52 protein-coding genes and 1 riboswitch (2 of these 53 cut by a window edge) are annotated in these 56,348 nt (G+C 72.8%); of the genes, 32 read left to right on the top strand and 20 right to left on the bottom strand.

The genetic code is table 11. The annotated features are described in order from the left end of the window. Together ACFQQJ_RS02410 and ACFQQJ_RS02405 are read right to left on the bottom strand one after the other, a co-directional pair. Window positions 1–363 carry the beginning of an ABC transporter ATP-binding protein gene (locus tag ACFQQJ_RS02410; protein WP_377103701.1) on the bottom strand. The gene continues 387 nt to the left of window position 1, outside the view, so 363 of the gene's 750 nt are visible here — the first part of the coding sequence; its start codon is at window positions 361–363; the stop codon falls past the left edge of the window. A 54-nt stretch (window positions 364–417) separates the two neighbouring features. Then, on the bottom strand, window positions 418–1,473 hold the full coding sequence (locus ACFQQJ_RS02405; RefSeq protein ID WP_377103699.1) for a LacI family DNA-binding transcriptional regulator: 1,056 nt from the start codon (window positions 1,471–1,473) through the stop codon (window positions 418–420). A gap of 176 nt (window positions 1,474–1,649) precedes the next feature. On the opposite strand from ACFQQJ_RS02405, the gene ACFQQJ_RS02400 reads away from it, so the two are divergent. The 8 genes from ACFQQJ_RS02400 (at window position 1,650) to rbsD (ending at window position 8,733) form a co-directional block, all read left to right on the top strand. Beyond that, entirely contained in the window at window positions 1,650–2,060 is a 411-nt protein-coding gene (locus tag ACFQQJ_RS02400) for a sensory rhodopsin transducer (RefSeq protein WP_377103697.1), read from the top strand. Window positions 2,061–2,112: 52 nt separating this feature from the next. Then, on the top strand, window positions 2,113–3,156 hold the full coding sequence (locus tag ACFQQJ_RS02395; RefSeq protein ID WP_377103695.1) for an autoinducer 2 ABC transporter substrate-binding protein: 1,044 nt from the start codon (window positions 2,113–2,115) through the stop codon (window positions 3,154–3,156). Window positions 3,157–3,275: 119 nt separating this feature from the next. Beyond that, on the top strand, window positions 3,276–4,784 hold the full coding sequence (locus ACFQQJ_RS02390; RefSeq protein ID WP_377103693.1) for a sugar ABC transporter ATP-binding protein: 1,509 nt from the start codon (window positions 3,276–3,278) through the stop codon (window positions 4,782–4,784). Between the two features lies 1 nt (window position 4,785). Next, window positions 4,786–5,799: an ABC transporter permease gene (locus ACFQQJ_RS02385; RefSeq protein WP_377103691.1), complete on the top strand. Its 1,014-nt coding sequence runs from the start codon at window positions 4,786–4,788 to the stop codon at window positions 5,797–5,799. An 11-nt stretch (window positions 5,800–5,810) separates the two neighbouring features. Next, window positions 5,811–6,854: an ABC transporter permease gene (locus ACFQQJ_RS02380; RefSeq protein WP_377103689.1), complete on the top strand. Its 1,044-nt coding sequence runs from the start codon at window positions 5,811–5,813 to the stop codon at window positions 6,852–6,854. Then, entirely contained in the window at window positions 6,851–7,414 is a 564-nt protein-coding gene (locus ACFQQJ_RS02375; protein WP_377103687.1) for an RpiB/LacA/LacB family sugar-phosphate isomerase, read from the top strand. Before ACFQQJ_RS02380 ends, ACFQQJ_RS02375 begins: the two co-directional genes overlap by 4 nt. Before the next feature lie 27 nt (window positions 7,415–7,441). Next, window positions 7,442–8,347, top strand: coding sequence for a ribokinase (locus tag ACFQQJ_RS02370; protein ID WP_377103685.1), 906 nt, complete (start codon window positions 7,442–7,444; stop codon window positions 8,345–8,347). Beyond that, complete coding sequence (gene rbsD, locus ACFQQJ_RS02365; RefSeq protein ID WP_377103683.1) at window positions 8,344–8,733, top strand: D-ribose pyranase; 390 nt, start codon at window positions 8,344–8,346, stop codon at window positions 8,731–8,733. Before ACFQQJ_RS02370 ends, rbsD begins: the two co-directional genes overlap by 4 nt. A 22-nt stretch (window positions 8,734–8,755) precedes the next feature. Here the strand turns inward: rbsD and ACFQQJ_RS02360 are convergent, their stop codons facing one another. Then, complete coding sequence (locus ACFQQJ_RS02360; protein ID WP_377103681.1) at window positions 8,756–9,514, bottom strand: DeoR/GlpR family DNA-binding transcription regulator; 759 nt, start codon at window positions 9,512–9,514, stop codon at window positions 8,756–8,758. A 29-nt stretch (window positions 9,515–9,543) separates the two neighbouring features. Here ACFQQJ_RS02360 and ACFQQJ_RS02355 point away from each other — a divergent pair, with 29 nt between their 5' ends. Then, window positions 9,544–10,737, top strand: coding sequence for an MFS transporter (locus tag ACFQQJ_RS02355; protein WP_377103679.1), 1,194 nt, complete (start codon window positions 9,544–9,546; stop codon window positions 10,735–10,737). A gap of 36 nt (window positions 10,738–10,773) precedes the next feature. Here the strand turns inward: ACFQQJ_RS02355 and ACFQQJ_RS02350 are convergent, their stop codons facing one another. After that, a complete protein-coding gene (locus ACFQQJ_RS02350; RefSeq protein ID WP_377103676.1) occupies window positions 10,774–12,771 on the bottom strand; it encodes a response regulator transcription factor in 1,998 nt (665 codons plus the stop codon). Window positions 12,772–13,026: 255 nt separating this feature from the next. Between ACFQQJ_RS02350 and ACFQQJ_RS02345 the strand changes: the two genes are divergently transcribed. Continuing rightward, window positions 13,027–15,069: a response regulator transcription factor gene (locus ACFQQJ_RS02345; protein ID WP_377103674.1), complete on the top strand. Its 2,043-nt coding sequence runs from the start codon at window positions 13,027–13,029 to the stop codon at window positions 15,067–15,069. A 249-nt stretch (window positions 15,070–15,318) separates the two neighbouring features. Here the strand turns inward: ACFQQJ_RS02345 and ACFQQJ_RS02340 are convergent, their stop codons facing one another. Then, complete coding sequence (locus ACFQQJ_RS02340; protein ID WP_377103673.1) at window positions 15,319–16,368, bottom strand: ANTAR domain-containing protein; 1,050 nt, start codon at window positions 16,366–16,368, stop codon at window positions 15,319–15,321. 293 nt (window positions 16,369–16,661) lie between these two features. Between ACFQQJ_RS02340 and ACFQQJ_RS02335 the strand changes: the two genes are divergently transcribed. Beyond that, the gene (locus ACFQQJ_RS02335; RefSeq protein WP_377103671.1) at window positions 16,662–17,231 is read left to right on the top strand and encodes a hypothetical protein; all 570 of its coding nucleotides are present in this window, start codon (window positions 16,662–16,664) and stop codon (window positions 17,229–17,231) included. Window positions 17,232–17,351: 120 nt separating this feature from the next. Here ACFQQJ_RS02335 and ACFQQJ_RS02330 read toward each other — a convergent pair whose 3' ends face one another. After that, entirely contained in the window at window positions 17,352–20,021 is a 2,670-nt protein-coding gene (locus ACFQQJ_RS02330; RefSeq protein WP_377103669.1) for a phosphoenolpyruvate carboxylase, read from the bottom strand. A gap of 45 nt (window positions 20,022–20,066) precedes the next feature. Between ACFQQJ_RS02330 and ACFQQJ_RS02325 the strand changes: the two genes are divergently transcribed. The 6 genes from ACFQQJ_RS02325 to ACFQQJ_RS02300 all read left to right on the top strand — a co-directional run bounded on the left by ACFQQJ_RS02325 (window position 20,067) and on the right by ACFQQJ_RS02300 (window position 24,381). Further along, window positions 20,067–20,363 carry a helix-turn-helix transcriptional regulator gene (locus ACFQQJ_RS02325; RefSeq protein ID WP_377103667.1) on the top strand — a complete coding sequence of 99 codons (297 nt, stop codon included), beginning with the start codon at window positions 20,067–20,069 and terminating at the stop codon, window positions 20,361–20,363. A gap of 155 nt (window positions 20,364–20,518) precedes the next feature. Further along, the gene (locus ACFQQJ_RS02320) at window positions 20,519–21,175 is read left to right on the top strand and encodes a fasciclin domain-containing protein (RefSeq protein WP_377103665.1); all 657 of its coding nucleotides are present in this window, start codon (window positions 20,519–20,521) and stop codon (window positions 21,173–21,175) included. 119 nt (window positions 21,176–21,294) lie between these two features. Further along, window positions 21,295–21,696, top strand: a complete 402-nt coding sequence (locus ACFQQJ_RS02315) for a molybdopterin-binding protein (protein ID WP_377103663.1) — start codon at window positions 21,295–21,297, stop codon at window positions 21,694–21,696. 9 nt (window positions 21,697–21,705) lie between these two features. Then, on the top strand, window positions 21,706–22,482 hold the full coding sequence (gene modA / locus ACFQQJ_RS02310; RefSeq protein WP_377103661.1) for a molybdate ABC transporter substrate-binding protein: 777 nt from the start codon (window positions 21,706–21,708) through the stop codon (window positions 22,480–22,482). Between the two features lie 4 nt (window positions 22,483–22,486). Then, window positions 22,487–23,314: an ABC transporter permease gene (locus ACFQQJ_RS02305; protein WP_377103659.1), complete on the top strand. Its 828-nt coding sequence runs from the start codon at window positions 22,487–22,489 to the stop codon at window positions 23,312–23,314. Further along, window positions 23,311–24,381, top strand: a complete 1,071-nt coding sequence (locus ACFQQJ_RS02300) for a sulfate/molybdate ABC transporter ATP-binding protein (RefSeq protein ID WP_377103657.1) — start codon at window positions 23,311–23,313, stop codon at window positions 24,379–24,381. The genes ACFQQJ_RS02305 and ACFQQJ_RS02300 overlap by 4 nt, the downstream gene beginning before the upstream one ends. A 22-nt stretch (window positions 24,382–24,403) precedes the next feature. On the opposite strand, the gene ACFQQJ_RS02295 is transcribed toward ACFQQJ_RS02300, so the two are convergent. Next, complete coding sequence (locus ACFQQJ_RS02295; RefSeq protein ID WP_377103655.1) at window positions 24,404–26,311, bottom strand: BglG family transcription antiterminator; 1,908 nt, start codon at window positions 26,309–26,311, stop codon at window positions 24,404–24,406. 236 nt (window positions 26,312–26,547) lie between these two features. Between ACFQQJ_RS02295 and ACFQQJ_RS02290 the strand changes: the two genes are divergently transcribed. The 3 genes from ACFQQJ_RS02290 to ACFQQJ_RS02280 are packed head-to-tail and all read left to right on the top strand — an operon-like array spanning window position 26,548 to window position 28,800. Next, a complete protein-coding gene (locus ACFQQJ_RS02290) occupies window positions 26,548–26,823 on the top strand; it encodes a PTS galactitol transporter subunit IIB (protein WP_377103653.1) in 276 nt (91 codons plus the stop codon). Window positions 26,824–26,871: 48 nt separating this feature from the next. Then, the gene (locus tag ACFQQJ_RS02285) at window positions 26,872–28,278 is read left to right on the top strand and encodes a PTS galactitol transporter subunit IIC (protein ID WP_377103651.1); all 1,407 of its coding nucleotides are present in this window, start codon (window positions 26,872–26,874) and stop codon (window positions 28,276–28,278) included. 36 nt (window positions 28,279–28,314) lie between these two features. Further along, window positions 28,315–28,800, top strand: a complete 486-nt coding sequence (locus ACFQQJ_RS02280; protein ID WP_377103649.1) for a PTS sugar transporter subunit IIA — start codon at window positions 28,315–28,317, stop codon at window positions 28,798–28,800. A gap of 26 nt (window positions 28,801–28,826) precedes the next feature. On the opposite strand, the gene ACFQQJ_RS02275 is transcribed toward ACFQQJ_RS02280, so the two are convergent. The 6 genes from ACFQQJ_RS02275 to ACFQQJ_RS02250 form a co-directional block, all read right to left on the bottom strand. Further along, window positions 28,827–30,005, bottom strand: a complete 1,179-nt coding sequence (locus ACFQQJ_RS02275) for a YibE/F family protein (RefSeq protein ID WP_377103647.1) — start codon at window positions 30,003–30,005, stop codon at window positions 28,827–28,829. Window positions 30,006–30,056: 51 nt separating this feature from the next. Then, window positions 30,057–31,331 carry an NAD(P)-binding domain-containing protein gene (locus tag ACFQQJ_RS02270; protein WP_377103645.1) on the bottom strand — a complete coding sequence of 425 codons (1,275 nt, stop codon included), beginning with the start codon at window positions 31,329–31,331 and terminating at the stop codon, window positions 30,057–30,059. A gap of 45 nt (window positions 31,332–31,376) precedes the next feature. Next, window positions 31,377–33,566 (bottom strand): RNA polymerase recycling motor ATPase HelR, encoded by a 2,190-nt coding sequence (gene helR, locus ACFQQJ_RS02265; RefSeq protein WP_377103643.1) that lies wholly within the window; start codon window positions 33,564–33,566, stop codon window positions 31,377–31,379. A 200-nt stretch (window positions 33,567–33,766) separates the two neighbouring features. After that, window positions 33,767–34,348 (bottom strand): RNA polymerase sigma factor, encoded by a 582-nt coding sequence (locus tag ACFQQJ_RS02260; protein WP_377103641.1) that lies wholly within the window; start codon window positions 34,346–34,348, stop codon window positions 33,767–33,769. A 120-nt stretch (window positions 34,349–34,468) separates the two neighbouring features. Next, window positions 34,469–34,954 carry a hypothetical protein gene (locus ACFQQJ_RS02255; RefSeq protein WP_377103639.1) on the bottom strand — a complete coding sequence of 162 codons (486 nt, stop codon included), beginning with the start codon at window positions 34,952–34,954 and terminating at the stop codon, window positions 34,469–34,471. 299 nt (window positions 34,955–35,253) lie between these two features. Continuing rightward, on the bottom strand, window positions 35,254–37,161 hold the full coding sequence (locus tag ACFQQJ_RS02250) for a heavy metal translocating P-type ATPase (RefSeq protein ID WP_377103637.1): 1,908 nt from the start codon (window positions 37,159–37,161) through the stop codon (window positions 35,254–35,256). A gap of 156 nt (window positions 37,162–37,317) precedes the next feature. Here ACFQQJ_RS02250 and ACFQQJ_RS02245 point away from each other — a divergent pair, with 156 nt between their 5' ends. From ACFQQJ_RS02245 to ACFQQJ_RS02215, 7 genes are all read left to right on the top strand, one after another. Beyond that, window positions 37,318–39,288 carry a LuxR C-terminal-related transcriptional regulator gene (locus tag ACFQQJ_RS02245; RefSeq protein WP_377103635.1) on the top strand — a complete coding sequence of 657 codons (1,971 nt, stop codon included), beginning with the start codon at window positions 37,318–37,320 and terminating at the stop codon, window positions 39,286–39,288. Between the two features lie 50 nt (window positions 39,289–39,338). Continuing rightward, complete coding sequence (locus tag ACFQQJ_RS02240; protein ID WP_377103633.1) at window positions 39,339–40,580, top strand: MFS transporter; 1,242 nt, start codon at window positions 39,339–39,341, stop codon at window positions 40,578–40,580. A gap of 115 nt (window positions 40,581–40,695) precedes the next feature. Next, window positions 40,696–41,088 (top strand): VOC family protein, encoded by a 393-nt coding sequence (locus tag ACFQQJ_RS02235; protein ID WP_377103631.1) that lies wholly within the window; start codon window positions 40,696–40,698, stop codon window positions 41,086–41,088. Between the two features lie 102 nt (window positions 41,089–41,190). Beyond that, window positions 41,191–43,188, top strand: a complete 1,998-nt coding sequence (locus tag ACFQQJ_RS02230; protein ID WP_377103629.1) for a SpoIIE family protein phosphatase — start codon at window positions 41,191–41,193, stop codon at window positions 43,186–43,188. Then, the gene (locus ACFQQJ_RS02225; protein WP_377103627.1) at window positions 43,185–45,155 is read left to right on the top strand and encodes a glycosyltransferase; all 1,971 of its coding nucleotides are present in this window, start codon (window positions 43,185–43,187) and stop codon (window positions 45,153–45,155) included. The genes ACFQQJ_RS02230 and ACFQQJ_RS02225 overlap by 4 nt, the downstream gene beginning before the upstream one ends. Further along, window positions 45,152–45,487, top strand: coding sequence for an STAS domain-containing protein (locus ACFQQJ_RS02220; protein WP_377103625.1), 336 nt, complete (start codon window positions 45,152–45,154; stop codon window positions 45,485–45,487). Before ACFQQJ_RS02225 ends, ACFQQJ_RS02220 begins: the two co-directional genes overlap by 4 nt. Continuing rightward, window positions 45,462–45,890 carry an ATP-binding protein gene (locus ACFQQJ_RS02215; protein WP_377103623.1) on the top strand — a complete coding sequence of 143 codons (429 nt, stop codon included), beginning with the start codon at window positions 45,462–45,464 and terminating at the stop codon, window positions 45,888–45,890. The genes ACFQQJ_RS02220 and ACFQQJ_RS02215 overlap by 26 nt, the downstream gene beginning before the upstream one ends. Here ACFQQJ_RS02215 and ACFQQJ_RS02210 read toward each other — a convergent pair. The 7 genes from ACFQQJ_RS02210 to ACFQQJ_RS02180 form a co-directional block, all read right to left on the bottom strand. Beyond that, entirely contained in the window at window positions 45,887–47,329 is a 1,443-nt protein-coding gene (locus tag ACFQQJ_RS02210) for a DEAD/DEAH box helicase (RefSeq protein WP_377103621.1), read from the bottom strand. The genes ACFQQJ_RS02215 and ACFQQJ_RS02210 overlap by 4 nt on opposite strands. Before the next feature lie 192 nt (window positions 47,330–47,521). Then, window positions 47,522–48,616 carry a fatty acid desaturase family protein gene (locus ACFQQJ_RS02205; RefSeq protein WP_377103619.1) on the bottom strand — a complete coding sequence of 365 codons (1,095 nt, stop codon included), beginning with the start codon at window positions 48,614–48,616 and terminating at the stop codon, window positions 47,522–47,524. Between the two features lie 120 nt (window positions 48,617–48,736). Continuing rightward, entirely contained in the window at window positions 48,737–50,014 is a 1,278-nt protein-coding gene (locus tag ACFQQJ_RS02200; RefSeq protein WP_377103618.1) for an ArsB/NhaD family transporter, read from the bottom strand. Next, window positions 50,011–50,463: a CBS domain-containing protein gene (locus ACFQQJ_RS02195; RefSeq protein WP_377103616.1), complete on the bottom strand. Its 453-nt coding sequence runs from the start codon at window positions 50,461–50,463 to the stop codon at window positions 50,011–50,013. The genes ACFQQJ_RS02200 and ACFQQJ_RS02195 overlap by 4 nt, the downstream gene beginning before the upstream one ends. Window positions 50,464–50,543: 80 nt before the next feature. Then, on the bottom strand, window positions 50,544–51,317 hold the full coding sequence (locus ACFQQJ_RS02190) for an ABC transporter permease (protein WP_377103614.1): 774 nt from the start codon (window positions 51,315–51,317) through the stop codon (window positions 50,544–50,546). After that, window positions 51,310–52,107, bottom strand: a complete 798-nt coding sequence (locus ACFQQJ_RS02185; RefSeq protein WP_377103612.1) for an ABC transporter ATP-binding protein — start codon at window positions 52,105–52,107, stop codon at window positions 51,310–51,312. Before ACFQQJ_RS02185 ends, ACFQQJ_RS02190 begins: the two co-directional genes overlap by 8 nt. A 217-nt stretch (window positions 52,108–52,324) precedes the next feature. Beyond that, window positions 52,325–53,338 (bottom strand): glycosyltransferase family 4 protein, encoded by a 1,014-nt coding sequence (locus ACFQQJ_RS02180; RefSeq protein WP_377103610.1) that lies wholly within the window; start codon window positions 53,336–53,338, stop codon window positions 52,325–52,327. A gap of 175 nt (window positions 53,339–53,513) precedes the next feature. On the opposite strand from ACFQQJ_RS02180, the gene ACFQQJ_RS02175 reads away from it, so the two are divergent. From ACFQQJ_RS02175 to ACFQQJ_RS02155, 5 genes are all read left to right on the top strand, one after another. Continuing rightward, on the top strand, window positions 53,514–54,098 hold the full coding sequence (locus ACFQQJ_RS02175) for an SRPBCC family protein (protein WP_377103608.1): 585 nt from the start codon (window positions 53,514–53,516) through the stop codon (window positions 54,096–54,098). 118 nt (window positions 54,099–54,216) lie between these two features. Further along, a riboswitch (Fluoride riboswitch) is annotated at window positions 54,217–54,288 on the top strand. A gap of 38 nt (window positions 54,289–54,326) precedes the next feature. Further along, window positions 54,327–54,869: a universal stress protein gene (locus ACFQQJ_RS02170; RefSeq protein ID WP_377103606.1), complete on the top strand. Its 543-nt coding sequence runs from the start codon at window positions 54,327–54,329 to the stop codon at window positions 54,867–54,869. Continuing rightward, window positions 54,863–55,342, top strand: coding sequence for a fluoride efflux transporter FluC (locus ACFQQJ_RS02165; RefSeq protein WP_377103604.1), 480 nt, complete (start codon window positions 54,863–54,865; stop codon window positions 55,340–55,342). Before ACFQQJ_RS02170 ends, ACFQQJ_RS02165 begins: the two co-directional genes overlap by 7 nt. Then, a complete protein-coding gene (locus ACFQQJ_RS02160; protein ID WP_377103602.1) occupies window positions 55,339–55,704 on the top strand; it encodes a fluoride efflux transporter FluC in 366 nt (121 codons plus the stop codon). The genes ACFQQJ_RS02165 and ACFQQJ_RS02160 overlap by 4 nt, the downstream gene beginning before the upstream one ends. 110 nt (window positions 55,705–55,814) lie before the next feature. Then, window positions 55,815–56,348 carry the 5' portion of a hypothetical protein gene (locus tag ACFQQJ_RS02155; RefSeq protein ID WP_377103601.1) on the top strand. 18 nt of this gene lie beyond the right edge of the window, so 534 of the gene's 552 nt are visible here — the first part of the coding sequence; it begins with the start codon at window positions 55,815–55,817; its stop codon lies off the right edge, out of view.

The raw sequence follows: 56,348 nt of genomic DNA, 5'->3' as shown, positions 1-56,348 counted from the left end.
GGAGAGCTGGAGGGCGAAGTCGACGTTCTCCCTGGCCGTCAGTGTCGGGATCAGGTTGAAGAACTGGAAGACGAAACCGACCGTCCGGCGCCGGAACAGCGTGAGTTCGCGCTGGCCGTAGTGGGAGATGTCCTCCCCGTCGATGATGATCCGCCCGGCGGTGGGGGAGTCGATCCCTCCGATGAGGTTGAGCAGGGTGGTCTTGCCCGAGCCGGAGGGCCCGAGGATCACGACGAACTCACCGCGGTCCAGCACGAGATCGGTGTGGTTCAGGGCCGTGACGTCCACTTCGCCCATGTGGTAGGTCTTCACGACGTCCTCGAGGACGACGAGCGACTCCGGCGTCACCGTGACCTTCGACATGGGAGCGACCCCCTGGAGGCAGGGCGCCGACGGCGGGCCCAGGGGCGCCGGTGCCTACCCGACGATCGTAACCCCGGTGCGACCCCCCCGGGTGCTGGACGAACGGACGATCAGCTCGGGCTGGAGGACGGTCTGCCGGTGGACGTGGGCCTCGTCGCCGGCGGAGTGCTCGAACAGGAGCTGGGCTGCGAGGTAGCCCAGCTGGTCGGTGGGCTGGCGCACCGACGTGAGGGGCACCACCCAGTCCGCGGCGAAGTCGATGTCGTCGTAGCCGACCAGGGCGACGTCGTCGGGCACCTTCACGCCGGCCCGGCTGAGTCGCCGGTAGACGCCGAACGCCATCATGTCGTTGCCGCAGAAGATGCCGGTGGGCAGTTCCCCCTCGAGGAGGTGCTCGGCGGCCAGGACGCCGTCCTGGATGCCCAGCCCGTCCTGGGTGATCTCGACCAGGGCCGTGGACGGGTCCAGGCCCGCCGCGAGGATCGCGTCGCGGGCCCCCTGGGCGCGCTGGACGTGCTGGCGCAGTCCCTGGCCACCGCCGACGAAGGCGACGCGCTCGTGACCGAGTTCGAGGAGGTGTTCGACGGCGAGCCGGGCGCCGGCGACGTCGTCGACCGACACCGAGCAGTCGTCCCCGGCGGTCTGGTAGTCGAGGAACACGACAGGGAGGTGCCCGGCCTCGATGCGGGCCCGGTCGCCGCCCTGTCCCGTCCGCGCCGGCGTGAGCAGCGCCCCCCGGACGCGCTGCGCGCCCAGGATCTGGAGCAGCTGGGACTCGCGGTCGGGGTCGTTGTCGGAGTTGCAGAGGATGACCACGTGGCCGGCCTCGCGCGCCGCCCGCTCCACCGCGCGGGCCGCCTCCATGAAGAAGGGGCTGACCACGTCGAGCACGACCAGGCCGATCACCTGGCTGGCGGCGCCCGTCAGCACCCGGGCCTGCTGGTTGGGGACGAAGCCCAGGTCCTTGATGGCGCGCTCCACCGCGCGTCGCGTGCGCGCGCTGACCAGTTCCGGATGGTTGATCGTGTGCGAGACCGTGCCGACGGACACTCCGGCCCGGGCGGCGACGTCCTGGATCCGGACGCCGGTGCCGTTCTGCGTCCTGGCCATCCGCCCCTCCCGCCGATGTTGCAGGCAGAGCCTAATGGAGCTCCGCCCGGCGTCCCCTCGGTACCAACTTGATAACGGCCGACCGTGCCCGGTTGCAGGTCGTCGTGGACGAGGATACTGTCTGAAGCGCTTCAATACATGAAGCGCTTCAAAGAGCATCGTCGCTTGGAGAGCCCATGTCGGACACCACAGCTGTCCCCACCGCCCGCGCCGTCCGGCGCTGGTTCGTGCCGGACGCCTACATCCCGCCCAGGAGCACCGATCCCGAGGTCTCCCACGAGTCGATCTGCGTGCTCAACGCCGGGCCGGAGCCGGCCGTCTTCACCGTCACCGCCTATTTCGCCGACCGCGAGCCCGCGCAGTCCGGCCCGATCACGATCGCCGGTCGGCGCGCCGTGCACCTGCGCACCGACGTGCCGGACGCCCTCGGGGGACTGCAGCTCGAACGCGGCGTCCCCTACGGGCTGGAGATCGCGTCCACCAGCGCGCTGCAGCTGCAGTACAGCCGCCTCGACACGGCCCAGCCCGCCTACTCGCTGATGACCGCGCTGCTGGACGGCGCACCACACCACACGCTTCAGGGCTGATCACCGGCACGTCGCCGGCAGCTATCGAAGGACGCCAAACAAGGAGGATGCAATGATGCAAAGGCGCTTTACCGCCGGGGCCGCCAGCCTGGCCCTCGCACTCGGTCTCACGCTGTCTGCCTGCAGCAGCGGCACCGCACCGAGCGCGGGCCCGAGCGAGTCGGCCAAGGACAAGAACTACACCATCGCGGTCGTTCCGAAGGACGCGACGAACCCGTGGTTCGTGCGCATGGAGACCGGCGTGAAGCAGTTCGCGTCCGACACCGGCCTGAACGTCTACCAGAAGGGGCCCTCGGAGACCGACGCCACCATGCAGGCGCAGGTCATCCAGGACCTCATCGCGCAGAAGGTGGACGCGATCGCGGTCGTCCCGGTCGATCCGGGCGCCCTCGAGACCGTCCTGAAGCAGGCCATGGACGCCGGCATCGTCGTCGTCACCCACGAGGGCGCCTCGCAGCAGAACACGATGTACGACATCGAGGCCTTCAACAACTCCGCCTACGGCGCGTTCATCATGGACAACCTCGCCGAGTGCATGGGCAAGGAGGGCGTGTACACCACGATGGTGGGCCACGTCACCAACGCCTCCCACAACGAGTGGGCCGATGGCGGTGTCGCGCACCAGAAGGAGGCCTACCCGAACATGACCCTCCTCGCGGAGGAGCCGCGGGTGGAGTCGCAGGATGACGGCGAGCAGGCGTACCAGACGGCCAAGGAGCTGCTGAAGAAGTACCCGAACCTCAAGGGCATCATGGGCACCTCCTCCTTCGACGCCCCCGGCGTCGCCCGCGCGATCGACGAGCTCGGCCTCAAGGGCAAGGTCTGCACCAGCGGCACCGGCATGCCGGCGGCCAACAAGGAGATCCTGGTGAACGGGTCGGTCTCCGCCCTCACCCTGTGGGATCCCGCCAAGGCCGGCTACGCGATGGCGTCCCTGGCCAAGAAGATCCTCGACGGCGACAAGATCGAGGGCACCGTCGACCTGGGCGTCGAGGGCTACACCGAGATGAAGTTCGCCGAGGGCAGCAACAAGGTGCTCGAGGGCAACGGCTGGATCGTGATCAACAAGGACAACGTCGACAGCTTCGGCTTCTGACGTGATCCGGTGATGGCCGGACGGCTCCACGTCCGGCCGTCACCGCCCCCCTGGACCGGGGAGGGACGGCGGCGTCCTGCCGCCGCTCCTCACCGGCTGCACCACCTTCAAGGAAACCCATGTCTGAATGCGTCCTCGCCGTCCGCGGGGTGAGCAAGTCCTTCGCTGGCGTCCAGGCACTCAGCGACATCAACCTCGAGATCCGGCCCGGCGAGATCCACTGCCTGGCCGGTGAGAACGGCAGTGGCAAGTCGACCCTGATCAAGGTCATCTCCGGGGTCCACGACCCCGACGAGGGCACGATCGAGATCGGCGGCGTCGTCCACAAGCGGCTCACGCCCGTCGAGGCGATCGCCGCCGGCGTCCAGGTGATCTACCAGGACTTCTCCGTCTTCCCCAACCTCACCGTGATGGAGAACCTCGCCCTCAACACCGAGCTGGCCAGCAAGCGGAAGCTGGTGAACTGGCGCCGCTTCCGGCGCATCGCCGAGGAGGCGGTGGCGAAGATCGACTTCTCCGTCGACCTCGACCAGCTGGTCGGCAAGCTCTCGGTCGCGGACAAGCAGCTGGTCGCGATCAGCCGGGCGCTGATGAGCGACGCGAAGCTGATCATCATGGACGAGCCGACGACGGCGCTGACCAAGAAGGAGGTCGACGCGCTGTTCCGGATCATCCTCGACCTGAAGGCGCGCGGCATCGCCATCCTCTTCGTCAGCCACAAGCTGGAGGAGGTCTTCGAGATCAGCGAGCGCTTCACGATCATCCGCAACGGACGGGCCGTGGCCACCTGCCTGCCCGAGGAGCTCAACCGCAGGACCTTCACGCAGTACATGACCGGACGGGACTTCGAGGACGCGCACTTCCAGGTCGGCGAACTGCCCCCCGAGCCCGCGCTGGAAGCACGGGCGCTGACCGTCACCGGTGCCTTCTCCGACGTGAGCTTCAGCCTCCGCCCGGGCGAGATCCTCGGCATCACCGGGCTGCTGGGGTCGGGAAGGACCGAGCTGGCGATGACGCTGTTCGGGGCCTACCGTCCGGACGCCGGCGAACTGCTGGTGAAGGGCAGCCCGGTGCGCTTCAGCGGCATCCGGGCCGCCATCGCCGGCGGCATCGGCTACGTCCCGGAGGACCGGCTCACAGAGGGCCTGTTCCTGGAGCGGTCGATCGGCGACAACATCGTGATCGCCCAGATCGACCAGCTGGTCACGCGCGGGCTCCTCGACCGTGAGCGCAAGGCCGCGTCGGCTGCCGAGTGGGTGCGCGACCTGAAGATCGCCACCCCCGACCCGGAGAACGCCGCCAACACCCTGTCCGGCGGCAACCAGCAACGGATCGTGCTCGCCAAGTGGCTGGCCACCCGGCCCGACGTCCTCATCCTCAACGGGCCCACCGTGGGCGTCGACATCGGCTCCAAGCACGACATCCACGAGATCCTCCGGGAACTCGCCGGCTCCGGGATGGCCGTGATCATCATCTCCGACGACATCCCGGAAGTGATCCAGAACTGCAACCGCGTCCTGCTCATGAAGGCGGGCCGGATCACCGACGAGATCGACCCCGGCACCGTCACCGAGCGGCAGCTGGCCGCGCTCATGACCGGCGAGTCCGACCAGGAAGGAAAGCACTGAGATGAGCGCCCTCTTCCAGAAGGTCATCCGGGCCAACGAGTTCTACGTCTTCCTCGTCATCGTGGCGGTCTGCCTGCTCATCCAGGTGCGCAGCGGCCAGTTCTTCACGGCCAACAACCTTGTCGACCTCGCCAACGCCATGGTGGTCCCGGGACTGTTCGCCATCGGCGCCTTCCTGGTGATCGTCTCCGGTGGCATCGACGTCTCCTTCCCCGCCCTGGCCTCCCTCGCGGTGTACGCCGTCACCCGGTTCCTCGTCGACTCCCACTACGAGGGCGGGATCCTGCTCCCGTTCGCGATGGTCATCGGGCTCGGTGCGCTCCTGGGCGCGTTCAACGGCCTGTTCACCTCGCGGCTGGCGGTGCCGTCCCTGATCATCACGCTCGGCACGGCCAACGTCTTCTCCGGGGTCATGCAGGGCGCGCTCAACTCGGTGCAGATCGCGAAGATCCCGCCCGCGATGGCCGAGTTCGGACGCAGTTCGCTGTTCGTCGCGACCAACCCGGTGTCGGGGCTCACCTCGAGCATGCCCGTGTCGTTCCTGATTCTGGTCGTCGTCGCGGCGATCGTCTTCTTCCTCCTGCGCTTCACGATGTTCGGACGCGGGATCTTCGCGATCGGCGGGGACGAGAGCGCGGCCTCGCGGGCCGGCTTCAACGTCCGCCGCACCAAGTTCTGGCTCTACGTGATCGTCGGCGTGATCGCCGCGGTGGCCGGCCTGATCCGCACCTCCGGGATGGGCCAGATGCACCCGACGAACCTGCTCGGCATGGAGATGATGGTCATCGCCGCCGTGGTCCTCGGCGGCACGGCCATCACCGGCGGTACCGGCTCCCTCACCGGCGTGATGCTCGGCACCCTGCTGATCGTCATCGTGCAGAACAGCATGATCCTGCTCGGTATCCCGACGTTCTGGCAGCAGTTCTCCCTCGGCCTGCTGATCATCGTCGGCACCGGGATCTCGGCCCTACAGATCGCGCGGTCCGGCAGCGGACTCCGTGCGGTCCTGCGATGAAAGGCGCTGCCGTGCAGACACTCCTGTCACGATCGGGCTCCCTGCGGGCCCTCTCGCGCGACACCCACCTCACCCGCCTGCTGGTCATGCTCGCCGTGCTGGTCGGCTTCTTCGCGATCGTCAAGACCGAGGGCTTCTTCAACCTGCTCACCTGGCAGTCGATGGCGATCCAGTTCCCCGAATTCGGCCTGATGGCGCTCGGGGTGATGCTCACGATGATCACCGCGGGGATCGACCTGTCGGTCGTCGGCGTGGCGAACATGGCGGCGATCGGCGCGGCCGTGGTGATGCTGGGCATGGCCCCGCGCGGAGCCGACCCCGCGACCGCGACCGGCGCCATCGCGGTGGCCATCTGCCTGGCCCTCGCCACCGGTGCCGCCGCCGGCGCGCTCAACGGATTCCTCGTGGCCAAGGTGCGGATCCCGCCCATCCTGGCCACCCTGGGCACCTTCGAGCTGTTCACCGGCATCGCGATCCTGATCACCGGGGGCAAGCCGAAGAGCGGCCTGCCCGCGCTGTACGGGGAGGTGTTCGCCGGCAAGCTGTTCGGGCTCATCCCGGTGCCGTTGATCGTGTTCGCCGTGGCCACCGTCCTGATCTGGCTCCTGATGACGCGGACGGCTTTCGGGACGAAGATCTACATGCTGGGGACGAACGCGACCGCCGCCCGGTTCAGTGGGCTCAACACCACGAGCCTGCTGGTGCGCACCTACACGCTGTCGGGCCTGTACGCCTCGCTGGCCGGCCTGGTGATGCTCGCCAACTACAACTCCGCCAAGGCCGACTACGGGTCGACCTACACGCTGCTGGCGGTGCTGATCGTCGTGCTCGGCGGGGTGAACCCCAACGGCGGCAACGGGCGCCTGCTCGGCGTCGTGCTGGCGATCCTGATCCTGCAGATCCTCTCCTCGGGCCTGAACATGTTCCCGAACATCAGCAACTTCTACCGGCCCCTCATCTGGGGTGGGGTGCTCCTCGCCGTCATCACCGCCAACCACCTCTCCGGAAGGCGCTCATCACACCGGACCTCGAAGGGAAAAGGACAAACGAAATGAAGACGGTCAAGGACAGGCATGTCGTCGTGGGGGCTGACTTCGCGGGCTTCCCGTTGAAGGAGGCCGTGAAGAAGCACCTGGTCGCGCGCGGCTGGGACGTGGAGGACGTGACCCCCACGCTCGAGGACTGCGACATGTACCACCGGGTCGGCTTCCTGGTGGGCTCGAAGATCTCCGAGGGCGAGTTCGAGAAGGCGCTGGCCTTCTGCGGCACCGGCATGGGCATCCACATCGCGGCGAGCAAGTGCCCCCACGTGCACGCCGCCGTGGCCGAGACGCTCCCGTCCGCCAAGCGGGCGGCCACCGCGAACAACGCCAACCTGCTGGCGATGGGCGCGTTCTGGACGGCGCCCCGGCTCGCGCAGGCGATGGCGGACGCGTTCCTGGAGAGCTCCCTCGGCGAGGGCTACGAGGACTGGGACGGCTTCTACGAGTACCACTGGATCGGCTACGACGAGTGTGAGAATTTCGACTACGAGGCGTACCGGTCCAACGGTTTCCGCGTGCCGAACCCCGCCTCGGCGCCGCTCGGTCCGGAGCCGCGCGGCCTGGCCTACTGACGCACCGCTGCGGACCGGGAGGGGACCATGGGCACCATCGCCGTGATCGGCTCGGCGAACGCCGACCTCGTCGTCCAGGTCGACCGGCGCCCGGCGGGCGGGGAGACGATCCTCGGCTCCGACCTGGTCATCACCCCGGGTGGCAAGGGCGCCAACCAGGCGGTCGCCGCGGGGCTCCTGGGCGGGGACGTCCGATTCGTGGGTGCCGTCGGCGCGGACGCGAACGGCGACCTGCTGCGCGGCTCGCTCGCCGACGCCGGCGTCGACGTGTCGCGGCTCGGCACGGCGGACGCGGCCACGGGGGTCGCCCTGATCTTCGTCACCCCCGACGGCGAGAACTCGATCGTGGTGGCACCGGGCGCCAACAGCGCGGTGACTCCCGCCCACGTGGCCGCCTGCGAACCCGGGTGGGCGACCGCCGACCTGGTCGTGATGCAGCTGGAGGTGCCGATGGCCACGGTCGAGTGCGTCGCGGCCACCTGCGCCCGCGCGGGCACCCGGTTCCTGCTGAACGCTGCCCCGGCTGCCGTCCCTCCCTCCGCCGTGCTGGGGGCCTGTGACCCGCTCGTCGTGAACCGCAGCGAGGCCCTGCTCCTGCTGGGGGACGACCCTGGCTCCACCGCCGATCCGGAGCAGCTCGCCCGGCGGCTGGCGCTGCTCGGCCCCCGGAGCGTCGTGCTGACCCTCGGTGCTGACGGCGCCCTCGCCCTCGAGGCGGACGGGAGCGTGCACCACCAGGCCGCCCGGCGCGTGACCGCAGTCGACACCACCGGGGCGGGCGACGCCTTCGTGGGCGCGCTGGCCGTCGAGCTGGCCGCCGGCGGGACGCTGGCCGCCGGTCTCGCACGGGCCACCGACGTCGCTGCGGTGTCGGTGCAGCGGCCCGGTGCGCAGTCGTCCTACCCCAGGGCGTCCGAGGTGGGCCGGGCATGAAGCGCGGCGGCATCCTGAACCCCCGGCTCAACCTGCTGCTGTCGCAGCTGGGTCACACCGACACCGTGGTCGTGGCCGACTGCGGCCTTCCCCGGCCCCCGGGCGTGGAGGTCGTCGACCTCTCCCTCGTGTTCGGCGTGCCGACCTTCGAGCAGGTGCTGCGCGCGCTGTCGACGGAGCTCGTGGTGGAGCACGCCCTGATCGCCGGTGAGGCGCTCGACCGCAACCCGCGGGTGGCCGACCTGGTGGCGTCGCTGTTCGTCCGGCCGGACACGGTGGACCACGAGGTGTTCAAGCGGCGCACGCGCGAGGCCCGCCTGCTCGTCCGCTCCGGAGAGGCGACGCCGTACGCGAACGTGATCCTCACCTGCGGGGTGCCCTTCTAGGCGGAACGCCGGGCGGTCACGGTCACACCAGGATGACCTCCACCCCGTCGTCGCGGAAGATGTCGAGCAGTTCGGCGGGGGCGTCGTCGGTGATCACCAGGTGGGTCAGGTCCGCGGGAGTGCCGAAGCGGAAGTTCGAGGACCGGTTCAGCTTGTCCGCCACGGTGACCAGGATCCGGCGCGTGGAGGACTGGATGCTCGCCTGCTTGATCTGCGCGTCCTCGTACAGGGTGGACGTGAGTCCCCTCGTCGCCGACGCGGAGCAGGTGCCGAGCACCAGGGCGTCGGCGCGCATGTTGCGGACGGCGTCCACCGCCTGGCTGCCCAGGAACGCCAGCGTGTCCGGTTCCACCGGGCCGCCGGGCACGATCACGCGGGCGCCGGGGGTCGAGCCGAGGACCACCGCGGCGTGGAGGGACAGGCACAGGGCGGTGATCGGGCGTCCGGCGAGTTCCTGGGCGACCGCGTGGCAGGTGGTGCCGTTGTCGATGATCACGGATTCGTAGTCGGCGATCAGGGCCGCGGCCGCCGTCGCGAGCCGGGCCTTGAGGTCACGGTCCTCCGCGAGCTGGAGGCTGAACGGGATGCTCTCGCCGTGTTTCACCGTCCGCGCGGCCCCGCCGGGCACCCTGCGGAGCGCTCCGTGGGCCTCGAGATGGGCCAGGTCGCGCCGGATCGTCACGGCGGAGGAGCCGGTCAGCTCCACCAGCTGCTCGACCCGCAACCGGCCGCCGGTCTGGAGCGCCTGGATGATCAACTTGTGGCGAATTGATCGTTGCACGTGATCATTCACTCACCTACGGTCACGGTATGCAACGCGTGACCAGCCCCACCCTCCGCAGCGACCGGACGGTGATCGCGGCCCGCAACGGCGACCTCGCGGTGTTCGCCGTGAACGGCTTCGCCTTCGCCTCGTGGATGTCGCGGGTGCCGGACGTGAAGGAGGCGCTGGCCCTGACCCCCGGCATGTTGAGCGTGCTGTTGCTGTCGGTGTCGGTCGGCTCGCTGCTGGGCCTGCCGGTGGCGGGCCGGATCGCGCACCGGTTCGGGGCGGCGCGGACGGTCCGCCTCGGCCTGTCCCTGCTCGCGCCCGGGATCGTGCTGGCCGGGACCGCCGTCCAGGCCCACGCGAGCATGTACTGGGTGATGCCCGGCCTGTTCCTGCTCGGGCTCGGTTCGGGGGTGTGGGACGTCGCCCAGAACCTCGAGGGCACCATCATCGAGCGGGCGCTGGACAAGGCGATCATGCCGTGGTTCCACGCCGCGTTCAGCGGCGGCACGGTGCTGGCCGCACTGGTGGGTGCGGGCCTGGTGTGGCTGCGGGTGCCCCTGGTGGCCCACCTCGGCGTGGTCGCGCTCCTCACCGTGGTCGTCGCGCTGTGGGGGACAGGGCAGTTCCTGCCGGCCTTCGACGACGCCGGACCGGCCGTGGATGCCGCCGCCCGCCGGGCCGGGTCGGCCTGGCTCGAGCCGCGCACCCTGCTGATCGGGGTCATGGTGCTCGCCGCCGCGTTCGCCGAGGGCACGGCCAACGACTGGATGGCGGTCGCCTTCGTCGACGGTCATGACCTGGACAACGCGCTCGGGGTGGTCGCCCTGGCCGTGTTCCTGTCGTTCATGACGGCCGGAAGGATCCTGGGCACCCGGCTGCTCGACCGCTACGGCCGCGTGGTGGTCCTGCGGGTGCTGTTCACCGCGGCCACCCTCGGGTGCCTGCTCGTGGTGTTCGGCGACACCTGGCTGGCGTTCGTCGGCTGTGCGATCTGGGGCGTGGGCGCCAGCCTCGGCTTCCCGGTCGGGATGTCGGCGGCCGCGGACGACCCGGCACGGGCACCGATGCGCATCTCCGTTGTCTCCACGCTCGGCTACACCGCCTTTCTGGCCGGGCCGCCCCTGCTGGGCTTCCTCGGCGACCACTTCGGAGTGCTGAACTCCCTGCTCGTCGTGGGCGCGGTCTCGGCGCTCGCGATCCTCGTGGTCCCGGTGGCCCGGCCGCCCCGGTAGCGTCCGGCGGCTCGTCGCCCCCCGTCCGGGGCGCGGCTACCTCAGCGCCCCGTAGATGCCGGCCTTGCGCACGAGTTCCGCGCGCGTGGGCGCCTGGAACTTCTCCCTCAACGTCGCGACCTGCTTGCGCACCGTGTGCACCGACACGTGGAGGCGCCGGGCGATCTCGGGCACCGAGGCGGTCGTCGCCAGCAGCGGGAGGAGCACGGCTTCGCGCTCGGTCAGGCGGAACAGGCCGGGGCCGCCGGACGCGTCGTCCGGCTCCGGCCCCAGGCGGTCGCGCAGCAGCGCGAAGGACGCGCCGGCGGCGGGATCATCGGCGAGCGGGGCGCACAGGCCGAGGACGGCCTCCCGCGCAGGGCGGGGCAGCGTGGCGATCGCGAGATAGTTCCTGGCCCGCAGGAGGTCCTCGAACGCGCTCACGGTGGCTGTCCGGATGTCCGCGGACCCGCTGCCCTCGAGCTCCGTGGCGGCGCCGCGCATCACCTGGAGCTGGAGCCGTTCGGGGTGGAGGAGCTCCGGGTTCGGCAGGGCGCGCTCGATGATCCGGACGGCCGCGCCCAACTGGCCGGCCCACAGCCGCGACCGGGCCTGGGGGATCGCCCGGAACGGCTCCGACAGCGAGTCGGAGCACAGGGCGGCGGCGCCGAACGCTCCCATCTTGCTGAGCAGCAGCTCCCGCGCGCGACCCAGCAGGAGTTCGCCCATCGGCTCGTCCTGCTCCTGCCCGCCCAGCGACTGGTCCGCGAGTTCGGCGAAGAGCCGGTTCAGTCCCTGCGGCGGATCACCCCACAACGCGGCGTGGAACGCGCCCATCGCCACGCGCACCGCCCAGACGCCGGCGACGGCCGACATGTCCTGCTTCGTGGTGGCCAGCGCGCGCTCCACCCCGTCCCGATCGAGGGTCTGGAGGGCCTCGCGACCGTAGGAGAGTGCCCGGAGCACCGCGGCCATCTGGCTCAGGCCGCCGAAGCGGAACCGCTCGGGCGCGGGCCACTCCGCCGCTGCCGGGAGTGGGTACCGGACCTCCCCGCCCAGGCTCCGGGCCAGCGCCTCGACCGCGGCGGCCAGCGCGGAGACCGAGGCGCTGTCGGAGAGGATGGCCGCCCAGCGCGCCTCCTCGATGGCGCCGCGGAAGTCCGCCCGGAAGAGGGCCAGCCGTGCCGACATGGCGCGGAAGAACGACAGGGCGAACCGCCCGGGCGGTCGCCCCGCGCGCGAGCGCTCGTCGATCAGGCCGTCGATCTCCGACTTGGTCTTCCACGAGGTCTCCAGCGGGCGGCCCGAGGACGGGAGCCTGCGCTCGGCGATCATCCGCAACGTGCCCGCCAGAACGGCGGTGTCGGTGTCCTCCCGCAGCGCCCAGTCGGCGTGCACGGAGGCGGCGTCGAGCAGGAGCCGGCCGAACATGGCGTCCGCCCGGCGGGCGGCGGGCGCGGCGTCCGCCTCTGCGACTGCTGCCGCCCACGTCAGGATCGGCCGCTCCCTGCGGGCCTCCTCGGGAAGGTCGGCCAGGACCGGGAGCAGCTCCGCGGGGACGTTCGCCGCGTCCTCGGACACCAGGAGCCAGATCTCCTGCAGCACCGACCATCGGCCGGCCCCGCGTGCCCAGCGGGCCACCCGGGTGACGATGCGGTGGCGCGGCCCGTGCGTGATGCGGAGGAGTCGCGCCCGGACGTCCTCGGACTCCAGGAGCTCGTCCAGGGCCCGGTCCAGGACGGGGAGCCACGCCGCCCTGACGAGCAGGGAGGAGGGACGTGAGCCGGGCACCGGCTCGGCCAGTCCCGTCCGGGAGAGCCACGCCTCGAAGGCTCCCCAGGGCATCGTCCCGCCCTCGGGGAAGCCCACCGCCACCGCCGCGTGGCTGCCGGGAGTGATGCTCGGCCACAGGCTGAGAATCGGCAGCCACCAGGGTGAGTCCGGTGGCAGGGAGAGAGCGTCGCGGCCCGCCAGGCCCTGGGCGGGGGAGGCGCCGCCGGTCCTGTTCCGGCCCGCCCCCCGGGGTGTCCCGCCACTCTCCCCCGAGGTGGTCACGTGGACATTGTCAGCCCTGGAGGCGTCGCCGGGACAGGGATTCGCCTTACGGGTACCGATCGGGTGGACCCGCGGCAACGGGGTGATTACCCACGGGGGTAAACGCGGTAGTAACCCGGGCACCCCTCCCCGTCCCGCCGCGGCGTCGTGAGCGGCGTGGTGAAACGATTGCGTGGGCCGGCGGGACGTCGGCGGCGGGTGGCAGGTGACGATCGTGTCGCCGGGTGCCCGCGTTCGGCACGGGAGGCAAGGAGAATGGCGACGGCTCCGAACGAATTCGGCCAGGGTGTGGTGCGTCTGGCGTACAGCGGCAGCGTCCCCCAGGCCTCCGTGGCTGCGGCGAGCGAGTCGTCCACCGTCCCCGCCGGGTCACACCCGGGCGGGCCGGAGGGCTGGCCCGAGCTCACCGAGGGCCCGCTGCGCACAGCGGTGGCGACCCTCGGGCTGTTCGGCGAGCTCCGTCCGGCCGCGCTGCAACTCGTCCACCGCTGGTGTGCGGCCGGCGGCGACCACGACCATGCCTCCTTCGTCTCCGCGCTCCTCGGCGCCCGGCTGCTCCGGCGGGGCGACACCGACCGATTCGTGATCGCGGGACGCGGGCGAGCGACGGTAGAACGCGAACTCGCCGACCCCGAGGACGCGAGGGCGATCCGCTCGGCGCTCATCGACACCTGGCTTGCCGCGCCCGACCTCGACCTGCTCGACCCGCTCGCCGGGTGGGCGGCGGATCTGGGCCGTTGGGACGCGATGGAGTCGCTGTGGATCCTCCTTGCCGAGCGCACCGACGGAATCGACGCGGCCACGCTGGACCACTTCGCCAGCCTTCCGGAGGAGGCGCGGCGCGCCCACCCCATCCTGACCTGGGCCTCGGGCGCTGCGTCCTCGCTCCTGGGCAACGACCCCCCGCGCGGCCCGGGCGAGTTGTGGAACCGGCTGATGCACGACTCCGCCATGCTCCACAGCGACTGGGCGGTGCGGGATGACACCGACGCCGCGGTGACCGCCGGCACGTTCCGCATGATCGGCGAACGCCGGATGACCGCCCCCCGGGGAGACAGCGAGCTCGACGCCGCCTGGCGCACCAGGGACGCGATCGACCACCTCATCGACGCCCGCGCCCGGGCCGGAGCCGGCCCCACGAGGATGCCGCAGGCGGTCTTCCGCGCCTTCTCGGCCCGGCTGTCGCTGTTCCGTGGGGACCCGCACGCCGCCGTGAACGAGGCACGGTGGTCGACCGTCCTGGCCGACTGGGAGCCGCTGGCGGTGATGGCGAAGGGCGTCGAGGCACTGGCCACGGCGATCGCCACAGAGGACGGTCCGGCGCACTACTCCAGCCCGCCGGTGGTCGCCGTCTGCGGCGGGCTGGGAGCGCGGGGGCTGCGGGGCATGGGCGAGGTCTACGAGCTCCTGGCCGACGGCTACGAGGCCATCCGCCGGCTCGACCGGGTATCGGTCGACCAGTGCCTTGCCGCGGTGACGACGGAGGCCGCGACCGCCGCAGGCGTGTGGGCGGTGCGGGTCTCGCTGGCGGCCTGGCGCACGGCCTTGTGGGGCGACCTCTCCACAGGGGTGGCCGAGCTGTCGGAGGAGATCGCCCGGTTGTCCATCCGGGGACGCGAGCACGCGGAGCCGATGGGCGCCAACCTCCTCGGACGCGCCCAGGCGTTCCTCCTGGCCAAGAGCGGCGCGCTGGTGTCGGCCGCCGAGGTCGCCGACACCCTGCCCGAGCCCGTCCGGCTGGTCTCGACGGCCCGTGTGCACCTGTGGGCCGGTCGCTACCACGACGCGGGCCGCCTGGCGGACCTCGGTCCGCACAAGCCGGGCCTGGAGATCGTCCAGCGGTACCGCCTGGCCTCGATCCGGATCGCCGCGACGATCCTGGAGGCCGGGCCGACGCCCGAGGTGCGCCGGGAGGTGGCCAGGGAGGTCGCACGCCTGATCCGCACCGGCAGCGTCCTCTACCTCGCCCTGCTCCCGCTGGCCGCGCGGAGGCTGATCCTCGAGGTCGCGGAGGAGGAACTGGGTACGGACGACCCGGGACTCGCGCTCCTGGGGCAGCGGCTCTCGGACCTCAGCGACCAGGACGGGGGAGCGACGCGCCCCCTCCGCCTCACCGAGCGGGAACTGGTCCTCCTGCCGCTGCTGGCCACCAGCGACCCCGTCCCGGTCATTGCCCGGAAGCTCAGCGTCTCGCCCAACACGATCCGCAAGCAGGTCGTGACCCTCCGCGAGAAGTTCGGGGCTCCCACCCGCGGGGAGATGATCCGCCGCGCCCGCACGGCGGGCCTGCTGGACTGAGGCAGGACGCCGGGGCAGACGCTTCCCGGCCGGACCACGGGCGGCCCGCTGGGAGTCTTCGCGCCAGCCGCCACTGCCGGCCCGACTCCCAGCCCGCGACCGTCCCTGCCGGCGCCCCCTCCGTACCAGCACTCAGTCGACGGCTTCGGTTCCTGCGACCCGAAGAGGTCCTGAACAACGTTAGTGACGTCGTGGGGCGGCGCACAGACCCCGGCCGGGTGACCGGAGGGCCGTCCACCGCGCCGGCGGTCAGGCGTTCTCCGGCTCTGAGCCGGTCTCGATCACGCGGGCGGCGAGGTCCCGCAGCTTGAGGTTGCGGTCCTGGCTGGCCCTGCGCAGGCGGTCGAACGCGGCATCGGGTGGCAGCCGGTGCCGTTCGACGAGGATGCCGATGGCCTGCCCGATGTGCCGGTGGGCCTGGATGGCCTGCTCGAGGTGGCTCTCCCGCTCCGCGGCCTGCTGGCGGGTGAGCAGCCGGTCGATGGCCAGCCCGAAGGCCTGGGCGAGGAGGTCGGCCACGATCATCTCGTCCGGCAGGATGCGCCGGGGACGCGGGAACTGGACCCACACGCGGCAGCCGGTGGTGCTCGTCTGGGGGACGAGCAGGATGCCGGGGCGCAGGCTGGTGGCGTCCGCGCTGATGGTGCCGGCCAGGCCGGTTCGCGCGCCGTCGGCGAGTTCCTCCGGCGTGACCTGCCGGCGTCCGGAGAACAGGTACCGCTGGTCGAGGTCGAGTTGCGTGGTGCTCCCGCCGTCGAAGAGGGTCTCGAAGCCCTGCTCGCCGATGCTCAGCAGGCTCTCCAGGTCTTCCGTGGTGGCGAAGTCGACGCTCAGCCGGGCCGCCGCCGCACGCCGCGACTGCGCGTGCGCCTGCCGGGTGATGTCGCGGTACGAGCGGACGACCGCGGTGACGGCTCCGGCGTCGTCCAGCATCACCGCGTCGGCGGAGGACACCCAGATCGGTCGCCGGGCCCGGTCGCGGTACTCGAACTCCGTGGTGCCCTCGCGTCCCCTGACCGCATCGAGGAGCCGCTCGCCGATCGCGGCGTGCGCGGCCGCGTCCTCCTCGGGCGTCGGCCACCACGGGTAGGGCGGGAGGATCGGGCCGTCGGCCATGGTGTAGCCGAAGAGGTCGACGAACGCCTGGTTCATCTCGACGACGAGGCCGTCGGTGTCGAAGACGAGGACACCCTCGTGGAGCGAGCCGAGGATCTGGACGAGCCATGCCTCCCTCGAGGCCCGCTGGCGGTCGGCCGGATCGTCGTAGGCGGGGTCCGGCCCGGCCATGCCCCGGTCCATGGAATCCTCCTCGTCCACAAGGCGCGGGCCCTGTCTGCGCGTGCCAGCGTAGCGACGACCGGACGTCGCCGTGGCGAACGCCGGCCGTTCCGGCGGGCGGGCACGGGCAGCACCACCGCGCGGGCGGGCACGACCACCACGGCGCCCACCCCGCGACGCCGGCGACCAGGGCTGAGCCGGGTCACGCCCGTCCGGCCGTCGGGCTTCACGGAAGCTTCACACCCGCCTCACGGCCGTCCCATGCGCCGGCGGTTGACTCGTGGCATCAGGTCATCGAGCCACGAGGAGTGGATATGAACAACAAGAAGATCGCCCTGGGCGTCGGCGGGACGCTGGTCGTCCTGGCCACGACGTTCGGAGGTGCAGCCCTGGCCAGTGCGGAGACACCCGCCCCGTCGCCGGCCCCCACCACCGCGCAGGTCGGCTGGGGCGGCGGACGCGGCGGCATGGCGGGGATGCGCAACGGCGCCGGCTACGGCGCCACCGCGAACGCGGCCGACCTGGCCGCGAAGCTCGGCGTGAGCCAGGACGCGGTCTCCGCCGCGCTGGTGAAGTACCACGCGGCGAACCCGACGACGGTGCGTGGCGCCGGGCTGACCGCCGAGCAGCAGGCCGCAGAGCACGAGAAGCTGGCCACGTTCCTCGCCGGGGAGCTGAAGGTGGACCGGGCGACGGTGCTCCAGGCGCTCACGACCCGGCAGGAGACCCGCCAGGCCGACCGCACCGCGCAGCTGGAAGCCACCCTCGACCAGGCGGTGAAGGACGGACGGATCACCCGGGCGCAGGCAGACGCCATCCTGGCAGCCCACGCCTCCGGCGCGATGCGCGGCGGCATGGGCATGGGCAGGGGCATGGGCCGCTGAGCCGAGGGACGGCCGGTCACCCAGGGGTGGCCGGCCGTCAGCCTGTCCGGCGCCCCGCCAGTCCCGCTTCGCTGTGACGCGAAGCCGGTGCGCGGGGCGCGGTGGCGGGCGACGTCGCCGCTAGCCCGTGTTCTGGAGGCCGGCGGCCGCGCCGTTCACGGTGAGCAGCAGCACCTCCGACCAGTCGTGCCCGTCGCCGGCCGTGCTGCCCTCGGGTGAGCGCAGCACCCGCAGCGCCCGCAACTGGATGTGGCTGAGGGCGTCGATGGACGGGGCCCGCAGCGCCAGCCGGTGGCGCAGTTCGGGCTTGCCCTCCAGCAGGTCGGACTGGCCGAGGGTCTCCAGCACCAGGCGCCGCGTCCGCTCGTACTCCTCCAGCACCCGGTCGGTCACGTCGGGACGCCCGCCGAGGGCGAGGAACCGGGCGGCCAGCCGCGGGTTGGCCTTGGCCAGGCTCATCTCGGCGATATCGACCAGGCTGGCGAACAGCGGCCAGTCCCGGTAGGCCGCGCGGAGTTCGTCGACGTCCCCCACCGCCGCCAGCCCTGACCCGAGGCCGAACCACCCCGGCAGGTTGGCCCGCACCTGCGACCACGCGAACACCCACGGGATCGCGCGGAAGTCGCTGAGGTCGCGCCCGGTCGCCGCACCGCTGCGCCGCGCCGGACGCGACCCGAGCCGGAGCTGCCCCAGTTCCTCCAGAGGGCTGGACGCGGCCAGGACGTCGGGGAAGCCGGGCGTGCGCACCAGGGCGAGCCACGCCTCGCGGGACGCCTGCTCGACCGTGGCGGCGAGGCCGGCGAAACGGTGCTCCGCGGCGGTGTTGTGCCGGGTGACCTGGGGCGTCCCCGCCACCAGCACCGCGGACGCCAGCCGTTCCAGGTGCGCCTGCGCGAGCGTCACGTCCGCGTACCGGGCGAAGATCACCTCGCCCTGCTCGGTCACCTTCAGTCGCTCGTTGAGGGAGCCCGGCGGCTGCGCCAGCACCGCGCGGTGCAGCGGCCCGCCGCCGCGTCCCAGCGATCCGCCGCGGCCGTGGAAGATCGTCAGCTTCACGCCCGCGCGCCCGGCCCAGCGGACGAGCTCCGCCTGCGTCCGGTACAGCGTGAGCGTGGCCGCCGCCGGGCCGATGTCCTTGGCGGAGTCGGAGTAGCCGACCATCACCTCCACCTGGCGGTCGCGCTCCTCCAGCCAGGCGCGGGTGCTGGCCAGGTCCATCCAGGCCGACAGCGTCGTGCCCGCGGCGCGCAGGTCGGCGCCGGTCTCGAACAGGGGCACGACGTCGAGGTTCAGCGGGCGTTCGCCGACCGCGAGCCGGGCCAGCGCGCGGACCGCGACGAGGTGCTCCGCGGACTGGGAGAAGCTCACCACGTACCGCCCGCAGCACCGCCGGCCCCAGCGTTGCTGGAGCCAGCCCATCAGCCGGAAGGTGTCCAGCACCTCGCCCGTCGCCTCGGTCAGCGGCCGCACCTGCTCGGGCCAGCCGTGCACGGCGAGCCGGTCCAGCACGGCCAGGCGCTCCGGGCTGCCGGGCGCGCCGGGGTCGTCGTCGAGCTGGTCCAGGAGCTCCTCGAGGGCTGCGGCGTGCACCGCGCTGTGCTGGCGTACCTCGAGCTCGGCGAGGTGGAAGCCGAAGGTCTCCGCCTGCCACAGCAGGTGCTGGAGCTCGCCATGGGCCGCTCGCGCGTCGCCCGCAGCCGCGAGGCTGTCCTGCACCAGGCGCAGGTCGTGGACGAACTCCGCCGGCTCGCGGTAGCCGAGGTCGAGGCTGCCGCGCAGGGTGGCACCGAGGCGCGCCGCGGCGAACAGCAGGTGCTGGCGGTGCGGTTCGCCGGGGGAGGAGCGGACGATCGCGGCGACGGTGTCCGGGGCGGTCACCGCGGCCAGCGCCAGGGCGTCCCGGAGCGCGGCGGAGGGCGGTGTCGTCTGCTCGCTCATCGTGAGCGTCCGCGCGATCCGCTCCGTGGCCACCCCCAGCGCCCGCAGCACGTGCTCGGCCTGGATCGCGACCGCCTCGCGCGTCACCTCCGCGGTGACGAACGGGTTGCCGTCCCGGTCGCCGCCGATCCAGGAGCCGAACCGCAGGAACGCCGGCACCGGGCTGGGCTGGCGCCCGGCGTCGGTTCCCGGGACGGCGGCCTCGACCGCGCGGTAGACCGCGGGGACGGCGCGGAAGAGGGTCTGGTCGAACACGCCCATCACGGTGCGCACCTCGTCGGTGGGAGCGGGCGCGGTGCGGCGGAGCTGGGCCGTGCGGCCGAGGATGTCGATCTCCTCCAGCATCCGGCGCCGGGCGAAGCCCCGCTGCAGGGCGCCGTTGCGGGGGTCGTCGTAGGCGTCGAGGTGCTCGGCGATCCGCGACAGGGACGCGGTCACGGCGCGCCGCCGGGCCTCGGTGGGGTGGGCGGTCAGGACGGGGTGGATGCGCAGCCGCTCCAGGCGCTCCAGGGCGTCGGCGCCCAGGCCGGACGCGGCGGGCCAACCGGGGCCGTCGTCGCCGTCCTGCCGCCGGCGGTGCAGCCGGGACTGGTGGCGCTCCTCGGCGAGGTTCACGAGGTGGAAGTGGACGGTGAGCGCCTGGGCGAGCGCAGCGGCGTCCGCCACGTCGAGCTGCCCGACGATGTCCGTCGCGGCGTCGCCGGCATCGCCGAGGGACGCCATCAGGCCGGCGATGCGTGCAGCACCCCGCTCGACCAGCGAGTCGCGGTGCAGCCCGGTCAGCAGGGCCACGTCCGCCTGCAGCAGGTCGTCGAGGGACGCGCCCCACCGCGCCGTGTCATCCTGCTCCACCATGTCCTCCTGTTTCCGGAATCACCGTTCGCCTATCATTCCGCCATGGCCGGTGACCACGGATGGACCTTCCTGTCGAACCACGGGCACGTGCTCGTCGCGATCGCCCGCGACCCGCAGGCCCGGGTCCGGGACCTCGCCGAGCGGGTCGGCATCACCGAGCGGGCCGTCCAGCAGATCATCGCCGAACTCGTCGGCCAGGGCTTCGTCGTCCGGACCAAGGCCGGGCGGCGGAACCGCTACGAGATCGTCGCGGGCGCCCACCTCCGGCACCCCCTGGAAGCGGGGGTGACGCTGGGACAGTTCCTCCCGCTCCTCAGTCAGCAGAACGATTTTTCCTGAATCATACGTCGGCTGAGTCTGGCGCCACCAGAGCCCGTCGCTCCCTCGGGACGGCGTGGAGGAATTGCGTAGGGGCGCATCCGGCAGGGGGTCCTGCGCGGAAGGAGCGGTGTGTGTGCTGCACAGGGCAGCCCTCAGCAGGAAGGGAAAGCACGATGACGCTCCGACGAACTCTCTCCCGCCTCGCCGCGGTGGTCTTCAGCGGTGCCCTCGCCGCCGGACTCGCCGTCGCGCCCGCACAGGCGGCGCCCACCGGCGAACAGAGCCTGGCCGCCGTCCTCACCGCCGACGGCAACGGCACGTTCGACCAGAACTGGTACGACTACGACATCGTCACCCAGGCGGTCCTCGCGGTCGTGGCCGCGAAGCCCGCCAGCAACGTGGGGCTCCTCACCGACGGGACGGTGGCCCTCACCGCGTTCATCCCGAACGACCGGGCGTTCCGGGTGCTCGCGCACTCCCTCACCGGGAAGTGGCAGCCCACGGAGGAGAAGGTCTTCGCCGCGCTGGTGAAGAAGCTGGGTGTCGACGCGATCGAGAATGTCCTGCTCTACCACGTGGTGCCCGGGTCGACGATCATGGCCGCCGACGCCCTTCAGGCGGACGGCGCGAAGCTGGCAACCGGGCTGCCGGGCGCCTCGATCACTGTCCAGGTGAAGGGCAGGAACGTCCCCGAGTTGATTCTCCGCGACCGTGACTACAACAGCCCCAACCCCCGGGTGAACCCGTGGCAGACCGACCTCAACGAGGGCAACAAGCAGGTCGCGCACGGCATCACGCGGGTTCTCCGTCCGCTCAACCTGCGCGGCTGAGGCCCCGGGCCCGACGACGAGGACGCCGGCGGCCGCTCCCCTCCGGGGCGGTCGCCGGCGTCCTCAACGGTTCGGGGCAACGCTGGCTTCTCCGCATCTGCGGCAATAGCATCCTGGCTGTGACGTGGATACGGATCAGTGAGGCGGCCGGGTTCCTCGGAGTCAGCGACGACACCGTGCGCCGCTGGATCGATTCCGGGCAACTCGCGCACAGCACCGATGCGAGCAACCGGATGGTGGTCGACGGCCGCGTCCTCGCCGAGTTCGCGGTCGCGCAGGCCTCCCCGGCGAAGGACCGCTCAGCGGTCGGCCGCTCGGCGCGGAACCGGTTCGTCGGACTGGTCACGCACGTCGAGTCGGACAAGGTCATGTCCCAGGTGGAGCTGCAGTGCGGGCCCTTCCGGGTCGTGTCGCTGATGAGCACGGAGGCCGTCCGCGAACTGCGCCTGGAGCCGGGCTCGGTCGCGGTCGCGGTGATCAAGGCCACCACCGTCATCGTCGAGACCCCCCACCGGGCCTGAGGGGCACCCGTGCGCCCCTCCCTTCCCGCGGCCGTCACCGCCGTGCTGGTCACGGTGGCCGTCGCCGTGTCCGGCTGCAGCGGGCCGGCCGCGCACCGCAACGCCGGCGGCACGACGGTCACGGTGTTCGCCGCGGCCTCGCTGAAGGCCACCTTCACCAGGCTGGGCAGGACGTTCGAGGCCTCCCATCCCGGCACCGCCGTGGTGTTCAACTTCGCCGGCTCCCAGGCGCTGGCCGAGCAGATCACCCAGGGGGCCCCGGCGGACGCGTTCGCCTCCGCCAACGAGGCGAGCATGGCGACGGTGACCGGCGCGGGCCTCGCGGCGGGCCAGGCGCGGCCCTTCGCCACCAACACGCTGACGATCGCCGTGCCACCGGACAACCCGGCCGCGGTGGCCACGTTCGCCGACCTGGCCAGGCCGGGGCTGAAGCTCGTGGTGTGCGCGCCGGCCGTCCCGTGCGGCGCGGCCACACTGACGCTGGAGGAGGCCACCGGGGTGACGCTGGCGCCGGTGAGCGAGGAGCAGGCCGTGACCGACGTGCTGGCGAAGGTGCGGGCCGGCGAGGCCGACGCGGGGTTGGTCTACGCCACGGACGTGATCGCGGCCGGCGATTCGGTGAGGGGCATCGCGTTCCCGGAGTCGTCCAGGGCGGTCAACCGGAACGTCATCGCCGCCCTGTCCGGCGGCCCGCAGGCGGGCCTGGGGCAGGAGTTCGTGGACCTCGTGCGCAGCGCCGAGGGCCGGCAGGTGCTCGCGGACGCCGGCTTCGGCACGGCGAGGTAGTCCAGTGCGCTCTCCGGGTCCGCGACAGGGCCGGGTCGCCCGCGATCCGGCCTACTCGGGCCTGCCGGGCTGGGTGCTCGTGCCGGCCGCGGCGGGCGCGGCGTTCGTGGTCGTGCCCCTGCTGGCGCTCGGGCTACGGGTGGACTGGTCGCGGTTCGGCGAGCTGCTCGGCAGCCCGTCGTCGCTCGCCGCGCTGACGCTGAGCCTCCAGACCTCGGCGGCAGCCACCCTGGCGTGCCTCGTCCTGGGGGTACCGATGGCGCTGGTGCTGGCCCGGCGGCGCTTCCCCGGGCGCCAGGTGGTGCGCTCGCTGGCCCTGCTCCCGCTCGTCCTGCCGCCGGTCGTGGGCGGCATCGCCCTGCTCTACACCTTCGGCCGGCGTGGCCTCCTCGGGCAGACCCTCGACGTGCTGGGGTTCCCCGTGGCGTTCACCAGCCTGGCCGTCGTGCTGGCCCAGACGTTCGTCGCCCTTCCGTTCCTCGTGGTCTCCCTCGAGGGGACGCTGCGCAGCGTGGGGCAGCGGTACGAGGCGGTGGCGGCCACCCTCGGCGCGCCCCCGTCGACCGTGCTGTGGCGCGTCACCCTGCCGCTGGTGCTGCCAGGGCTGCTCTCGGGCGCGGTGTTGTCCTTCGCCCGGGCGCTGGGGGAGTTCGGCGCGACGATCACCTTCGCCGGCAGCCTCCAGGGGGTCACCCGCACCCTGCCGCTGGAGATCTACCTGCGCCAGGTCGACGACCCGGACGCGGCCATGGCCCTGTCGCTCGTGCTCGTCGCGGTCGCGATCGGCATCACCGTGGCCACCGCGCGGCTCGGTGAGCGGGCACACCGATGACGCTGGCGTGCGCGGCGACACTCGCCGCACGGGGCTTCGACATCGACCTGGAGGTGGGCGAGGGGGAGCGCGTCGCGGTCCTGGGGCAGAACGGGTCGGGCAAGTCGACGCTCCTCGGCGTGCTGGCCGGCACCCTGCGTCCGGACGCGGGGCGGGCATCCCTCGACGGGCGCGTGCTGTTCGACCTCGGGCCCGGCCGCCGGCTCTGGCTGCCGCCCCACCGCCGCGGCATCGCCCTGCTCGCGCAGGATCCGCTGCTGTTCCCGCACCTCACCGTGCTGGACAACGTCGCTTTCGCTCCCCGGGTCGGGGGCGCCCCGCGCGCGGACGCGCGCGACCGGGCCGAGCGCTGGCTGGAGGAGGTCGAGGTGCTGCCGCTCGCAGGGCGGCGTCCCCACGAGCTCTCCGGCGGCGAGGCGCAACGGGTGGCGCTGGCCCGGGCGCTCGCGGCCGAGCCCGCGCTCCTGCTGCTGGACGAGCCGATGGCCGCCGTCGACGTCGCCGTCGCCCCGATGCTGCGGCGGGTGCTGCGCCGGGTCCTGGCGGGGCGCACGACGATGATCGTCACCCACGACGTACTGGACGCGCTCCTGCTGTCGGACCGGCTGGTGGTGATGGAGGAGGGCCGGGTCGCCGAGTCCGGGCCCACGGAGGAGACCTTGCGGCATCCCCGGGCCGGCTTCACCGCCCGGCTCGCGGGACTGAACCTGATCCGTGGCACCCGCGACGGCGGCGGGGTGGTCGGCCGGGACGGCGTCCGCATCGACGGCACCGCCGGGGACGCGCCCGCGTTGCGCGACGGCGACCCGGCGGCGGCGGCCTTCGCCCCGGCAGAGGTGTCGATCTACCTCAGCCCTCCGGCCGGCAGCCCCCGCAACCACCTGCCGGTCACCATCACCGAGGTCGAACCGCACGGCGAGCTCGTCCGGGTGCGCGGCGACGACCACCACGGCCACTCGATCGCCGCCGACGTGACCCCGGTGTCGGTCGCGGAACTCGACCTGTACCCCGGTCGCGACGTCATGTTCGTCGTCAAGGCGGCCACGGTCACCATCTACCCGGCGTGACGCCCGGCGGCGTCCGGACGGCCTAGGCGGGACGGCGGGGACGCGACAGCTGCGCGGCCAGGTACTCCCGGAAGGCCGGGAAGTCCCTCTTGGATCGCAGCTCGGAGAACAGCTCGGGGTCGCACAGGAGCTGCACGAGCTGCTCGTAGAACCAGGTGAAGTCGATGTAGTCGTCCTGGTTGAGCGCCAGCATCAGCACCATGACCACGTCGGTCTCGCCCCAGCGGATGGGCGCCGGGGGGATCAGGACGGCGATCGTGGTCTGGTGGGCGATGAAGTCCATGGAGTGCGGGACGGCGAACCGGTAGGCGAAGGCGGTCGAGGAGTAGTCCTCACGCACCCGGACGCTGGCCGTGTAGGACGCCGGCACCCTGCCCGCAGCGATCATCTCCGCGCACAGGAAGTCGATGGTCTCCGCGGACCCCTTGAACTGCGCGTCGACGAAGAACAGGCGGGGGTCGAGGAAGCGTGCCAGGGCCGAGCCCGCCCGGTGCCGAAGGCGCTCGTCGCGGATCCGGGCAACCTCTGCGCGCACCGAGTCCAGGTCCATCTCCGAGCACAGCGCACTGATCTCGACGACGGGCCGGGAGGTGTTGCCGCCCCCGGTCGTGGTGACGATCAACTCGCAGTCGGTGGCGTCGGCGGACTGCATCGTGGTGACCACGTCGACGATCGACAGCTTCTCGCCGAGGTGCTCGACGAAGCGGGAGAGGAGCCACTCGCGCAGCGTCTGGTACCGCGGGCAGACGATCGTCGCGCGGACGGTGTCCGGCGCCTCGTCCCCGGTGTCGGTGTACAGCCCGAGGTAGATCGCGAACAGGCTGATCTCGTCGTCGGTGACCCAGACCTCCAGCGCGCTCGAGATCTTGTGGGCCAGGTACACCGCCACGTCGTAGAGGTAGGGCGACCGGGTGCGCAGCGACTCGCGCAGGCCGTTGCGGAAGTACACCAGGGTGGCCTTGCGGGCGACCAGGCGGCGCGTGTGCTGGCTGATGCTGGTGACGAGCCGGTCCCGCTGGACCTTCAGGTCGAAGTGGGCGATGCAGTCGTCCACGGCGTCGCCCACGACCTCGCCGATGACGTCGTCCTGCCCGTCGTCGTCACCGGGCTCGTCGGACGCGGCGTTGGCGAGCGCGACACCGACGAGGCGCCGCAGGTAGGCGCGATCGTTCTCGCCGACCGTCCGGGACGGGAACGCCCCGAGCAGCTCTGCGAGGACCGCGTCCGCACGCTCGTCGGGACGCCCGGCGGCACCCTGTCCGGGGAAGGGGCCCATCGGGTGCCCGGAACGCTGGAGGCAGATCGCGAGGTTCACCACGAGGTTCTGCCGCGAGATGTCGTCCAGGGGCTCGTCCCAGCCCTGGAGCGCCTTCTCGATCGCGGCGTCGACGGCGTCCAGCTCGATGTCGGGCAGGAGGCGCCGCAGACGCCACTGGCTGCCGATCGCCACGTTGGTGGCCTCCCGCACCAGGCCGCCGAGGACGCGTCGTCGGTCCAGCTCGGAGCCCTCGACACTGATCCTCGCGCCGGAGTGCACGAGGGTGAGCCCGTGGGCCTCCAGGCGCGGGGCCAGGCGCGCCGTGGCCGACCGGACGGCCGATTCGCTGACGAAGCAGTCCCTGGCGATGTCGTACACGTCGCACTGCTCGTGGTCGAGCAGGTACACCAGGAGCCGCTCGTCGTCGCCCAGCGCACTGGTGACGGGGAGCTCCTGGCTGAGCGCCTGCCGGTAGGAGGCGAGGTTGAGGGAGTAGCCGGCGGCGTCCGACTCGACGAGGGGGACGCCCCGCGTCCGGTTGATCCGCCCGATGTCGTAGCGCAGCGTGCGCGGGCTCACGCCGAGGAGGTCGGCGAGGTGTGCACCCACCATCGGGCGCCCCGCCTCCCTCAGGACCTCGAGCATCAGCGACTCGCGCTCAGAGAAACCCACGACGTCGTGTTCCTCCTCCCGGCCACCGGTCGGCCGCGGTCCTCCGCGGCAGGCGGGCGCGGCGGGCCGACCAGTTCGGCACGGGGCCCATCGTCCATGACCCTCGCGGCCCGTGCAACCGCGGCGTTGCCAGCCCCCCGGCAAGCCCGGCTTGCCGCCCCGGCGGCAATTCCGTGTTTGCCGGGCGCCCTGACAAGGCACGACGATCGATGTGGCGTGCAGAGAGAGGAAGACCGATGAAGCGCGTACTCATCATCTGCGGCACCGGGATCGCCACGTCCACCGTGGTGGCCATCAAGGTCCGCGAGCACCTGGCAGCAGCGGGCATCGAGGCGATCGTCGACCAGGGCAAGGTGATGGACCTGCTGAGGGGCGACGTCGACGCCGACCTGATCGTCGCGACCACCGACGTGCCCTCGACCGTGACGGTGCCCGTCGTGGCCGCGCTCCCCCTCCTCATCGGGATGGGGGAGGAGCGGGTCTTCGAGGAGATCGACCAGCACCTGAGCTGACCGCCGGCGGACGCCGGATGCCGTAGCACACCTCAAAGGAGAGAGTTCATGCAGGAAGTCCTTGCTGCGATCTCGCAGTACATCACCACCCTCGGACCCACCGTGGTCCTCCCGATCATCATCACCATCTTCGGCCTGGTCCTCGGGCTGTCGTTCAGCAAGGCCTTCCGGGCCGGCGTCACGATCGGCGTCGGCTTCATCGGCATCAACCTGGTCATCGGCCTGCTCGGTGGCCAGGTGGGCCCGGCGGCCAAGGCGATGGCCGAGAACTTCGGCGTCCACCTCTCGACCGTGGACGTCGGCTGGCCGTCGTCGGCCGCCATCGCGTTCGGCTCGTCCATCGGCGCGGTGATCATCCCGCTCGGCCTGGTTGTGAACGTGGTCCTGCTCTTCACCGGCCTCACCCGGACGCTCGACATCGACCTGTGGAACTACTGGCACTCCGCGCTGATCGGCGCCCTCGTCGCCGCCCTCACCGGCGACTTCTGGCTCGGCATCCTCGCCGCAGCGATCCACCTCGCGATCATCCTCGCGATGGCCGACATCACCGCGCCCGTGGTCCAGAAGTACTTCAAGCTGCCCGACATCTCGTTCCCGCACGGCACCTCGGCGGCCTACGGCCTGCTCGCCATGCCCCTGGACTGGGTGTTCGAGCGCATCCCCGGCCTGAACAAGCTGGACGCGACGCCCGAGGGCATCCAGAAGCGGTTCGGCCTGTTCGGCGAGACCCTGATGCTCGGCCTGCTGCTCGGCCTCGTGATCGGCGTGCTCGCGTTCCCGTTCAGGAACCCCGCCACCGACATCGTCTCCATCCTCACCCTCGCGATGTCGCTCGCGGCGGCCATGTTCCTGCTGCCCCGCATGGTCGGCATCCTCATGGAGGGCCTGATGCCGATCTCCGAGGCCGCCCGCACGTTCGTCCAGAAGCGCTTCCCGGGACGCCAGTTCTACATCGGCCTCGACTCCGCGGTCGCCGTCGGGCAGCCCGCCGTGATCGCGACGTCGCTGATCCTCGTCCCGGTCACCCTGCTGCTCGCCCTCGCCCTCGCCCCGCTCGGCAACCAGGTCCTGCCGCTGGTCGACCTGGCCACCATCCCGTTCATCGTCGCCATCATGGTGGCCGTGTTCCGCGGGAACATCGTGCGCTCGATCATCGGCGGCGGCATCCTGATCGGCATGGGCCTGTTCATCGCCACCTGGATCGCCCCGGCGTTCACCAAGGTCGCGGTGGCCTCCGGGTTCGAGCTGGGCGAAGGCCAGACCGTCATCTCCTCGCTCGTCGACGGCGCGAACCCGCTCACCGGCCTGTTCATGTGGGCCTCGAGCGGCGGTGCCGCCGGCATCGTCGCGATCTCGGTGGCCGGCCTCGGGTTCGTCGTCGGGACGAAGGTCGTGCTCGACCGCCGCGCCCGCGCGCAGGCCGCGCAGCGGGAGGTCGCGGATGCTGCGGCCTGATCCTCACCGGGCACGCGCCGACCGGACGGCGGTGCGATGACCCCGGTCGGAGGCCTGGAGCTGCTCCCGGGTTGCGCGCTGCACCGTGTGGCCGCGCGCGACCGGGAGCATCTCCTCACGCTCATGGGGACGGCCGTGGTCGAGAACGGCCACGGCCACCCGTCCCTCGTCGAGGCGCTCCTCGAGCGTGAGCGGCGGTTCCCCACCGGCCTGCCCACCCCGGTGCCCTCCGCGATCCCGCACACCGACGCGGTCCACGTCCTGCACTCGGGGCTCGCCGTCGCGACCCTCGAGGAGCCGGTGGCGTTCGGCCGCATGGGCGGGACGGGGGAGGAGCTGGACGCGCAGGTCGTCGTCCTGCTGTGCATCACCCGCCCCGACGAGCAGGTCGGGGCGCTGCAGCTGGTCCTGGCCCGCCTCGGCGACGCCGCGCCGGTGCAGGCTGTCGTGGACCACGCCGACCCGTCGACCTTCGGGGAGGTCGTCCGCGCCTGGCTGTCCGGCCAGGGCTCCGCGTCCTGAGCCCCTGCGGGCGCGCCGGACTCCGGTCAGTCCGCCGAGTCCGCCGCCACGGCTCGCCGGGCAGGCCCGCCGGGTCCCGTCCTCCGCGGGGCGGCGAGCCAGGCGGCCAGCGCGGTGGTCACCGGGATCGTCACGACCAGGCTGATGGACGCCACCAGGGTGGCGACGACCTCCTGGGCGATCGTGTTGAACGTGAACAACTCCAGGATCGTGAAGTCCAGCCGCGAGGCGAGCAGCAGCAGCGCGAGCGCCGTGCCGACGTAGGCGAAGGCGATCGTGTAGACGGTGGAGGCGATGTGGTCGCGGCCGATGCGCATGGCCTGGCCGAAGACCGTTGACCGGGACGCGCCGGGAACCGCCCGCCGCAGCTCCCACACCGCGGACGCCTGGGTGATGGTCACGTCGTTCAGCACGCCGACCCCGGCCAGCACCATGCCGCACAGCAGGATCCCCCGGACGTCGATCCCCGGGAACTGGTACGGCAGCTGCCCCATCACCTCGTCCTGCCGGGGGGTGAGGCTCGTCGCGGGGATCGCCCACCACGCGAGGGCGGCCACCACGGCGATCCCGGCGAACGTCCCGAGCAGGGCCGTCGTGGTCTTCACAGAGATGCCGTGCGCGAGGTAGACCACCGCGAACATCACGACCGACGACGTCACAAGGGCCACCAGGAGGGGGTCCCGCCCTGCGGCGAGGGACGGCAGCGTGAAGAGCCACACCATCGACAGCGCGACCGCCAGCCCCGCGAGAGCGGCCACGCCCTTCCAGCCGGCCACGGCGACGACCGCTGCCACGAACAGCACGGCCAGGAACAGCAGCGGGCCGCCCCGCTCGTAGTCGAAGAAGGTGCCGCCCGACTGGCCGTCCACCACCATGACCTGCACGCGCTGGCCGACCCGTGCCTCGGCGAGGGGCGCGCTCGGGTCGGCCGGCACGTCGAGCGTGGTGCCGTCGTCGAGCCGGACGACCATGTGGCCGCCCTGCCCGTCGCCGGGGACGAGCTCTGCGATCGTGCCCACGACCAGGGCGGCGTTGTCGTCGATCCAGGGCTGTCGCGGCGGCGCGTCCCTGGGCCACAGCCACGCCACGCCGACGACGGTCGCGATCGCGAGGATGGCCATCACCACGGCCAGGACCCTCGTGACCGCCGGGCTCGCGCCGCTCGGGCCGCCGTGGGAGTGGGCAGTGATCGGGTCCGGTTCCATGCGGAGATTCTCCCCTGCTCCGGGACCGGGCGGCATCCGCTGCCCGGCGACCTAGCCGGACCGGCGCCCCGCGGCAGCCTCCGCCAGGGGCGGCCGCCGCCGCCCATGAACCCGGTCCGCAACGACCGTCGCGATCCGGAGGGCGTCCGCTCCGACGCCGTAGAGGATCCCGGAGCCACGCGTCCGCTGGAAGTGGGTGCCGCAGAAGTACAGGCCGGGAACCGCGGTCGCACCGTCCTCGGTGATGGGGAACCCGAGGTCGTCGAACACCGGCGCGTGGACCCAGCCGGCGAAGCCCGGGCGGTAGCCGGTGGTGAACAGGACGGCGGAGACCTCCGATGTCGACACGGACGCGACGTGTTCCGCGCGGAACGCCGGCGGCGGCTCGAACTCCGGCACGGCCAGGCCCCGCCCGGGCAGGGTCCTCCGCATCAGCTCGCAGAGGTCGGCCCACCGCGCGTCACCGAAGGCGACCGAGGCGGCCAGGTCGTCGGCGAAGCGCAGCTCCGCCTCGTCCGCGGCCACCAGCCGCCCGGCCAGCCGGACCCCCATCGCCTGCAGGGTGCGGTAGTGCAGGTCGTGGCCCCTGTCGCGGCCGGTGGCCTGCGGGTTCGACACCAGGCGCGCGGACGGTGCCGGCAGCGACGACAAGGGCGCGTCCAGGAAGCCCGCCTCGGCCAGCCAATAGAGCGTGTCCCGCCCGTCCAGCCGCCGGGGGATCCATGGCGCGCGCCCGCACGCCAGCACGACGTCCCTGCCCTCGCGGTGCAGTTCCTCGGCCAGTTGGCAGCCGGTCTGCCCACTCCCGACGACCACCACGGTGCCCGGGGCGACATCGTCGGGGCGGCGGTAGTCGACCGCGTCGAGCACCTGGATCGCCGACGGGAGCGCAGCAGCCACGGGACGGTACGGCCGGGAGAAGGAACCCGTGCAGACCACGACGGTCCGCACGGTGACGTCGCCCATCGAGGTGCGCAGCAGGATCCGCGAGTCCTGCGCGGGCTCCAGCCCGGTCACGGACACGCCTTCCAGGACCGGCACGGGACTGCTCGCCGCGTACGCCGCCAGGTGGGCGACCACCTCGTCGCGGCGCAGGAAACCGTCCGGGTCGTCCCCCTGGTAGCCACCCTCCGGCAGACGGATGGTCCAGTTCGGGGTGACGAGGGTGAACGAGTCCCACCGGTGGCGCCAGGCGCTCGCGACCCGGTCCCGTTCGAGGACGACGCAGTCCACGCCCGCGCCGGCGAGCGCCCTGCTCACCGCCAGACCTGCCTGCCCGGCTCCGATCACCACGACGTCCGCGTCGCGGATCACGCTGAGATCCACGTCGGCAGCCTAGGACGGGAGGCCGGCGGGTCGTCAGGGCCCAAACTACCCAGCCGCGGCGGCCCGGACGCGGCCCGCCGCCGGCTGCCCGGCCGGGTGGAGGATCGCCAGCTCGCGGGTGGTGCGGGTCATCGCGACGTAGCGGTCCACCGCGCCCTCCACGCCGTCGCCGAACGAGTCGGGGTCCACCAGCACCACCAGGTCGAACTCCAGCCCCTTGGCCTCCTCGGGGGACAGCGACGCCACCCGGTCGGTCCCGGCGAAGCCGGGGTCGCCGACGACGCAGGCGATCCCGTCGGGGTGGGTGGCCAGCCACCGGTCCACGAGCGGGCGCAGGTCGGCGGTCGAGCCGTGGTGGACGGGCGACCCCGAGGTGCGGATCGAGACCGGCACGTTGGCGTCGGGGAGGACCGACCGGATCACCGGTCCGGCGACCGCCATCACCTCCCGGGGCGTCCGGTAGTTCACGGTGAGGGTCTCGAGGCGTGCCTCGGGCAGCCCGACCCTGGACAGGCGCTCCGTCCAGCTCTCGGGGAAGCCGTGCCGCGCCTGCGCCCGGTCACCCACGACGGTGATGCTGCGCGACGGGCACCGCCGCAGGAGCACCTGCCACTCCGCGTCGGTGAGCTCCTGCGCCTCGTCGACGATCAGGTGGGCGAACGGGCCCGCGAGCGGGTCACCGTCGTCGGCCGGGACCGCCTCGTCATGGACGAGGTCTGCGCGCAGGCTCGCCCTGCGCAGCAGGGGCAGCGGGCTCTCGGGGTCGTCGTCGGCGTCCAGCAGGTCCTGCACCACCTGGTCCATGTAGGAGCGGTCTTCCGCCAGCACCGCCTGTGCCTGCCTCCGGCGCAGCGACCAGCGGGGATCACCCAACCGCGCCCGCACGGCGTCCAGCAGGGGCAGGTCGGCGCTCGTCCACCCCGATCCCTCCGGACGCCGGAGCGCCTGGCGCTCCTCGCCGGAGAGCCACGGCGCGCAGCGCCGCAGGTAGGCGGGCACGGCCCACAGGTCGCCGACGAGGTCGGGGGCCTCGAGGATGGGCCACGTCCGACGGAAGGTGTCGCGGAACTCCTCGTTCGCCGCCAGTGCCTTCCGCAGCACCGGCGGCGGGACGCCCGCGTCGCCGGCGCCGTCGACGGCGATGTCGAGCAGCGCCTCCCAGATCTCGTCGCGGACCTCGTTGTGGGGGCTGCCCGGCTCGACCGCCTCGAACGCCTCCGCCCAGTCCCGGGGGGTGATCCGGACGTCGGCCCAGGCGGTCTCGACCACCATCGTCGCGGTGGGCACCTCCTCGTACAGGGCGACCGCGGGGCCGACGGCGTCCAGCAGCCGAGCCGAAGCCTTCAGCCGCGCGACCTCCGGGTCGGGCTCGGCGACGGCGAGGGCGCCCTCGGGCACGAGGTCACGCAGGGTGCAGGTGCGCACGCCCTCCTCGCCCAGCCCGGGCAGGACGTCGGCGACGTAGCGGAGGTAGTGCTGGTTCGGCCCGACGAAGAGCAGCCCACCGCGGTGGCCGCCCAGGCGTGGGTCGGCGTAGAGCAGGTAGGCGGCACGGTGCAGGGCGACGACAGTCTTCCCGGTGCCGGGCCCCCCGTCGACGACGAGCGCTCCGCCGGAGCCGGCCCGGATGATCGCGTCCTGGTCGGCCTGGATCGTGGCGAGGACGTCGCGCATCCGCGGCGACCTGCTCGCGCCGAGGCTCGCGATGAACGCGGAGTCGTCGTCGAGGGCCACGTCGTCACCCGGGGCGGACGAGCCGAAGGCCTCGTCCCAGTAGTCGACGATCCGCCCGCCGCTCCACCGGTAGCGTCGCCGGCTCGCCAGGCCCAGGGGGTGGGCGCTGGTGGCGGCGAAGAAGGGCTCGGCGGCCGGCGTCCGCCAGTCGACGAGCAGGGGATCGCCGGTGTCGTCGGTAAGTCCCAGCCGGCCGATCCAGAGGGGTTCGCCGCCGTCGGCGGGCACGATCCGGCCCAGGCACAGGTCGACGCCGAACCGGCGGAGCAGGCCCAGCCGGCCGCTCAGCCGGTGGATCTCCAGGTCCCGGTCCATCGCGCCCCGCCCGCGTCCCCCCGGGGCGCGACGCAGGTCGGCCAGGCGCTCGGCCAGCGCGGCCACCTGCCGTTCGACGGTGGCCTGGACCAGCCCGAGGTGTCGTTCGTCTCGCCCGACCAGGCGGGGGGCGGCCTTGGCGGCGAGCCGCTCGGGCAGGGCGAAGACGGTGCTGTGCGGTGTCACGGGACCTCCGGGTCGTCCACGGGTGGAGGCGGCCGGAGGACCGGGTCAGGGCCGGTTCCCCGGCGGCGCCGCCCACGAGTGTGCGCCCGCCGGGGGGCCTTGCGGCAAGCCCCCTCCTGGGCTATAGCTTGGAGGTGGAGGGACGCGGTGTGGCACGCCCACTCCGCGGCGACACGCCACGCCGGGAACGCCTCCGGCGGTCAGGCGCAGGCGCCCTGCCCCGCCCCCTGGAGCCCGGCCCATCGCCCGGGCAGCGTGCGGCGCAGCGTCCGCAGGGCCCGGTGCTGGAGCACCCGGACGGTGCCCTCCGGCTTGCCGATGATGGCCGCGGTCTCCTCGCTCGAGAACTGGTGCACGTAGCGCAGCATCAGGACGGCGCGCTGGTCGGGGCTCAGCGTGGACAGGATCTCCTCCACCGCAGCGCGCTGGAGCGTCGCGGGTTCCTGCGCCGGCGCGGGCGCGAGCCGGTCGGCCGCCACCGAGACGTCCTCGCCGGCCTTGGCCGGGCGCCGCTGGTCCTTGCGCCAGGCGTCGATCAGGCGGCTGCGGGCGATCGTGAAGGCCCACGTCCGGAAGGCGGGCTCGTCGCCGTGGAAGCCGCCGAGCTGCCGCACGATCTGGATGAACACCTCACCCAGGCAGTCCTCGGGATCGGCCGCTCCCTGACCGGTCAGGAAACGGAGCAGGCCCGGGGCCAGGTCGCGGTAGACCTCGGCCCACGCCCACTCCGCCCCGCCGGCCGCAGCCGCGAGGACCTCGGGGAAACGCTCGCCGAGTGGCATGGGGTGAATGCTCCCGGCTAGCGGGACCGGCGCGGAAGTACCCGCGCGGGGACTGGGACTCCGGACGCGGCGGCGCCGGCCGGCACGAGGGGCCGTCCGGGCGTCGCCGCGCGGGGGCGCTCAGTCCTCGGAGTCGTCGTCGCCACCGTCGTCGCCATCGTCCTCGCCGCCGTCGTGGTGGCCGGCATCGCTGCGGGGCTGGTCGTCGGACTCGTCGTCGGCCTCGTCGGCCTCGTCCTCGTCACCCTCGTCCTCGTCGTGGCTCGAGGTCGCCTTGTCGTCGTCCTCGTCGTCCCCGTCGTCGGAGCGGGAGTGGGTGCCCTCGGACTCGTCGTCGTCGTGGGTCGAGGTCGGGGTGGCCGTCGGCGTCGGGTCGTCCGCGTCCTCGCCCTGGTCGTCCCCGTCCTCGGTCGGCGTGGGCTCCGGGGTGGCGACCGACGGCGCGGGATCCACCGCGGGAGCGGTGGTCGCGGTGGGCAGCAGCGTGGCGAGCGGCCCGCCGCCGAGAGCGCTCGCCGCACCGACGCCGGCGGTCACCGCGAGGAGCGCAGCGACCGCGGAGGCGATGAGCACGCGGGGGGATGCGACAGGGAACCTGTCCTTCATGGTCTTCCTCCTGTGGGTCTGGAGCCCGTCTCCGAGGAGACGCGCTTCCCTCGCTACGGCGGCAAGGTGTGCCGCCTCGTACTGCGAAGTGGGGACGCCGGCGTACGTGGCGTCCACGGCTTCCAGGAAGGCGGAGACCTCCCCCCAGGTCGGGTCATCGTGCGGTACCTCCCGAGCCAGAAGCCGGGATTCCTGCGTCTCGTCGATGCCCATGACCACCTTTCCACCATGGAGAACGACGCCCCGGGCGGTTCTGTTACACCCGGTCGCGTCCTTTTTCCCAGGCGGGACGGCGCCGCTCAGGCGACCAGGTCGGGCTGCGGGACGTCCTCGTGCGCGGGGACGGCGGCGCGGAGCCGGTGGGCCAGTTCGCGCTCGGTGGGTCCGGGGCGGACGGCGCGGAGCGCGGTGAGGATGGCCGCGAGGTCGACGAGTTCCTGGAGCGCCGCGCCGACGATGGCGGGAAGGATGCCCCAGACGGCGACCAGCATGAGGGCGATGCTGATGGCGATGCCGAGCCAGATGGCCTGCAGGGCGATGCGGACGGTGCGCTGGGCGATCGCGATGCTGGTGGCGACGCGGCTGAGGTCGTCGAGCATGATGACGACGTCGGCGGACTCGCTGGCGGCGGTGGCGCCCTTGGCGCCCATGGCGATCCCGACGTCCGCGGCGGCGAGGACGGGGGCGTCGTTGACCCCGTCCCCGACCATCGCGACCGGCCGGACCGGCAGCGAGGCGACGTGGGCGACCTTGTCCGCGGGAAGCAGGCCGGCGCGGACGTCGTCGATGCCGATCTGGTCGGCGATGTGGCGGGCGGTGACGACCGCGTCGCCGGTGAGCATGGCGACGCTGCGCACACCGAGGTGGTGGAGGGCGTGCAGCGTGGCGGGGGCGTTGTTGCGGACCTGGTCGGTGAGCAGGATGCGGCCCAGGTAGCCGTCGGTGGTGCCGAGGTGGATGGCGATGTGGCCGGGCGGGACGGGCGCCTCGGGCGGGGTGTGCCCGGTGGTGCGGGCGACGTGGGTGGCGTTGCCGACGGCGGTGAGCCGGCCGAGGATGGTCGCGGTCATGCCGGCGGCGGTGGTCTCCTCGACACCGGTGGCCGTCGGGATGCGCAGGTGGCGGTGCCGGGCGGCGTTCACGATGGTCTTCGCCAGGACGTGGGCCGAGAAGGTCTCTGCCGCGGCGGCGATGGCGAGCAGGTCGTCGGCACCGGTGCCCGCTGCGGGTTCGACCAGGTCGACGACGGGCTGTCCGTGGGTGAGCGTGCCCGTCTTGTCCAGTGCAACGGTGCGGACGCGGGAAAGGGTCTCCATGACCCCGCCGGACTTGACGATCACGCCGTTGCTGGCCGCGCGGCTCATGCCGGCCAGGAACGCGACCGGGGCGGCGATCAGCAGCGGGCAGGGCGTGGCCACGACGAGGACCTCGGCGAAACGCACCGGGTCGCCGGACAGCCACCACGCGACCCCCGCGATCGCCAGCGACACCAGGGTGAACGGCACCGCGTACCGGTCGGCGAGCCGCACGATGGGCGACTTGCTCTCGGCCGCGGCCTGCACGAGGTCGATGATCTGCTGGTACTGGCTGTCCTTCGCCGGCACGGTGGCCCGCACGAGGGCGACCTTCTGCTGGCTGACGGTGCCGGACAGCACCTGGTCACCGTGCGCGTGCTCCACCGGCAACGGCTCACCGGTGATCGAGGACTCGTCGAAGGAGGCCGCCTCGCCCTCCAGCACCCCGTCCACCGGCACGACCTCGCCGGGACGCACCATCACCAGGTCGCCGGCCACGACCTCGCTGATCGGGACCTCGACGAAGGCCCCGCCGGGGGTGGCGCGGTGGGCGAACCGCGGCGCACGCTCCAGCAGCGCCGACACTTCGCGGTGGGCGCGGGCGTTCGCGTAGTCCTCCAGCGCCTCGCCGCCGGTCAGCATCAGCACCACGATCAACGCGGCCCAGTGGTCCCCGACGAGCACGGTCGCGGTGATCGCAGTCACCGCGAGCACATCCAGCCCGAAGTTCCCGGCCAGCAGGTCGCGCACCATCGACCACGCCTGCCAGGCGGCGACCACCAGCGCGTACCCGCCCACCAGCCAGGCGGACGCGACCGGCTGGCCCAGAGCCAGCAGGAGCAACCCGGTCACACCCACGCCCAGCGTGGCCGCCACCACCGGATAACGACGCACCGCACCGATCACGTTCACCACACAATCATTTCGGAATTCCTCTTTCATTTCCACGAAGGAATGCCTTACCTATTTCATTCGCGCACCGATGGAAATAAGGAATGCCTCACCTCATTCGCGGGCGTGACGCGTGTGTTGCTTGCGCTCACCGGTGGTCTGGGTGAGAGTGGGCGCGTGCCGTCACCCACCTGGCCGGAGATCGCCTCATCCCGGGGGCTGGGACTGTGGCTCGACCGGACGGCGCTGGCCGTGGAGGTCACGCCCGAGGTGCTGGCCGCGGCGGCGGCCACGGCGGGCGAGAGCGTCCCGCCGCGCGGGTGGGGAGGCGTGATCGATCGCCTGGCGGCGTCCGGACTGGGGTCTCCCGGCGCGCCGGCGGGCACCACCCTGCGCCTCGACCCGGCCGTCCAGGACGCGATGGTCGCCGCGCTGGAAGAGCGTCCCGGCGGCGTGGACGCCGTGCGGGCCGACCTCGTCCGTGCCGGGGTCTCCGCCGGGCTGACCGGCCTGGCCGGGCAGTTGGCGGTGTGGGCGCGGGAGGCCTCGGACTGGGAGGCGCTGGAACGGGTCTGGTTGCGGTTCCCGCCCCGCTCGCTGTTCACCTCGCCGCTCGCCGAACGCGCTCTGGGCGACCTCCCGGAGGGCGTGCGGGCCGAGCGGCCCGTGCTGGGCCAGGCGGCGGCGTTCTGCGCGTCCGCCGGGCACGGCGGGGTGGACGCGGAACTGGACGCCAAGGTGCGCTGCGTCATCGCCGACGGGTGGGCGTTCCACGGCCAGTGGCGACGGCGCGGAACCGTCGACGACGCGGTCGCAGCGGGGGCGATGAGGCTCTTCGCCGAGATGAGCATGGCCGGGTCGCTCCGCGACCCCGGGCTCGACGTGGCGTGGGCCACCGCGCTGGATGTGGAGGACCTCCTGGTGCGGAGCATCCGGGAGGCCACGCCCCCCTCGCCGCTGGTGGCCTCGTTCTTCCATTCCGCGGCCAGCTCCACCGCGGTCCTGCGGCGCGACTGGGACGAGGCCAAGCGCCACGCGCAGCTGGGCATGCACTGGAGCCCCGAGTGCGACGTGTCGGGGTTCATCAGCGCGCTCGCGCTGGCGATCACCGGCCTGATGGTCGGCAGCCCGAAGGAGTACCGGCGGGCGATGCGGTTCGTGGAGGAGCACGGCGACCACCGGTGCCCGGCGGCCGAGTGGGTGCTGCCCATGGCGGCGCTGCCCCGGCTGCTCCAGGACCAGCGCCTCCTGCGCCGCGGCGACCCGGCCGTCCTGCGGTGGGACGGCCCCGGCGCGAGCCCCGTTCTGCGCCGCTTCGGCTACGCGCCGATGCAGCTGTGGGTCGGCAGCTTCTGGAGCATCCTGTGGAGCCAGCCCGAGCGGGCGCTCGCCGAGTTCGACGCGGGTGTCGCGGCCGCCGACGACGCCGGGATGCTGCGCGGCGGCTGGGGCCCCCTCATCCTGCGCGCGCGGGTGGAGCTGCTGCTCAGCCTCGGCGCCGTGAACCGGGCGCGCCGGGGGCTGGCCGACCTCGAGGAGCAGGAGCCCCTGCTGGCCCTCGTGCCCAAGGCACGGCTGAACCTGTTCGCCCGCGACGTGGACGCCGCCGCTGCCGTCGCGGACGAAGGCCTGTACTCGCTCCGCGTCCCGCTGCACGAGCGTGCGCACCTGGAGGTGGTGAAGGCCGCGGCCCGGCTGCTGGGGGAGGCGGACGCGCGCACCGTCGACGCCCTCGTCGAGGCGGCCTGCCTGGTCTGCCAGGAGGCGAACAGCCTGCTCCCGTTCGCGATGCTGCCCGCCGACCTGCGGGCGCGGCTGCTCGACCACCACGACCCGGGCCACCTCGGCGGCGGGTGCCTGCTGGCCGGGGCGGTCGCGGACGGCGCCTTCGATGCGCTCGTCGACAAGCGCTGGTGGGGCAACTTCCCGGTCCACCTGACGCCGAGGGAGCAGGCGCTGCTCCACCGCCTGGCCGAAGGGCTCTCCCTCGCGGAGATCGCGACGGCGGACTTCGTCTCGGTCAACACCCTGCGCAAGCAGGAGGCCGAACTGCGGCGCAAGTTGGACGTCCACGGGCGCAACGACCTGCTCTCCCGCGCCTTCGAGGTGGGGCTGCTCGCCGCGTCCGACCTCCGGCACGAGCGCTGAGGCACGCGTCCCGGGGTGCCTTCGTCAGGAGCCCGGGTTAGCCTTGCCCGATGAGCGGGGGTGCGAGGGGCGTGCAGCGCCTCTACCTCGTACTCACGCTGCTGACCACGCTCGCCGCGTCCTTCATCTGGGGCGTGAACACGCTCTTCCTGCTCGACGCCGGCCTCACCAACACCGAGGCGTTCGTCGCGAACGCCTTCTACACCCTCGGGATGGTCGTCTTCGAGGTGCCGACCGGCGTGGTCGCCGACACCCGTGGCCGCCGCTACTCGTTCCTGCTCGGCACCGCGATGCTGCTGGCCTCCACCCTGCTCTACCTGCTGATGTGGGACCTGCGGGCCCCCCTGTGGGGCTGGGCGGTGTCGTCGCTGCTGATCGGCCTGGGCTTCACCTTCTTCTCCGGCGCCACCGAGGCCTGGCTGGTGGACGCGCTGCACGCCCACGGCGTGACCGAGGGCCTGGACCGTGTGTTCGGCCGCGCGCAGGTGGTGGCGGGGGCGGCGATGCTCACCGGTTCCACCCTGGGCGGGGTGGTGGCGCAGGCCACCGACCTCGGCGTGCCCTACCTGGTGCGCGCCGGGCTGCTCGGCGTGACGCTGGTCGTCGCCTGGCGCTTCATGCGCGACCTCGGCTTCACCCGGCACGGCCAGCGGCCGCTGGCCGCCGTCCGCACCGTGCTCGCAGGGGCGGTCGAGGGAGGGTTGCGCAACAGGCCGGTCCGCTGGTTGATGCTCGCCGCGCCTTTCACCGCCGGCACCGGCGTCTACGTGTTCTACGCGCTCCAGCCGTTGCTCCTCCAGCTCTACGGCGACCCGACCGCCTACAGCGTCGCTGGCGTCGCCACGGCGCTGGTGGCGGCCGCCCAGATCGCCGGCGGCCTGCTCGTGCCCCATCTGGGATGGGTGTTCCGGCGCCGCACGGACGCGCTCTTCGCCGCGGGTCTCGTCGGGCTCGGCCTGCTCGCCCTGGTGGGCCTCGTCGGCTCGTTCTGGGCGGCGGTGGGCCTCATCGCCGCATGGTCGCTGGTCACGGCGTTGGCCGCCCCGGCACGGCAGTCCTACATCAACGCCGCCATCCCGTCTGCCCAGCGCGCGACCGTGCTGTCCTTCGACTCGCTGATGGGCTCGGCCGGCGGGGTCGTCGCCCAGCCCGCGCTGGGACGGGTGGCGGACGTGGCCGGCTACCCCGCGTCCCTGGTGGCCTCGGCGGCGATCCAGGCCCTCGCGCTTCCGTTCGTCCTGCTGGCCCGGCGCGAGCGCGCGCCCGGCGACCCGATCGCGCGACGCGACTGACCCCGTCCCGGGGCGGGAGGCCGCTACGCAAGAGGTCGCATTGGCGGCGGGCGGCGCCGCACCTACCGTGAAGTGCCGACCGGACGACGGTCGCCCGGTCCGCGTGGGAGGTGCCATGCTCGCCGACTACGCCCCGGTACCCACGCTCGCGGTCACTGACCTGAAGCGTGCCCGGGACTTCTACGAAGGAGTCCTCGGCTTCCCGGTCCGCTCGGAGGTGCCCGACGGGGTGTTCTACGCCGCCGGATCGGGCTCGTTCTTCGTCTACCCGTCCGCCTACGCCGGCACCAACAAGGCCACGGCCATGTCGATCCAGGTGCCGGTGGCGTCCTTCGACGCTGAGGTGGGCGCACTCCGCAGCAGGGGGGTCTCCTTCCAGACCTTCGAGATGGAGGGCATCACCTGGGACGACGGCGTCGCGACCTTCGGCGACGACCAGTACCGGGCGGTGTGGTTCGACGACCCGGACGGGAACATCCTGAACGTCGAGAGCTGGACCGCCGGCTGACAGGACCCGCGCCTGCGCCACAGGTGAACGGCGTGGTCAGGCGTGTGTTCCATTGTCGTCGATTCCGTCGCGGCCGGCGGCTGTGTGCGCGATGATTCTCCCGTGCTCGTCACCCCCAGAGCTCACCTCCCGGCCACCGTGCGCCGACTCGCGCCGCCGGCGGTCGTCGTGCCCGCGGCCATCCTGCTCGGGATCTTCGCGCTGGGGTGGTTCTCCGTGCTCACCCGGCCGGCCGAGGCGGTGGCCGCGATCTGGTGGCCGGCCTCGGGGCTGGCGCTGGGGCTCGCCGTGCGCACGCCGCGCCGGCACCTGTGGCTCGTCAGCGTGGCGGTCGCGCTCGTGCTCCTGGGCGTGAACCTCGTCCAGTACTCCTCGGTCACCCTCGGTGTCGCCGCGTCGGTGGCAGCCGGCGTGGAGGTGGCGATCGGGGCGATGATCCTGCGCGCCGGCGGGATCGAGTCCCCCGGCCTCGCCTCCTACGCCGACCTCGCGATGCTTCTCCTGGCGGTGATGGCCGCAGCGACCGCCTACGACGTCACGATCGCCGCCACCGCGCTCGCGACCGGGGACGTCCCCGGCGCGGTCGCCCAGCTCTTCTCCGCGGGACCGCGCCGCGCGGCGGGCATGCTGATGGTCGCGCCGCTCTTCCTCCGGCTCCCCGTCGTGTCGCGCCCGGTCCGGAGGGCGCACCTGGCGCTCCAGCTCCTGCTCGCACTCCTGGTCAGCCTGCTGGTGTTCGTGGCGAACCACGATCTCCCGGTCTCCTTCCTGGTGATCGTGCCGCCCGTGTGGGCTGCGCTCACCCTCCCCCTGCGCTGGGTGCTGGTGGAGATGCTCGGGATCGCGGCGGTGGCGTCCTACGGCAGCGCCAGCGGCTCGGGTCCCTTCTCCTTCCCCCGCTTCGGGCCGACCGTCGGCGGGACCCTCCTCCAGGCCTTCGAACTGGCCATGGTCGCCATCGTGCTGGTGATCTCGATCACCGTGCAGCGCGAGCGGGAGGCGACCGAGCGGCTCGTCGCGAGCGAGCAGGTCTACCGCACCAACTTCGAGTCCTCGCTGGCGGGCATGCTCGTGCTCGCCAGGGACGACTCCGGCTGGCTGGTGCAGCGCCACAACGCCGCAGCGGAGAGCCTCCTGCCTGCGCTGGCGGACGGCGAGCGGGCGCTCGAGCGGCTGCTGGGGGTCGTCGCCGCCGCGCGCGCGACCTCCACCGTCCTCGCCGGGCGGTCCGGGCAGCTCGGGCTCGAGCTCGAGGCGGCGGACGGCCGCCAGTTCCAGATGGGCGTCGTGCCGCTCGACCTCGACGCCGGCCCGGGCACGCTGGCCGTCCAGTTCCTCGACGTCTCCGACACCGTCCGGGCGCGCGAGCAGGCGGCGAGGGAACTGGAGCGCGCCGCCGAGGTGCAGCGTGCGCTCTCCCCGGCCGAGCTGCCGTCGCGGGCGGGCTGGGAGCACGGCGCGTCCGCCGTGCCGGCGCGCGAGGTCGGCGGCGACTTCTACGACCTGCGCATCGAGGGACGCTACGCCGTGATGTTCCTCGGTGACGTGATGGGCAAGGGTGTCGGCGCCGGCATCCTCGCCGCGGCGACGCGCACCGCCCTCCGCTCGGTGAACCCCGCCAGCCGGCCGGCGGACGCGCTCGCCGACAGCGCCCGGATCGTCGACTCCGAGCTCGGCCGCAGCAACGCCTTCGTCACCCTCGGCTACGCCACGGTCGACCTCGTCACCGGCGAGGTGCGGCTCGCGGACGCCGGGCACGGGCTCAGTTACGCCGTGCGCGCCGCGGGTACCCGCGTCGAGCGCCTCGCCGGGAACGACCTCCCGGTGGGCCTGGGCGGCGACTGGTCCGAGCAGCGGCTCACCCTCGCCCCGGGCGACTCGCTGCTCATGGTCAGCGACGGCGTGCTCGAAGGGTGGGGAGGATCGGTGCCCGACGTGGAGGCCGCGATCTGCGCGCTGAGGGCAGACCCGGCGCTGGACACCCCCCAGGCGTTCGCCGAGGCGCTGTGCCACGGCTCCGACCCGTCCGCCGAGCCGGTGGACGACGCCACCGCCGTGGTCATCCACCGCGACCTCGTCAGGGAAGGAGAGCGCCGATGACCCCGCCCGGATCGCGCGCCTACAAGGGGGAGGCCGCCGAGACGCGGCGGCTCGCCCTCCTCCGGGTCTGGATCGCCCTGACCATCCTGCTCGGCCTCAACTACGTCGTCTGGCGGTGGTGGGCATCGGTCAACTGGTCGGCCTGGTGGATCTCCGTCCCTCTCGTGCTGGCGGAGACCTACAGCATCATCGACCTGAGCCTCTTCGGGACGACGGTGTGGAGGTCACGCCAGCGGGGCGAGCCGCCGGCCGCCCCCGCCGGGCTCGGCGTCGACGTGTTCATCACCACCTACAACGAGCCGGTCGGGCTGGTGCTCGACACCGCCCGCGCCGCGCGCGACATCACCTACCCGCACCGCACCTGGATCCTCGACGACGGCGACCGGGCCGAACTGAGGGCCGGCGCGGCCCGGCTCGGGGTGGACTACCTCACGCGGGGCGAGGAGTGGGCCGGCAAGCCGCGCCACGCGAAGGCGGGCAACCTGAACAACGCACTCATGCAGACCACCGGCGAGTTCATCCTGGTGCTGGACGCCGACATGGTGCCCTACCCCCACATCCTCGACCGGACGCTCGGCTACTTCGCGCAGGACGAGCGGCTGGCCCTCGTCCAGACCCCGCAGTACTTCAACAACGTCCCCGACGACGACCCGCTCGGCAGCCAGGCGCCCCTGTTCTACGGCCCGATCCAGGAGGGCAAGGACGGGTGGGGCGCATCCTTCTTCTGCGGGTCGAACGCCGTCCTGCGGCGCGAGGCGCTCATGGAACTGGGCATCCTCGGCTACGTCAGCGCGACGGAGAATGCGGTGGTCACCGGTCTGAAGGACGCGCGGGGCATCCTTCGCCGCGCCGCGCGCCGGGCGGTGGCCCCGGCCGAGCGGGCGGCGCTGGTCGCCACCCACGAGGCCGTCGGTGACGCGCTCGCGGCCGTGGGCAACGGCGCGCCCCTGGGTGAGGTCACGTTCGTCCTGGGCGAACGGATCTCCGAGCTGTCCCGTGCGGCGGTCGCCGGCGACCTGGCGGCCATCGCGGCCGACCTCGACGACCTCGGCATCGAGGACCACGGCATCGACGCCGCGTCGGCGACGACCGTCGGCAGTCTCGCCACGCAGGAGCTGAGTCCGCTGAACGCCCTCGACGCCGTGCGCGCCACGATCGACGCCATCGACGTCGGCCGTTCCGACGAGGCCCAGGCCCTGCTGCCGATGGCCACCATCTCGGTGACCGAGGACATGGCGACCTCCATGCGGTTGCACGCGAACGGGTGGAGGAGTGTGTACCACAACGAGATCCTCGTCGAGGGGCTCGCCCCTGAGGGCCTCGCGGCCGCCCTCACCCAGCGCCTGCGCTGGGCACAGGGCACGGTCCAGGTGCTGCTCAGGGAGAACCCGCTCGCGCTGAAGGGGCTGCGCCCGGCGCAGCGGCTGATGTACTTCTCGACGATGTGGAGCTACCTGGCCGGCTTCGCGACCCTGGTCTACCTGGTGGCCCCGGTGCTGTTCCTGACCGCGGGGGTGCTGCCGGTGAACAGCTACGCCGGGCCGTTCTTCTGGCGGTTCCTGCCGTTCATGGTCGCCAACCAGCTCCTGTTCCTGATCGCGTCCCGGGGCCTGCCGACCTGGCGCGGGCAGCAGTACACCATCGCCCTGTTCCCGGTGTGGATCACGGCGTGCGTCACCGCCGCCGCCAATGTCTGGGGCGGACGGCCCCTCAGCTTCGCGGTGACGCCGAAGGACGGCACGCGGTCCGAGCGGCGCCCGCTGCGCGAGGTCAGCTGGCAGATCGTGACCGCCGCGGCCCTGGTGGTCGCGGTGGTGGCCGGAGTCGTCCGGCTCGCCGTGTGGGGCGCCGAGCCTGTCGGCACCCTGGTCAACATCGGCTGGGTCTGCTTCGACCTGGTCGCCATGTCCGTGCTGGTCGGTGCCGTCCGCTACCGGGGGTACCCCGAACACGAGGAGGAGAAGTGACGCAATTCCGCACCGACCCGGTGGGCGAGGACATCGCCGTCATCCGGCCGGACGGCCGGCTCAACATGGTCGCGGCGCCCGAGCTGCGCGACACCGTCACGCGGGCGGTCCAGTCCGGTCGCCCACGGGTGGTGGTCGACCTGTCGGCGGTCGACTTCATGGACTCCTCCGGCCTGGGGGCACTGATCGCCTCGCTCAAGACCGCGCGACAGGCCGGAGGCGACCTGAGGCTCGCCGGGGTGGGCGAGCAGGTCGCCCTCGTCCTCCAGCTGTCGAATGTCGACCGGATCCTGAAGCCGTATGCGAATGCCGATGACGCCTTCCGGAACTAGCTACAGCGCCGTCGTCCACAGCCCGCCGGACACCGTGGACGACGCGCACGACTTCCTCGAGCGCGTCTGGGCCGAGCGCGGTGACGTCAGCGTCCCCGAGCGCATGGTGATGGAGACCGTGCTCAGCGAGCTGGTCACCAACGTGATCCAGAACAACCCGCACCGTCCGGTGTTCTGTGAGGTCGCGCTCACCATCACCGCGGACGAGCTGCGCCTGGAGACCACCGACACCGGGGAACCCCTCCTCGGGCGCCCCGAGCCACGGATGCCCGGGGAGGAGGCTGAGAGCGGCCGGGGCCTCGCCCTGATCGAACTGATGGTCGACGAGCTGACCTACCGCCACGACGCCGCGGGGAACGTCTGGAGTGCGCGGAAGGTCCGCGGGCGACCGCAGGCGGGCTAGGCGCTGCGCCGCCGGCCGCCACCGGTGTGGCGGCGGCTCCGGGTGCCCTGGCGCGAGATCGCCACGACGTTGTCGGCCCGGCCGACCGAGGAGCCCGGGCGGCGCGGCCCACCGGCGGTGGAGCGGCGCCCGTCCGTGGTGCTGCGGGCGGTTCCCGACGACGGACGGGGACGGCGTGCCGGCTGCGACTCGCCCTGGCGTGCCGCGGCGGACGGGGCCTGTCCCGGGTCGACGGCCGCGGCCGGGGCGCCGACGAGGTCGGCCACGCGCTGGTCACCGGCGCGGACGGCGGTCGGCTGGGCGGTGATCTTCGCCGCGCGGGCCAGGCCGGTGAAGTCGCGGCGCTGCTCCGGGAGCACCAGCGTGATCACCTCGCCGTCGTTGCCGGCGCGCGCGGTGCGGCCGGAACGGTGCAGGTAGGCCTTGTGCTCGGCCGGCGGATCGACGTGGACGACGAGGTCGATGCCGTCGACGTGGATCCCTCGCGCCGCGATGTCGGTGGCCACCATGACCTTCACCCGTCCGTCCGCGAAGGCCTTCAGCCCCCGCTCACGGGCGTTCTGGGACAGGTTGCCGTGCAACTCGACCGCGGGGATGCCTCCGGCGGTGAGCTCGCGGGCCAGCTTGCGGGCCTGGTGCTTGGTGCGGGTGAACAGCAGCCGGCGGCTCGAGCCGCCGGCGAGCTGGTGCACCACGCGCCGCTTCTGGGAGGCGTCCTCGACGAGGAACACGTGGTGGGTCATCGCCGCGACCGGCGACTCTGCGGTGTCCACGCTGTGCACCAGCGGGTGTGCGAGGAAGCGGGCCACGAGCTTGTCGACGCCGTGGTCGAGCGTTGCCGAGAACAGCAGGCGCTGCGTACCGGTGGGGGTGGCGGCGAGGATCCGGGTGACGCCGGGCAGGAAGCCCAAGTCGGCCATGTGGTCGGCCTCGTCGATCACGGTGACGGCCACCGCGTCCAGCCGGATCAGCTTCTGGGCCAGGAGGTCCTCCAGGCGGCCGGGCGTGGCCACCACGATGTCGGCCCCGGCGCGGAGCTGGCGCACCTGCCCCGCCTGGCTCACCCCGCCGAAGATCGTCATGGCGGACAGGCCGGCGGCCGAGGCCAGCGGCTCGATCGTGGCGAGGATCTGGCTGGCGAGCTCGCGGGTCGGCGCGAGCACGAGCCCGCGGGGGGCGCCGGGACGACTGGACGGCGCGAGGCCGGAAGCCGACGGCACCAGGCGCGCGATCCGGGCCACCAGCGGCAGCGCGAAGGCGAGGGTCTTGCCGGAGCCGGTGCGTCCGCGTCCCAGGACGTCGCGGCCGGCGAGGGTGTCGGGCAACGTGGCCGACTGGATCGGGAACGGGTCGGTGATGCCGCCGCGGCCGAGGGTCTCGGACAGGCGGGCGGGAACGCCCAGAGACGCGAACGTCACCGGGTCGGGGAGTGCGTGCAACAAAAGGATGCTTCCTTCACGAAGGTGATCACCACGGTCCAGGTCCGCTCGCGTCCTCGATGATTGGCCACCGGCGCGGTGCGGAATGTGGTGCGATGCCGGGCTGCGACAGTCGCGCCCTGGCGTCCAGTATCCCACACCCGGCCCCGAACCCCGGAACGCGGGGTCCGCGGACGGGTCGGGAGGGGTGCCTCAGGGACGCCCGAGGGCCGCGGACGTCGGGCAGCGGAACGTGCGGGACGCGGCCAGCCCCACGTCGTTCATGTGGCGCACGACGATGCCCAGCGCCCGCGCCAGCGACGTCTCGGTGTACTCGACGCCGTGCTCGCGGCAGTGCTCGCGGACGAGCGCCGCGGCCCGATGCAGGTGGGGACGGGGCATGCTCGGGAACAGGTGGTGCTCGATCTGGTAGTTCAGCCCGCCAATCAGCGTCGTCATCCACCAGCCGCCGGAGACGTTGCGCGAGGTGAGCACCTGCTTGTCGAGGAAGTCCAGCCGCGCCTCTGCCGGCACGATCCGCATGCCGATGTGGTTGGGCGAGAAGCTCAGGCCCATGTAGACCCCGAACACGGCGAGCTGGACGCCGAGGAACGCGAACGCCATGCCGACCGGCAGCAGCCACAGCAGGGCGCCGACGTAGAGCCCGAACCGCCCCCCGATCAGGGCGAGCTCCACCGCCCGGCCCGGCACGTGCCGACGCGCGAACAGTGAGCGGATCGACTCCTGGTGCAGGTCGAGGCCCACCAGCGGCAGCAGCGGGAAGAACAGCCAGCCCTGGCGGCGGACCACCCAGGCGCGGAAACCGGTGGTGGAGGTGGCGTCCTCGACGGTGAAGGCGACGTTGCCCAGGGCGATGTCGGGGTCCTTGCCGACCCGGTTGGGGTTGCCGTGGTGGCGGGTGTGCTTGGTCATCCACCACGAGTAGCTGATGCCGACGAAGAAGGTCGACAGCACCCGTCCCAGGCGGTCGTTGGCCGGCCCCGAGCCCAGCACCTGCCGGTGGGACGCCTCGTGCCCGACGAAGGCGAACTGGGTGAAGATCACGCCCAGCGCCGCGGCGATGAGCAGCTGGAACCAGGAGTGCCCCAGCAGGACGAAGCCGGTGAGGGCACCGGCGAGGGCGAGCGAGAGCCCGGTGAACAGCAGGCCGTAGAACCAGCGCGTCCGGGTGTTCAGCCCGCGTTCGCGGACGGTCTGGGCCAGCTCGGTGAAGCTGCGCGTACGGCGGGCCAGCTCCTCGCGCACCGCGGAACCTCGGGTGTGGGGCTGGGGGTCGACGAGCGTCATGGCATCGCATCTCTACCGGTCCGTGCAAGAAACCCGGGTGGCGACTCCAGAACTGGTGGCCCCAGCGTAGGTGGGCCCGTCGATGACCCGGGGCGCCGTGAGCAGTTCTGCGCAGGCGCCTCAGTACCGCAGCAGCAGGTAGGGCGTCGCGATGGCCAGGGTGACCAGGGCCACGACCGAGCCGTAGCGGGTGAACTCCCAGAACGAGATGGGGTGGCCGTTGCGCTTGGAGATGCCGGCCACCACCACGTTCGCGCTGGCCCCGATCGCGGTCGCGTTCCCGCCGAGGTCGGCGCCGAGCACCAGCGCCCACCACAGCCCGTTCTGGCCGGCGAAGGGGCCGGTGCCGCTCACCAGTTGGTCGACGACGGGCGTCATCGTGGCGACGAACGGGATGTTGTCGATGATCGCCGACAGTGCGGCGGACCCCCACAGCAGCAGCATCATGGCGCCCTGGACGCTGTCGCCGGTTGCCGTCACCAGCGCGGAAGCGAGGTGGTCGATCACGCCGGTCTTCACCAGCGAGCCGACCAGGATGAACAGCCCGGCGAAGAAGAGCAGCGTCTCCCATTCCACCTCCACCAGGTACGACCGGGCCGGCAGCCCGCTGATCGCCACCAGCAGGCCCGCGCCGAGCAGCGCGACCACCGACGGCTCCAGGTGCAGCACCCCGTGGAGCGTGAACCCGGCCAGCACCAGGGCGAGCACGGCCAGGCTGCGCACGAGCAGCGCCCTGTCCTGGATCGCCTCGCGCTCGTCCAGCTCCATCACCTGCGCCACCTGCGCGGGATCGGCGACGAAGTCCTTGCGGAACAGCACGCGCGACAGCCCGATGAACACCACCAGCATCACGATCACGATCGGGCCGAGGTTCACCAGGAAGTCGCTGAAGGTGAGCCCTGACCGGCTGGCCACGATCAGGTTGGGCGGGTCGCCGACGAGGGTCGCCGTGCCGCCGATGTTGGACGCCAGCGCCTCCGCGATGAGGAACGGCACCGGGCGGACGCCGATCCGCTCGCAGACCAGGACGGTGACCGGTGCGACCAGCAGCACGGTCGTCACGTTGTCGAGCCCGGCAGAGGCGACGGCCGTGATCACGCACAGCAGCGCCATCACCCGGAACGGGCGCCCCTTGGCCAGCTTCGCCGCCCAGATCGCCACGTACTCGAACACCCCGGTCTGGCGCAGCACGCCGACGATCACCATCATCCCGAACAGGAGGAAGACGACGTTCCAGTCGATGCCGGTCTCGGCGGAGAAGAACGCGTCGTGCGATCCCACCACGCCGACCGCGAGCACCACTCCGGCCCCGGCCAGCGCTGCCGCGACGCGGTTCACGCGCTCGGACGCGATCAGGAGGTAGACGACGCTGAAGACGATGATCGCGACGATCATCATGCGGGGCCCTCCCCGCACACGAGCGCGAGGAGGTGCGCCGCCGTGACCACGCCCACGACGCGCGTGCCGTCGAAGACCGCGCACAGCGGGCTGCGCAGGCGCGCCATCATCGCCGCGAGCTCGATCACCGTGTCCTCCGGCTTGAGCACCGGCAGTTCCACCGTGTGTGTGGGCAGCAGGTCGGCCACCCGCGTCGCCGCGAGTCGCGCGGTGATCCGGTCGGTGGGGACCTCGCCCAGGACGCCGGCCAGCGCGGGGTCGTCCTGCACGTAGTCGGGCACCATGAACCGCACCACCTGCGACGCCGGCAGGACCGCCTGCGGCACCCCGTCGTCGTCGGTGACCACGAGGCCGGGAAGGCGATCCCGGGCCATCAGCCGGGCCGCCACAAGGGCGGACGTCGAAAGCCCCACCACCGGGTACGGCTCGGCGATGTCACCGGCGCGCACGGCGGCCGGCCTCCCTGCCCCGGGCGTCGGCGTGCGGTGCGGCGGCCGGTCCTCCTGCGCGGGCGTTCATGGTGGTCTCCCTAGGGGTTGTCGGCGTGGGCGAGTCGGTGGATCGCGCCGGCGATCCCGACGGCGAACGTGGCGACGAGCACGGCGTAGCTCGTCCACGGCATGACGGTGGGGCCCCCGGCGCCGGTCGCCAGCAGCGCGACGATCGACCATGGGAACCAGCTCGCCCACCCCGTGTGGCCGAGCAGGTTGCCCAGCAGCAGCATGCCCAGCGCGAAGCCGAGCGGTGCGAGGTAGCTGCGGGTGGCGATGGTGATCCACGCGCACACGGGCACCAGCAGGAAGCTCACCCCGGCCGCGAACAGCGTCCCGCCGACGATCCCGGCGGCCGCCGTGCCGGAGAAGCCGTCGAGGTCCAGGAGGGCGCCCGTCCCGAAAGCCGCGGCCAGCAGGAGCGCGACGAGGGCCAGCCACCAGGCGGCGGCCACGGCGAGCTTCGCCACGACGAACCGCCAGCGCGGCGTGGGCAGCCCGAGCATGTTCTTGGCGGTGTCGTCGGCGTACTCCCGCCCGAACAGGTACGTGACGACGAACGCCAGCAGCAGCAGCCCGCCGGCGCCGGCGATCGCGGTCACGTAGGTCCCGAACGCCGTCCAGGTGGCCTCCAGTCCGGCGAGGTTGGCCTTCGTCCCCAGCAGTCCCAGGGACGCGGCACGCTCGGGGTCCCGCACGATCCAGATCAGCAGCGCGGCGCCCAGCACGGCGACCACCATGACCGCGGCCGTCACCCACGGGACGGACGAGCGGCGCAGCTTGGCGAACTCTGCGGCGATGACGTCAGCCACGGTCCACCGCCTCGGCGTCGGCGCCGGTCCGGGCGAGGAAGTAGCGCTCGAGATCGGCGGTGAGCAGGGCGTCCTGGCGCTGCTGCTCGGTGAACGCGCCGGCGAGGTAGTCCCGGGCCCGCTGGGCGAGCACGTCGCGGGGCGCTTCCTCGACCAGGCGACCGGCGTGCACGATGCCGATGCGGTCGGCGAGGTGGGCCACCTCCGCGAGGATGTGGGACGACATGAAGACGGTCACGCCGTCGTCGCGGGCCGCCGAGCGCAGCAGCTCCCGCACCTCGACGATGCCCGCGGGATCGAGGCCGTTGGCCGGTTCGTCCAGCACCAGCAACTCGGGGGAGTGCAGGAGCGCCCGGGCCAGCGACAGGCGCTGCTTGTTGCCCAGCGACAGGGTGCCCGCCCTCCGGGTGGCGTAGGCGCCCAGGTCCAGCCGCTCGATCTGCTCCTCGACGGACCGACGCGGGGCGCCGGTGAGCCGGCGATGGAGCTCGAGGTTCTCCCTCACCGTCAGGTTCGGGTAGGCCGACGCGCTCTCGACGAGGAAGCCCACGCGGCGCAGCCACTCGCGGCGGGGGCCGGCGACGTCGTGGCCGAGCACCTCGACCACCCCGGCGGTCGGCCGGATCAGCCCCAGCAGCATGCGGATGGTGGTCGTCTTGCCTGCGCCGTTGCGCCCGAGGAAGCCGTAGATCTCGCCGCGGTGCACCGCGAGGTCGAGGCCGTCGACGGCGTGCACGGCGCCGTACTCCTTGCGCACGTCCCGTGAGCGGATCGCGAGGTCGACGGCCATCAGGGGCCGATCAGGGAGCCCGCCGCCGCGGTGGCGGGACGAAGGGGAATTGCCATGGGACCTCTCCACCGTCCGGACCCCTCGGCCGGGTCGCCGGGGGAGTCGTCGACCAGGCTTCCCGACACTCCGCAGGACACCCTAGACCCGGCGGGCGCCGTCCGCTGCCCGTCCCGGCGTGGAACAGCGTTGGGCTCCGCGACGATCCGGGACGCCCAGGTCAGCCGCCGACGAGCGTCCGGTAGAGCGAGAGGTGGTCGCGGACCATCCGCCCGGCGCTGAAGCGCTCCTCGGTGGCGCTGCGGCACGCGGCGCGGTCGAGCTCGGCCACCCGCGCGAGCAGGGACGCCAGCTCGCCGGCATCGGCGAGGAAGCCGGTGGCGCCGTGGTCGACGATCTCGGGCGCGGAGCCGTTCGGCGTGCCGACGACAGGGGTGCCCGTGGCGAGCGCCTCGACCATCGCCAGGCCGAACGGCTCCGCCCAGCGGATGGGGTTGAGCAGGGCCATGGCGCCACCGAGCAGCCGCAGCTTCTCGGCGCCGGACACCTCGCCCACGTACTCGTGTTCGCGGGTGAGCAGCGGGCGCACCTCGGCCTCGAAGTAGTCGTGCTCGTCGCGGGTGCGCATCTTCGCCGCGAGGCGCAGCGGGACGCCCGCCGCCCGCGCGATGCGCACCGCCTCTGCCGCGCCCTTGTCGGGGTCCATCCGGCCCAGGAACACCGCGTACCCGCCCTGCCCGTCACCCACCGGGATGCGGTCGAGGTCGAGCCCGTGGTGGATCACCCGGGCGATCGGGACGTCCCCGGCGCGGGCGGCGTGGTCGTGCGAGATCGCCACCACGGCGGTGTCGGCAGCGGCGGCGGCGAGGGCAGTGATCGCGTCCTGGCTGAAGGCGTTGTGCTGGGTGACCACGACCGGCGTCCCCGGAGGCCGGCCGCGGTACAGCGGCCCGGCCACGGTGTGGTCGTGCACCAGGTCCACCTCGTCCATCGCCGCGTACGCGGTCACGACCTGGGCGGCCAGCGAGGTGGCATCGTTGGTCAGGCCGGGGTCGGACGGCTGCGTCCCGTCCACCCGGGCGACCGGGCAGGTGCTGTCGGCCGACGCGGCGAGCAGCACCTCGTGGCCCTCGGCGCGCAGGCCGCGGGCGAGCAGGTCGACGACCTCCTCCGTGCCCCCGTACGCCGGTGGCGGCACCGGCACCCACGGTGGTGCCACCAGTCCGATCCGCATCCGCCAGGTCCTCCCTCCGGTTGCCCCGACCGGCCGTTACCCACCCGGACGCCCCTGCCCACCTCGGTCCGGCGGCGGGTAGCGCCCGCCGGCGAGTGGGTACGGGCACCCATGTGCCGGTGCCGTGAGGGCGACGGAAGGCGTCGCCGGCGGTCCGGACGCGAGAGGAGATGAGATGACGACCAAGGTCGAGAAGTCCGTCACCGTGGGCGTGCCGGTGAGCACCGCCTACAACCAGTGGACGCAGTTCGAGGAGTTCCCGCGGTTCATGGACGGGGTCGAGAGCGTCACCCAGCTCGGGGAGGACCGCCTGCAATGGGTGGCGGAGATCGCCGGTGTCCGCCGGGAGTGGACCGCGAGGATCCTCGAGCAGGTGCCGGACCGCAAGGTGGCCTGGGCGGCCGAGGAGGGCGCGACGAACGCCGGAGCGGTGACCTTCGCCGACGCCGGCGCGGGCCGCGCCGTGATCCACCTCGAGCTGGAGTACGAGCCGGAGGGCTTCCTTGAGAACGTCGCGGACAAGCTGCACGTGGTGGAGAAGCGCGCCGAGGGCGACCTCGAGCGCTTCCGCGACGTCGTCGAGTCGACCGGGTACGCGACCGGCGGCTGGCGGGGCTCGATCCGCGAGGGCTCCGGCGTCGGGACGCCCGGCGTCGAGGACGCAGCGTCGTCGCGCGGCGACTCGGGCACGGTGGACGACCCGGCGGTGCGCCCGGACGACGACGGTCACGGCGACCTGCCGCCGACGCCGGTGCGCTGAGGACCGGCTGCGCCTCCGTCCCGTGACGCGCTTCGAGGTGCCTGGGTGCGGCGGGCGGCCCGAGTGGCCGTCCGTCCCCCCGGGACACGCCGGGACGGTCGGGCAGCGTCGGCTAGGGTGACCAGCGGGCGATGGATCCCGCCCGTGGCTCGTCCCGAACCGCCGTCCGGCTGATGGTTCCTGCGCATCGTCCCCGGGCGTTCCGCACGCCCGGACCCGGAGGTCGACATGGCCCTTCGCCACGTGCCGCAGCCCAGCCCGCAGCGCATGGTGCCCGTACCCGGTCATCCCCTGGTGGTCGGCGTGGTGCCCGGCCAGCCGGAACTCGTGGCGCTCACCGCCGCGTCGTGGGCGGAGGCCCTGGGCGGGGTGAAGGTGTACTTCGCCTACTCCGACCCGCACCGGATCGTCGACGTCGAGTACCCCGACGGCACCGTCCGCCACTCCGGGATCGATCCCGACCAGGCCGACGACTCCTGGGAGGACCGCGAGCGCCTCATCCGCAGCTTCCTCGCCGAGGTGCTGGAAGGCCATGACGGCCCCTGGGAGTTCCGCTACCTCGCGGGCCGTGCCGACCGGGCGCTCACCCACCTGGCCAGGGCGGTCGACGCGTCGACCATCGTCGTGGGCGCCAAGCACCCGTCCTCGACCGAGCGGTTCCGCGAGTTCCTCGCCGGCTCCGTCGCCGTCCGGCTCACGCGACACCAGCACCGGCCGGTGCTGATCGTGCCGCTGGCCGTCGTGGACTGGAAGGCACCGACCAAGTGGTGAGGGCCGACCCGGGGCACGCGATCCCGGGCCTGCGGATGATCCGGATCCCCGTCCGGCCCGCCTGGCTGGGTGTGATCCTCGTGGGCGGGACGGCCGGCACCGCCGTCCGGGCGGCTCTGGAGTCCGCCTTCCCGGCCGCCGCAGGGCAGTGGCCGTGGACGACGTTCTGGATCAACGTGACCGGCGCGCTGCTGCTCGGCGTCCTGCTGGAGGTGCTGGCGGAACTCGGCCCGGACCGCGGCTGGATCCGGGGCCTGCGCCTGGGGCTGGGCACCGGCTTCATGGGCGGGTACACGACCTACAGCACGTTCGCCGTGGAGACCGTGCAGTTGCTCGGATCCCCGGCGGTGCTCACCGGCCTGGGCTACGCCGTCGCCAGCGTCCTGCTGGGGCTGGTGGCCGCCTTCGCGGGCGGACGGCTGGTGCGACGGCTGATGCAGCGGTTCCGGCGTGCCGGGGGGGCGATCCGGTGATCAGCCTCCTGGTGGCCCTCGCCGGCGGGCTGGGCGCCGTCACCCGGTTCGTCGTCGACGCGGAGGTGGGGCGCCGGGCGTCCCTGCGCCTGCCGGTGGGGACGGCGCTGATCAACGTCACCGGCTCCTTCCTGCTGGGATTCGTCACCGGCTGGTGGTCCTTCCACACCGGCGATCCCGCCGTCCGCGCGATCCTCGGCACGGGGTTCCTCGGCGGCTACACGACCTTCAGCACCGCCTGCGTCGAGGCGTCCCGGCTCGCGCGGGCAGGTCGCGGCTGGTCGGTGCTCGTGCACGCCGCCGGCATGCTCGTCCTCGGCGTCGCCCTCGCGGCCCTCGGGTTCTGGCTGGGCAGCCTGTAGCCGTCGCCCCGCTGCGCCCGCCGCCGCGAGCGGAGCGCGTCCGCACCGCCGGGTAGCCTCGAACGGAGAGCGCCGCCACGCTCACCGGGCAGACACCTGAGGAGGCGCGTGTGGACAGCCGGCCCGCGCGCGGGTTCGAAGTGGTCGTGCGGCCGGGCTTCGCCGTCACGATGGTGTCCCTCGTCGTGGTGTACGGCGCGTTCCACGTCCTCGCGTCCCGACGCGCGGGTACCCCGGTGTCCTGGCTGGAGGCGCTGAACTGGGGCGCGGCGGTCACCGTCCTGATCCTGCTGGGGACGCTGCTGCACGAACTCGGCCACGTCGCCGCCGGGGTGGCGGTGGGGCACCGCTGGACGATGGCGGTCCTCAACGGCAGCGGCCTCGGAGTGGTGATCGAGCCGCGTCCGCACGGCTGGCACCGCGTGCTGCGCAGCATCGCCGGGCCGGTGGCCCACCTGCTGTTCGCCGTCCCGCTGCTCGCGGTGGCCGTCGCCGGCACCGACGGCGGCCTGGCCGTGGTGCAGGCCGAGACCTCCGTGTGGTGGGTGGGAGGTCTCAGCAGCCTGTTCCTCGCGCTGCTCAACGCCCTGCCGATCCCCGGTCTCGACGGGGCCAAGGTGCTCGCGGGTCTTCGCGAGGTGCTG

The sequence above is a fragment of the Propionicimonas sp. T2.31MG-18 genome, from assembly GCF_964266745.1.
Taxonomy (GTDB): domain Bacteria; phylum Actinomycetota; class Actinomycetes; order Propionibacteriales; family Propionibacteriaceae; genus Propionicimonas.
Note: the sequence above shows the minus strand (reverse complement) of the source record. Positions and strands in the feature narration are given on the sequence as shown.

Coding starts and splice junctions, on each gene's coding strand:
- ACFQQJ_RS02405 (WP_377103699.1), bottom strand. CDS start 1,473: ATGGCCAGGACGCAGAACGGCACCGGCGTCCGGATCCAGGACGTCGCC.
- ACFQQJ_RS02400 (WP_377103697.1), top strand. CDS start 1,650: ATGTCGGACACCACAGCTGTCCCCACCGCCCGCGCCGTCCGGCGCTGG.
- ACFQQJ_RS02395 (WP_377103695.1), top strand. CDS start 2,113: ATGATGCAAAGGCGCTTTACCGCCGGGGCCGCCAGCCTGGCCCTCGCA.
- ACFQQJ_RS02390 (WP_377103693.1), top strand. CDS start 3,276: ATGTCTGAATGCGTCCTCGCCGTCCGCGGGGTGAGCAAGTCCTTCGCT.
- ACFQQJ_RS02385 (WP_377103691.1), top strand. CDS start 4,786: ATGAGCGCCCTCTTCCAGAAGGTCATCCGGGCCAACGAGTTCTACGTC.
- ACFQQJ_RS02375 (WP_377103687.1), top strand. CDS start 6,851: ATGAAGACGGTCAAGGACAGGCATGTCGTCGTGGGGGCTGACTTCGCG.
- ACFQQJ_RS02370 (WP_377103685.1), top strand. CDS start 7,442: ATGGGCACCATCGCCGTGATCGGCTCGGCGAACGCCGACCTCGTCGTC.
- rbsD (WP_377103683.1), top strand. CDS start 8,344: ATGAAGCGCGGCGGCATCCTGAACCCCCGGCTCAACCTGCTGCTGTCG.
- ACFQQJ_RS02355 (WP_377103679.1), top strand. CDS start 9,544: ATGCAACGCGTGACCAGCCCCACCCTCCGCAGCGACCGGACGGTGATC.
- ACFQQJ_RS02345 (WP_377103674.1), top strand. CDS start 13,027: ATGGCGACGGCTCCGAACGAATTCGGCCAGGGTGTGGTGCGTCTGGCG.
- ACFQQJ_RS02340 (WP_377103673.1), bottom strand. CDS start 16,368: ATGGACCGGGGCATGGCCGGGCCGGACCCCGCCTACGACGATCCGGCC.
- ACFQQJ_RS02335 (WP_377103671.1), top strand. CDS start 16,662: ATGAACAACAAGAAGATCGCCCTGGGCGTCGGCGGGACGCTGGTCGTC.
- ACFQQJ_RS02325 (WP_377103667.1), top strand. CDS start 20,067: ATGGCCGGTGACCACGGATGGACCTTCCTGTCGAACCACGGGCACGTG.
- ACFQQJ_RS02320 (WP_377103665.1), top strand. CDS start 20,519: ATGACGCTCCGACGAACTCTCTCCCGCCTCGCCGCGGTGGTCTTCAGC.
- ACFQQJ_RS02300 (WP_377103657.1), top strand. CDS start 23,311: ATGACGCTGGCGTGCGCGGCGACACTCGCCGCACGGGGCTTCGACATC.
- ACFQQJ_RS02290 (WP_377103653.1), top strand. CDS start 26,548: ATGAAGCGCGTACTCATCATCTGCGGCACCGGGATCGCCACGTCCACC.
- ACFQQJ_RS02285 (WP_377103651.1), top strand. CDS start 26,872: ATGCAGGAAGTCCTTGCTGCGATCTCGCAGTACATCACCACCCTCGGA.
- ACFQQJ_RS02280 (WP_377103649.1), top strand. CDS start 28,315: ATGACCCCGGTCGGAGGCCTGGAGCTGCTCCCGGGTTGCGCGCTGCAC.
- ACFQQJ_RS02275 (WP_377103647.1), bottom strand. CDS start 30,005: ATGGAACCGGACCCGATCACTGCCCACTCCCACGGCGGCCCGAGCGGC.
- ACFQQJ_RS02260 (WP_377103641.1), bottom strand. CDS start 34,348: ATGCCACTCGGCGAGCGTTTCCCCGAGGTCCTCGCGGCTGCGGCCGGC.
- ACFQQJ_RS02255 (WP_377103639.1), bottom strand. CDS start 34,954: ATGAAGGACAGGTTCCCTGTCGCATCCCCCCGCGTGCTCATCGCCTCC.
- ACFQQJ_RS02240 (WP_377103633.1), top strand. CDS start 39,339: ATGAGCGGGGGTGCGAGGGGCGTGCAGCGCCTCTACCTCGTACTCACG.
- ACFQQJ_RS02235 (WP_377103631.1), top strand. CDS start 40,696: ATGCTCGCCGACTACGCCCCGGTACCCACGCTCGCGGTCACTGACCTG.
- ACFQQJ_RS02225 (WP_377103627.1), top strand. CDS start 43,185: ATGACCCCGCCCGGATCGCGCGCCTACAAGGGGGAGGCCGCCGAGACG.
- ACFQQJ_RS02215 (WP_377103623.1), top strand. CDS start 45,462: ATGCCGATGACGCCTTCCGGAACTAGCTACAGCGCCGTCGTCCACAGC.
- ACFQQJ_RS02205 (WP_377103619.1), bottom strand. CDS start 48,616: ATGACGCTCGTCGACCCCCAGCCCCACACCCGAGGTTCCGCGGTGCGC.
- ACFQQJ_RS02200 (WP_377103618.1), bottom strand. CDS start 50,014: ATGATGATCGTCGCGATCATCGTCTTCAGCGTCGTCTACCTCCTGATC.
- ACFQQJ_RS02185 (WP_377103612.1), bottom strand. CDS start 52,107: ATGGCCGTCGACCTCGCGATCCGCTCACGGGACGTGCGCAAGGAGTAC.
- ACFQQJ_RS02180 (WP_377103610.1), bottom strand. CDS start 53,338: ATGCGGATCGGACTGGTGGCACCACCGTGGGTGCCGGTGCCGCCACCG.
- ACFQQJ_RS02175 (WP_377103608.1), top strand. CDS start 53,514: ATGACGACCAAGGTCGAGAAGTCCGTCACCGTGGGCGTGCCGGTGAGC.
- ACFQQJ_RS02170 (WP_377103606.1), top strand. CDS start 54,327: ATGGCCCTTCGCCACGTGCCGCAGCCCAGCCCGCAGCGCATGGTGCCC.